Raw genomic sequence first — 57,223 nt, 5'->3', positions numbered from 1 at the left:
ACGGCTTGGGCAGATCGTTCATGAGCGCTTCCGGATTGTATTTGCTGACCGGAATCGAGTGGCCGATATAGCTCTCAATAGCGGGCAGATTCAGCGCATACTCTTCGCAAGCCAGGCTGATGGAATGTCCGCTGGCGCCAGCGCGACCGGTACGACCGATACGGTGAACATAGTCTTCACAATCGTCTGGCAGATCGTAGTTAAAGACGTGCGTTACGGCGGGGATATGCAACCCGCGCGCCGCGACATCGGTCGCCACAAGAATATCCAGATCGCCGCGGGTGAACTCATCCAGAATCCGCAGGCGCTTTTTCTGCGCGACATCGCCGGTCAGCAGACCAACACGATGGCCATCTGCCGCCAGGTGTCCCCAGATATCTTCGCAACGATGCTTGGTGTTGGCGAAAATAATGGCGCGATCCGGCCACTCTTCTTCGATCAGCGTTTGCAGTAAACGCATTTTCTCTTCATTAGAGGGGTAGAAAAGCTCTTCTTTAATGCGGTGGCCGGTCTTTTGCTCCGGTTCCACTTCAACATATTCGGCGTTGTTCATCTGTTCAAACGCCAGCTCGCGAACCCGATAAGACAGGGTGGCGGAAAACAACATGTTCAGACGCTGCGCAGCCGGCGGCATACGACGGAACAGCCAGCGGATATCTTTAATAAAGCCCAAATCGTACATGCGATCGGCTTCATCGAGTACGACGACCTGAATGGCGCCGAGGTTAATGTGGTTTTGTTTGGCGTAGTCGATCAGTCGGCCCGTCGTACCAATAAGAATATCAACGCCGCTTTCCAGCACTTTAAGCTGCTTGTCGTAACCATCGCCGCCGTAAGCCAGGCCTAATTTTAAGCCTGTCGCTTGCGCCAACGGCTCCGCGTCTGCGTGAATTTGTACGGCTAATTCACGCGTCGGCGCCATGATCAGCGCGCGCGGCTGGTTCACCTTGCGATCGTCGATCGCGGGATGAGAAAGTAAATAATGAAACGTTGACGTCAGAAACGCCATCGTTTTCCCGGTACCGGTTTGCGCCTGCCCTGCAACGTCACGACCCGCCAGCGTTAGCGGAAGGGCCAGTGCCTGAATGGGCGTACAATTATAAAACCCTTTTTTTTCAAGGGCTTCAACCACCTGTGGGTGCAGGGCGAAGTCGGAAAACTTCTGTTCTGTTAAATGTGTTTTGCTCATAGTGTGGTAGAATATCAGCTTACTATTGCTTTACGAAAGCGTATCCGGTGAAATAAAGTCAACCTTTGTTGGCGAAGTTAACATCAGCACCTCGTTGGTTAATGCTACACCAACACGCCAGGCTTATTCCTGTGGAGTTATATATGAGCGATAAAATTATTCACCTGACTGACGACAGTTTTGACACGGATGTACTCAAAGCGGACGGGGCTATCCTCGTTGATTTCTGGGCAGAGTGGTGCGGGCCGTGTAAAATGATCGCTCCGATTCTGGATGAAATCGCTGACGAATATCAGGGCAAATTGACCGTTGCCAAACTGAACATTGACCAGAACCCAGGTACTGCGCCTAAATATGGCATCCGCGGTATTCCGACTCTGCTGCTGTTTAAAAACGGCGAAGTGGCGGCAACCAAAGTAGGCGCACTGTCTAAAGGTCAGTTGAAAGAGTTTCTCGACGCCAATCTGGCGTAATACCTTTTATACGTCGAATGACAAAGGCGCTGTATGGTCAGGCGTCTGTCATTCGACGAATGATTAAGGTATCAGGCAGTTTCGTGGCGTCTGTTGTCCTTACGTTATTCTTAAATTGTCAGGATCTCTGGACGCCCGGTCTGAGTCGTGCTAAGTTAGTATTGACTTCGAATTAAACATACCTTATTAAGTTTGAATCTGGTTTTATCCGTCACTTCCCGTTTTTTCTCGCACGAGAAGTGGAAAGATTCCTGGCTCTTCGCTCATTCCGTCTTGTCGTTTCAGTTCTGCGTACTTTCCTGTGACCAGACAGCGAACAGACATGAGTTGATAGCCGTAAACAGGCATGGATGACCCTGCCATACCATTCACAACATTAAGTTCGAGATTTACCCCAAGTTTAAGAACTCACACCATTATGAATCTTACCGAATTAAAGAATACGCCGGTTTCTGAGCTGATCACTCTCGGCGAAAGTATGGGGCTGGAAAACCTGGCCCGTATGCGCAAGCAGGACATTATTTTTGCCATCCTGAAGCAGCACGCAAAGAGTGGCGAAGATATCTTTGGCGACGGTGTGCTGGAGATATTGCAGGATGGATTTGGTTTCCTCCGTTCTGCAGACAGCTCCTACCTCGCCGGTCCTGATGATATCTACGTTTCCCCCAGCCAAATCCGCCGTTTCAACCTCCGCACTGGTGATACCATTTCTGGTAAGATTCGCCCGCCGAAAGAAGGTGAACGCTATTTTGCGCTGTTGAAAGTTAACGAAGTTAACTACGACAAACCGGAAAACGCCCGTAACAAAATCCTCTTTGAGAACTTAACCCCGTTGCACGCAAACTCTCGTCTGCGTATGGAGCGTGGTAACGGTTCTACCGAAGACTTAACGGCGCGCGTTCTGGATCTGGCTTCGCCGATCGGTCGCGGCCAGCGCGGTCTGATTGTCGCGCCGCCGAAGGCGGGTAAAACCATGCTGCTGCAGAACATCGCGCAGAGCATCGCGTATAACCACCCGGACTGCGTGCTGATGGTGCTGCTGATTGACGAACGTCCGGAAGAAGTGACCGAGATGCAGCGTCTGGTGAAAGGCGAAGTGGTTGCGTCTACCTTTGACGAACCGGCATCCCGCCACGTTCAGGTTGCCGAAATGGTTATCGAGAAGGCGAAACGTCTGGTTGAACACAAGAAAGACGTCATCATCCTGCTCGACTCCATCACCCGTCTGGCGCGTGCCTACAACACCGTGGTGCCGGCTTCCGGTAAAGTACTGACCGGTGGTGTGGATGCTAACGCCCTGCATCGTCCGAAGCGTTTCTTCGGCGCGGCGCGTAACGTGGAAGAGGGCGGTAGCCTGACTATCATCGCGACGGCGCTAATCGATACCGGTTCCAAGATGGACGAAGTTATCTACGAAGAGTTTAAAGGCACCGGTAACATGGAGCTGCATCTCTCGCGTAAGATCGCTGAAAAACGTGTCTTCCCGGCTATCGACTACAACCGTTCCGGTACCCGTAAAGAAGAGCTGCTCACCACTCAGGAAGAGCTGCAGAAAATGTGGATCCTGCGTAAAATCATCCATCCGATGGGTGAAATTGACGCGATGGAATTCCTCATTAACAAACTGGCGATGACCAAAACTAATGACGACTTTTTCGAGATGATGAAGCGCTCATAACCTGGTCTTTACCTGAAAACGCCACGTTTTTACGTGGCGTTTTTGTTTTGCGATTCATCTTAGCGTCATGTCATATAAACTGGTCATCGGGATATGCGCTACAGAGTAACACCATGCACAATACACATTGTTTGCGGTAAAAAGTGTAATGTTCTAACAGGTCTCTTCTAGGAGCTGGCGTAACGCATTATACTTTAAGGAAATGATATATGCTGAGAGCACATACACTGTGAAGTTACTCACCGCTTTATCTGAGCTAATCAGTATTTTTTTATTCACGACCATTTTTATTTTTCTTGCGCGAAAAGTAGCCATAAAAATTGGTTTAGTGGATAAACCAAACTTTCGTAAACGACATCAGGGTGTTATCCCATTAGTCGGCGGGATTTCTGTGTTTGCAGGAATCTGCTTTATGTTTGGCCTCTCGGATTACTACATACCGCACTTATCGCTATATCTTATTTGCGCTGGTGTATTGGTTTTTGTTGGTGCGATGGATGACCGTTTTGATATCAGTGTAAAAATTCGTGCTGTGGTTCAGGCTGTTATTGCGGTTGTAATGATGGTTATCGCAAAACTTCACTTAGGTAGCCTTGGTTACATCTTTGGGCCTTGGGAGTTAGTGCTTGGCCCCTTTGGCTATTTCCTTACCCTGTTTGCGGTATGGGCGGCGATCAACGCTTTCAATATGGTGGACGGTATTGACGGCCTGCTGGGTGGGTTATCCAGCGTCTCATTTGCGGCGATGGGGCTGATTTTATGGTTTGATGGTCAGACTAGTCTGGCAATGTGGTGCTTTGCCATGATCGCCGCGATTCTGCCTTACATTATGCTTAATCTCGGTATTTTGGGGCGGCGTTATAAAGTCTTTATGGGCGATGCCGGTAGTACACTGATTGGCTTTACCGTCATCTGGCTTTTACTGGAAACGACGCAGGGGAAAACTCACTCTATCAGCCCGGTTACCGCGCTATGGATTATCGCTATTCCATTGATGGATATGGTGGCGATTATGTATCGCCGTCTGCGTAAAGGGATGAGCCCCTTTTCCCCTGATCGCCAACATATTCATCATTTGGTTATGCGAGCAGGGTTTACTTCCCGCCAGGCATTTGTTCTTATTACGCTCGCAGCGGCGATTCTGGCGGGAGTAGGCGTAACGGCAGAATACTCTCATTTTGTTCCTGAATGGGTTATGTTGGTGCTCTTTTTGCTAGCATTCTTCCTCTATGGCTACTGCATTAAGCGGGCCTGGAAGGTGGCGAGATTTATTAAGCGTGTGAAGCGTCGCCTGCGCAGGCAACGTGAGAACCGGCCAAACTTAACCAAGTAAATGAGGATACGATGACACAACCATTACCGGGGGCACGCGCGGTGAGCGCTGAAAATGAACTGGATATTCGCGGGTTGTTTCGTACTTTATGGGCTGGCAAATACTGGATTATCGGCATTGGCCTGCTATTTGCCCTTATCGCGTTAGCCTATACCTTTTTTGCTCGTCAGGAGTGGAGTGCGACGGCGATCACCGATCGCCCAACCGTAAATATGTTGGGCGGTTATTACTCCCAGCAGCAGTTTCTGCGCAACCTGGATATTAAGACCGATCCCTCTTCTTCCGATAAGCCCTCGGTGATGGATGAAGCGTATAAAGAGTTCATCATGCAACTTGCCTCCTGGGATACGCGTCGCGATTTCTGGTTACAGACGGACTATTACAAGCAGCGAATGGTCGGGAATAGCAAAGCTGATGCGGCGATGCTTGATGAACTGATCAATAACATACAGTTTACGCCCGGCGATTTTACACGCGCCATCAACGACAATGTGAAGCTGATTGCTGAAACTGCGCCGGACGCCAATAATTTGCTGCGTCAGTATGTTGCATTCGCCAGCCAGCGGGCGGCGAGCCATCTGAATGATGAATTAAAAGGTGCCTGGGCTGCGCGTACCGTGCAGATGAAAGCCCAGGTCAAACGGCAGGAAGAGGTTGCGAAAGCGATCTATTCGCGTCGTGTAAACAGTATTGAGCAGGCGCTCAAAATTGCAGAACAACATAATATTTCTCGTAGCGCGACGGATGTCCCGGCAGATGAATTACCGGACTCAGAGCTTTTTTTACTCGGTCGCCCTATGTTGCAGGCGCGTCTTGAAAATCTGCAAGCGGTTGGCCCTGCGTTCGATTTGGACTACTTTCAAAATCGGGCAATGTTGAATACGCTTAATGTGGGGCCGATCCTGGACCCTCGTTTTCAGACCTATCGTTATTTGCGTACGCCGGAAGAACCGGTAAAACGTGATAGCCCACGCCGAGCCTTCCTGATGATTATGTGGGGTATCGTTGGGGCGCTAATCGGTGCGGGCGTTGCCTTAACCCGTCGCCGCACGATTTAGCAACACCTCTGCAGTAGGGGGCTGGGCCCCTACTGTCTATTCGAAGAGAATCGATGTGAAAGTACTGACTGTATTTGGTACACGACCGGAGGCCATTAAGATGGCGCCTCTGGTCCATGCGCTGGAAAAAGATCCTCATTTCGAGGCCAAAGTATGCGTTACTGCGCAGCATCGGGAGATGCTTGATCAGGTATTAACTCTTTTTTCTATTGTGCCTGATTTCGATCTCAACATTATGCAGCCGGGACAGGGGTTGACGGAAATTACCTGCCGAATTCTGGAGGGATTAAAGCCGATCCTGGCAGATTTTAAACCTGATGTGGTGCTGGTTCATGGCGATACCACCACTACGATTGCTACCAGCCTGGCGGCTTTTTATCAACGAATTCCGGTAGGGCACGTAGAAGCCGGGTTGCGAACCGGCGATCTCTATTCCCCCTGGCCGGAAGAGGCAAACCGCACGCTGACCGGACATCTGGCGATGTACCACTTTGCGCCGACGGAAAACTCGCGGCAGAATCTGTTGCGGGAGAACATTCCGGATGAGCGCATTTTTGTCACTGGCAATACCGTTATTGACGCGCTGATCTGGGTACGCGATCGCGTTCTGACGAGCGATACATTACAGGCTGAACTGGCCGAGCAGTATCCTTTCCTCAACGCGAATAAGAAGATGATTTTGGTGACCGGTCATCGGCGTGAAAGCTTTGGTCAGGGCTTTGAGCATATCTGCCAGGCGCTGGCGGAAATCGCCGCCGCGAACCAGAATGTGCAAATTGTCTATCCGGTGCATCTCAATCCCAACGTCAGCGAACCTGTCAACCGTATCCTCGGCCATGTTGAAAACGTGGTACTGATTGAGCCGCAGGACTACTTACCTTTTGTCTGGCTGATGAATCACGCCTGGCTCATTCTGACCGATTCCGGCGGTATTCAGGAAGAAGCGCCGTCATTAGGTAAGCCGGTATTGGTCATGCGTGAAACCACAGAGCGTCCGGAAGCCATTACCGCTGGTACGGTAAGACTGATCGGCACGGACTCCCGGCGCATTGTGGCGGAAGTTATGCGTCTGCTGCACGACGAAAATGAATATCAAACCATGAGCCGCGCCCATAATCCTTATGGTGACGGGCAATCATGCGCGCGCATTTTACAGGCGTTAAAAAGTTATCGGGTATCGTTATGAGTTTTACGACCATTTCTGTTATTGGGCTGGGGTATATCGGATTACCGACTGCGGCCGCTTTTGCTTCCCGCCAGAAGCAGGTTATCGGCGTGGATATCAACCAACATGCGGTAGACACCATAAATCGCGGTGAAATTCACATCGTGGAGCCGGCGTTGGGCAATGTGGTGAAGATGGCGGTGGAGGGCGGCTTTCTGCGTGCGACGACGACACCTGTCGAGGCCGATGCGTACCTGATTGCCGTGCCGACGCCATTCAAAGGCGATCACGACCCTGACATGGCCTATGTGGAAGCCGCGGCGAAATCCATTGCGCCGGTATTAAAAAAAGGGGCACTGGTGATTCTGGAATCAACATCGCCGGTCGGCGCAACGGAGCAAATGGCCGGCTGGCTGGCCGGGATGCGCCCGGATCTGACCTTTCCCCAGCAGGCGGGCGAGCAGGCCGACGTGAATATCGCCTATTGTCCGGAGCGTGTGCTGCCGGGTCAGGTGATGGTGGAACTCATTAAAAATGACCGCGTAATTGGCGGTATGACGCCAGTATGTTCGGCTCGCGCCAGCGCGCTGTACAAAATTTTCCTTGAGGGCGAATGCGTTGTCACCAACTCGCGCACCGCAGAGATGTGCAAGCTGACGGAAAATAGCTTCCGTGATGTGAATATCGCCTTTGCGAATGAATTGTCGCTGATTTGCGCCGAACAGGGGATTAACGTCTGGGAATTGATCCGCCTGGCGAACCGCCATCCGCGCGTCAATATTCTGCAGCCGGGTCCAGGCGTTGGCGGGCACTGCATTGCGGTCGATCCGTGGTTTATTGTGGCGCAAAATCCGCAGCAGGCGAGACTGATTCGCACCGCGCGTGAAGTGAACGACGGCAAACCGCACTGGGTAGTCGATCAGGTAAAAGCCGCGGTCGCAGATTGCCTGGCGGCCACCGATAAACGCGCCAGCGAAGTGAAAATCGCCTGTTTTGGGCTGGCCTTTAAGCCGAATATCGACGATCTGCGCGAAAGCCCGGCGATGGGGATCGCGCAAAGTATCGCCCGCTGGCACAGCGGCGAAACCCTGGTCGTCGAACCGAATATCCGTCAGTTGCCGAAAAAATTGGACGGACTTTGCACGCTGGCGAAGCTGGACGCGGCGCTGGCCGCCGCCGATGTGCTGGTGATGCTGGTCGATCACGACGAATTTAAAGCGATCCCCGGCGATGCGGTTCATCAACGTTATGTGGTTGATACCAAAGGAGTCTGGCGCTGATGAAACGCATTCTGGTGACCGGAGGCGCAGGCTTTATCGGATCTGCGGTGGTGCGGCATATCATCCATGAAACGGCAGACGCGGTGGTGGTGGTGGATAAACTCACCTATGCGGGCAACCTGATGTCTCTGGCGTCGGTGGCGCAAAGCGACCGTTTCGCCTTTGAGAAGGTGGATATCTGCGATCGGGCATCACTGGAGCGAGTTTTCCAGCAGTATCAGCCCGATAGCGTGATGCACCTGGCGGCGGAAAGCCATGTAGACCGTTCCATCGACGGCCCGGCGGCGTTTATTGAAACGAATATCGTTGGTACTTACACCTTGCTGGAAGCCGCTCGCGCTTACTGGTCCGCGCTTGACGCGGACGCTAAAGCGGCGTTCCGCTTCCACCATATCTCCACCGATGAAGTGTATGGCGATCTGCATACTGCAGACGATTTCTTCACCGAAACCACGCCATATGCGCCAAGCAGCCCTTATTCCGCCTCCAAAGCCAGCAGCGACCATCTGGTACGCGCCTGGTTACGTACCTACGGTCTGCCTACGCTTGTCACCAACTGCTCTAATAACTACGGGCCCTACCATTTCCCGGAAAAACTGATCCCGCTGATGATTCTGAACGCGCTGGCGGGTAAACCATTGCCGGTCTATGGCAACGGTCAGCAAATTCGCGACTGGCTGTATGTAGAGGATCATGCCCGTGCGTTGTATCACGTGGTGACGAACGGCGCGGTGGGCGAAACGTATAATATCGGCGGTCATAACGAACGTAAAAATCTGGATGTGGTCAGGACGATCTGCGCTCTGTTGGAGGAACTGGCCCCGCAAAAACCGCAGGGTGTAGCGAATTATCACGATCTGATTACCTTCGTCGACGATCGACCCGGCCATGACTTACGCTATGCCATCGACGCGTCGAAAATCGTCCGCGAGCTGGGCTGGACGCCGCAGGAAACCTTCGAAAGCGGGATGCGAAAAACCGTTCAGTGGTATCTCGCCAATGAGTCCTGGTGGAAACCCGTGCAGGATGGCAGTTATCAGGGCGAACGCTTAGGTCTGAAACGCTAAACGGCAGGTTCTTACTCCTGGAGGAGAAACGAATGAAAGGCATCATTCTGGCGGGAGGTTCCGGTACCCGGTTGCATCCCATTACGCGCGGCGTATCAAAGCGCCAGGGCTTCAAAATTGCCTGTCTGGAGGAGATTGCCTGGCGCAACGGCTGGCTGGATGATGATGGTTTGAAACGCGCCGCCAGTCAGCTTGAAAAAACCGGCTATGGCCAATATTTACTGGAGTTGCTCCGTGCCCGTCCGCGCCAGTATTGAACCGTTACTCTGGGAAAATACGTTCTTTGGCGTGAATAGCGGCATTGTGCGTATCGATGCCTCAGCGCCCGAATTAACGCCAGAAGCGCTGCAGGCGTGGCAACGCGTGCAGGTAAAAGTGCCGGCTGAAAACATCGCCTGGCTGTCGGCGTTGCAATCGCTGGGATTCTCTTTGGTTGAAGGCGAAGTGGATTTTGCGTTGCCGGTAAAAGGGCATCGCGACCAGCATGGCGCGGAAATTGCACACCTTACGGACATTCCTGCTTTGCGTCAGTTGGCCGGAGAGGCGTTTACGCAGAGTCGTTTTCGCGCGCCGTGGTATGCGCCCGACGCCAGCGCCCGTTTTTACGCCCAGTGGATTGAGAATGCGGTACGCGGCACGTTTGATCACCAATGCCTGGTGCTTCGCACGGAGACAGGCGCTATCCGCGGTTACGTCTCGCTGCGGGAATTGAATGATACCGACGCGCGCATCGGTCTGTTGGCCGGACGCGGCGCGGGAGCGGAACTTATGCAGGCGGCGATCTGTTGGGCGCAGAGTCGCGGCAAAGCAACATTGCGGGTGGCGACCCAGTTGGGCAACACCGCCGCGCTTAAACGTTACATACAAAGCGGTGCCAACATCGAAAGCACTGCGTACTGGTTATACAGGTGACAACATGATTCCTTTTAATGCGCCGCCGGTGGTGGGAACCGAACTCGAATACATGCAGTCTGCAATGAGCAGCGGCAAACTGTGCGGCGACGGCGGCTTTACGCGTCGTTGCCAGCAGTGGCTGGAGCAACATTTCGGCAGCGCGAAGGTGTTGCTAACGCCTTCCTGTACCGCATCGCTGGAGATGGCGGCTCTGTTGTTGGATATTCAGCCCGGCGATGAAGTGATCATGCCGAGCTTTACGTTTGTCTCCACCGCTAACGCTTTTGTCCTGCGCGGCGCGAAAATTGTGTTTGTCGATATTCGTCCGGATACGATGAATATTGACGAAACGCTGATTGAGGCGGCGATTACTGATAAAACCCGTGCTATCGTGCCGGTACACTACGCTGGCGTCGCTTGTGAAATGGACGTCATCATGGCGCTGGCGGATAAGTATAATCTGTTCGTTGTCGAGGATGCCGCCCAGGGTGTGATGTCCACGTACAAAGGGCGCGCATTAGGGACGATCGGTCACATCGGCTGTTTTAGCTTCCATGAAACCAAAAATTACACCGCTGGCGGCGAAGGCGGCGCGACGCTGATCAACGATCGTACGCTAATTGAACGCGCGGAGATCATCCGCGAAAAAGGCACCAACCGTAGCCAGTTCTTCCGTGGTCAGGTGGACAAATACACCTGGCGGGATATCGGCTCCAGTTATTTGATGTCCGATCTGCAGGCTGCCTATCTGTGGGCGCAACTGGAGGCCGCCGATCGTATCAATCAACAGCGTCTGTCGCTGTGGCAGACTTACTACGATGCGTTAACGCCGCTGGCGCGCGCCGGGCGTATCGAGCTGCCTTCTATTCCGGAAAACTGCGGGCATAATGCCCATATGTTTTACATCAAACTGCGGGATATCGCCGATCGCAGCGCGCTGATTAATTTCCTGAAAGAGGCGGAAATCATGGCGGTATTCCATTACATTCCGCTGCATGATTGTCCGGCGGGCGATAAATTCGGCGAGTTTATCGGGGACGATGTCTACACCACAAAAGAGAGCGAACGTTTGCTGCGTCTGCCGCTGTTTTATAACCTTGCGCCCGTCGATCAACGAACGGTGATTACTACCTTGCTAAATTATTTCTCCTGATATGTCGCTTGCTAAAGCCTCCCTGTGGACGGCGGTCAGTACGCTGGTAAAAATTGGCGCCGGACTGCTGGTGGTGAAACTACTGGCCGTCTCTTTTGGCCCGGCGGGCGTCGGACAAGCGGGTAACTTCCGCCAGATGATCACCGTGCTGGGCGTATTGGCTGGCGCGGGGATATTTAACGGCGTTACCAAACTCGTCGCACAACATCATGATGACCCGGCGCAGTTACGTACCGTGGTGGGAACCTCCTCCGCGATGGTATTGGGGTTCTCTACGCTGCTGGCGCTGGTCTTCCTGCTGGCGGCGGCGCCGATTAGCCAGGGATTGTTCGGTCACACGGACTATCAAGGGCTGGTGCGTCTGGTTGCGCTGGTACAAATGGGGATCGCCTGGGCGAACCTGCTGCTGGCGCTAATGAAGGGCTTTCGTGACGCGTCGGGTAATGCCTTATCGTTAATTGTTGGCAGCTTTTTGGGCGTCGCCGCCTGGTATCTCTGCTACCGTGTCGGCGGCTATGAAGGCGCTCTGCTTGGTCTGGCGCTGGTGCCGGCGCTGGTGGTAGTGCCAGCCGGTATAATACTGATTAAGCGCGGCACCGTCCCGCTACGCTATCTCAAGCCCTCCTGGGACAATGGTCTGGCAGGGCAGCTCAGTAAATTTACCCTGATGGCGCTGATTACCTCCGTTACGATGCCGGTCGCCTATGTGATGATGCGAAACCAACTGGCCGCGCACTATAGCTGGAGCGATGTCGGGATCTGGCAGGGCGTAAGCAGTATTTCTGACGCCTATCTGCAATTTATCACCGCCTCCTTCAGCGTTTACCTGTTACCCACGCTCTCACGCCTGACGGAAAAACAGGACATTACGCGTGAAGTGGTAAAAGCGCTGAAATTTGTTTTACCAGCGGTTGCGGCGGCGAGTTTTACCGTCTGGCTACTGCGCGATTTTGCTATCTGGCTGCTTTTTTCCGCCAAATTCACCGCGATGCGCGATCTGTTCGCCTGGCAGTTAGTGGGCGACGTGCTGAAAGTCGGCGCCTATGTTTTCGGTTATCTGGTGATTGCCAAAGCGTCGTTGCGATTTTACATTCTGGCCGAAATTAGTCAGTTCATTCTGTTAACGGCGTTCGCTCACTGGCTGATTCCCGCTCACGGCGCGCTGGGTGCGGCACAGGCTTATATGGCCACCTATATTGTCTATTTTTCACTTTGTTGCGGCGTATTTTTACTCTGGCGTAGGCGAGCATGACTGTACTGATTCACGTCCTGGGATCGGATATCCCTCACCATAACCACACCGTGCTGCGGTTTTTCAATGATACGCTGGCCGCCACAAGCGAGCACGCGCGCGAATTTATGGTTGCCGGCGAGGATAACGGCTTCACGGAAAGCTGCCCGGCGCTCTCGCTTCGTTTTTATGGCAGTAAGAAAGCGCTGGCGCAGGCGGTCATCGCCAAAGCGAAAGCAAATCGTCGACAGAGATTCTTCTTTCACGGTCAGTTCAACACCAGCCTGTGGCTGGCGCTGTTAAGCGGCGGTATTAAGCCAGCTCAGTTTTACTGGCATATCTGGGGCGCGGATCTCTACGAAGTGTCCCACGGGCTGAAATTCCGCCTTTTCTACCCGCTTCGTCGTATCGCGCAGGGGCGAGTAGGGGGCGTATTCGCGACGCGCGGCGATCTCAGCTATTTTGCGCGCCAGCACCCGGGCGTACGCGGCGAGTTGCTCTATTTCCCGACGCGCATGGACCCTTCCCTGAATGCTATGGCAAAAGAGCGCCAACGTGCGGGGAAATTGACCATTTTGGTAGGGAACTCCGGCGATCGCAGTAACCAACATATTGCGGCGTTACGGGCGGTGTATCAGCAGTTTGGCGACACGGTAAACGTGGTGGTGCCGATGGGCTATCCGGCCAATAACCAGGACTATATTGATGAGGTTCGTCAGGCCGGTCTGGCGCTATTTAGCGCCGAAAATCTACAAATTCTTAGCGAAAAAATGGAATTTGATGCCTATCTTGCGCTGTTGCGCCAGTGCGACCTCGGTTATTTTATTTTTGCCCGCCAACAGGGGATCGGGACGTTATGTCTGCTAATTCAGGCCGATATCCCGTGCGTACTGAATCGCGACAATCCTTTCTGGCAGGATATGGCGGAACAGCATCTGCCCGTCCTGTTTACCACGGACGATCTTAATGAGCAGGTCGTGCGCGAGGCGCAGCGTCAGCTCGCATCGGTAGATAAAAGCGGCATCACCTTCTTTAGCCCCAACTACCTACAACCGTGGCATAATGCGTTGAGAATCGCCGCAGGAGAAGCCGAATGAGTTTAATGCAATTCAGCGGGCTGCTGGTGGTCTGGCTGCTCTCTACGCTGTTTATCGCCACGTTGACCTGGTTTGAATTCCGCCGCGTGCGTTTTAACTTCAACGTTTTCTTTTCGTTGCTGTTTTTGTTGACCTTCTTTTTTGGTTTTCCGCTAACCAGCGTGCTGGTATTTCGTTTCGACGTTGGCGTCGCGCCGCCGGAAATCTTATTGCAGGCTCTATTATCCGCCGCCTGTTTCTACGGCGTGTATTACGTGACCTATAAAACGCGTTTACGCAAACGCGTTGTGGATGTACCACGCAAGCCGCTATTTACCATGAACCGGGTGGAAACCCACCTTACCTGGGTGATCCTGATGGGCATCGCGCTGGTGAGCGTGGCGATTTTCTTTATGCATAACGGCTTTTTGCTGTTCCGGCTGCACTCCTACAGCCAGATCTTTTCCAGCGAAGTCTCCGGCGTGGCCTTAAAACGGTTCTTCTATTTCTTCATTCCGGCAATGCTGGTGGTCTATTTCCTGCGCCAGGACAGCAAAGCGTGGCTGTTTTTTCTGGTGAGCACCGTCGCGTTTGGTTTGTTGACCTACATGATTGTCGGCGGCACGCGCGCCAACATCATTATTGCGTTTGCTATCTTCCTGTTTATCGGCATTATTCGGGGCTGGATCAGCCTGTGGATGCTGGCGGCGGCGGGCGTGCTGGGGATTGTCGGTATGTTCTGGCTGGCGCTCAAACGCTACGGATTAAATGTGAGCGGCGATGAGGCGTTCTATACGTTTCTTTATCTAACGCGCGATACCTTTTCGCCGTGGGAGAATCTGGCGCTGCTGTTGCAAAATTACCACAATATCGATTTTCAGGGGCTGGCCCCTATCGTGCGTGATTTCTACGTCTTTATTCCCACCTGGTTATGGCCGGGACGACCCAGCATCGTGCTGAATTCTGCGAATTACTTCACCTGGGAAGTCCTGAACAACCATTCTGGCCTGGCGATATCGCCAACGCTTATCGGATCGCTGGTGGTCATGGGCGGGGCGCTGTTTATTCCGCTCGGCGCGATCGTTGTCGGGCTGATTATCAAATGGTTCGACTGGCTGTATGAACTGGGTAACCGGGAGCCCAATCGCTATAAGGCGGCGATTCTGCACAGTTTCTGCTTTGGCGCCATCTTTAATATGATTGTGCTGGCGCGAGAAGGGCTGGATTCGTTTGTTTCGCGCGTGGTTTTCTTCCTGGTGGTTTTTGGCGCCAGCCTGCTGGTCGCTAAGCTTCTGTTCTGGTTATTTGATAGCGCCGGACTGATTCATAAACGTACAACTTCGCTCCCTCAGGCACAGGTGGAAGGAAAACTATGACCAATAATGCCGCTGCGCCCCTTTACTCGCTGCGCGGGTTACCTCTGATTGGCTGGCGCGACATGTCACATGCGCTGAATTATCTGTTTGCCGATGGTCAACTGAAGCAAGGCACGTTGGTGGCGATCAACGCCGAAAAGCTGCTGACGGCGGAAGATAATCCGGAAGTCCGCGCGTTGATAGCGGCGGCGGAATTTAAATATGCCGATGGCATCAGCGTGGTGCGTTCAATACGTAAAAAATTTCCGCAGGCGCAGGTTTCTCGTGTGGCTGGCGCCGACCTTTGGGAAGCGTTAATGGCGCGTGCGGGGAAAGAAGGCACGCCGGTATTTCTTGTCGGCGGCAAGCCTGAGGTGCTGGCGCAGACGGAAGCAAAACTGCGGACGCAGTGGAACGTCAATATTGTGGGTAGCCAGGACGGTTACTTTACGCCGGAGCAGCGTCAGGCGCTATTTGCGCGTATCCATGCCAGCGGCGCGAAAATTGTCACCGTCGCGATGGGGTCGCCAAAACAGGAATTGCTAATGCGCGATTGTCGGGAAGTGCATCCCCATGCGTTATATATGGGGGTGGGCGGTACCTATGATGTGTTTACCGGTCACGTCAAACGCGCCCCAAAAATATGGCAGAACCTGGGGCTGGAGTGGTTGTATCGTCTGCTTTCTCAACCGAAGCGTATTACCCGCCAGATGCGTCTGCTGCGCTACCTTCGCTGGCACTATACTGGCGATCTCTAATTCTCCCTTCTGATGACTTGAGCAGCGGATTGTGCTTATGGCGCTGCTCATTTACAACATAATCGATGATTTCTTACACAATAAGTGCATTTTTTTAATGCTCCATTTGCCATTTGTCCAAATTTAAGAAAATATTCGCAACAATCGATGTACCCATAACAATAACCGGTACTACCGGAACCGTTGCAAACACGACATGAGGATTTATGGCAGAGAAAAAACCGGAGCTACAGCGTGGGCTGGAAGCTCGTCATATTGAATTGATTGCCCTCGGGGGCACCATCGGCGTCGGACTCTTTATGGGCGCCGCCAGTACGCTGAAATGGGCGGGCCCGTCAGTGCTGCTGGCGTATATCATCGCCGGATTGTTCGTCTTTTTCATCATGCGTTCGATGGGGGAGATGCTCTTTCTGGAACCTGTTACCGGCTCCTTTGCCGTGTACGCCCACCGGTATATGAGTCCTTTTTTTGGCTATCTTACCGCCTGGTCATACTGGTTTATGTGGATGGCGGTCGGGATCTCGGAAATTACCGCCATTGGGGTCTACGTCCAGTTCTGGTTTCCGGAGATGGCGCAGTGGATACCGGCGCTGATTGCCGTCGGACTGGTCGCGTTGGCGAATCTGGCTGCGGTGCGCCTGTATGGTGAAATCGAATTCTGGTTTGCGATGATCAAAGTCACCACGATTATTGTGATGATCATCATCGGCCTGGGGGTGATTTTCTTCGGCTTTGGTAACGGCGGCCAGGCGATTGGCTTTGGTAATCTGACCGAGCATGGCGGCTTTTTTGCCGGCGGCTGGAAAGGCTTTCTGACCGCATTATGTATCGTGGTGGCCTCTTATCAAGGGGTTGAGTTGATCGGTATTACCGCCGGTGAAGCGAAGAATCCGCAGGTGACGTTGCGTAGCGCGGTGGGTAAAGTGCTGTGGCGTATCCTGATTTTTTATGTTGGCGCGATTTTCGTGATCGTCACCATTTTCCCGTGGAATGAGATTGGCAGCAACGGCAGCCCCTTTGTGCTCACCTTCGCGAAAATCGGCATCACCGCCGCGGCAGGCATTATCAACTTTGTCGTGCTGACGGCGGCGCTCTCCGGCTGTAACAGCGGAATGTATAGCTGTGGGCGTATGCTTTACGCGCTGGCGAAAAACCGTCAACTGCCGGCGGCAGTCGCGAAAGTCTCTCGCCACGGCGTGCCGGTCGCGGGCGTGGCGCTCTCTATTTTGATTTTGCTGGTAGGTTCTTGCCTGAACTACATCATCCCCAATCCGCAGCGCGTCTTTGTTTACGTTTATAGCGCCAGCGTACTGCCGGGGATGGTGCCGTGGTTTGTCATTCTGATTAGCCAACTGCGCTTTCGTCGGGCGCATAAAGAAGCGATTGCGGATCATCCTTTTCGTTCCATTATGTTTCCGTGGGCGAACTATTTGACGATGGCGTTTCTGGTTTGCGTTTTAATCGGCATGTACTTTAATGAAGATACGCGCATGTCGCTGTTTGTCGGCGTCATCTTCCTGCTGGCCGTCACGCTGGTCTACAAAGTTTTCGGTCTGAATCGTCACGGAACCGCCCACAAGGTGGGGGAATAAGCGCCAAAATGCGCAAAGCATAACCAAACGCGCATTTTATTTAAAAAGGCACTGGACAGCGGGGTGTGAAGTCCGTATTATCCACCCCCGCAACGGCGCTAAGCGCCCGTAGCTCAGCTGGATAGAGCGCTGCCCTCCGGAGGCAGAGGTCTCAGGTTCGAATCCTGTCGGGCGTACCATTTATTTAGGTGCTTGAGCTGCGGTGGTTTAATACCGCGTAAAAAGTTTCAGTGGTGGCTATAGCTCAGTTGGTAGAGCCCTGGATTGTGATTCCAGTTGTCGTGGGTTCGAATCCCATTAGCCACCCCATTAATATAGAGTTGTGAAACGCGAAGGTGGCGGAATTGGTAGACGCGCTAGCTTCAGGTGTTAGTGTCCTTACGGACGTGGGGGTTCAAGTCCCCCCCCTCGCACCACGACTCAACGAATTGAACTAAAAATTCAAAAAAGCAGTATATCGGCGAGTAGCGCAGCTTGGTAGCGCAACTGGTTTGGGACCAGTGGGTCGGAGGTTCGAATCCTCTCTCGCCGACCAATTTTGAACCCCGCTTCGGCGGGGTTTTTTGTTTTCTGTTCATTTTCAACTACTTATCCCGCACGTGTTGCCATTATGGTTTATTGGCGATATCCCAGACTTTATTTGTCGCTATTCGGTGACGAATAATCTATTGATTTATAATCACTTTATAAAAAGCATCCTGTTCTGTCTCCGCCGGGCGACACGCTAAAACCTCGCCAGCGGCGGGGGGATGTCAATCGCGTGAATTGTCTACGTTTTTTTAACGCCTGCGCCTGTTTTTTAGCGGTGCAAAGATGGCACGTTATGTGCAATAATGTACGGGTAGATGCTCATTCCATCTCTTATGTTCGCCTTCTGGCCTCATAAACTCAGGAATGATGCAGAGCCGTTTACGGTGCTTATCGTCCACTGACAGATGTCGCTTATGCCTCATCAAACACCCTGGACACAACGTTGAGTGAAGCACCCCTTTATGTTGTCATACAGACCTGTTTTGACGCCTGCCCCTTAACCGGGCAGGCGTTTTTTTATGCATTCCGAATGATTTTGCGTAGGCGGTAAGCCCGGTAAGCGAAGCGCCACCGGGCAAGAGGGAATTACTGCGGGGGATTGTTCTGTAATGTCAGCATCAAGCCATCGCGCCGCATGGCGGCGGCCTCTTCCGGTTGATGCAGTCGATCAAGCGCATCGGCAAGCCAGGCATAATCATACGCGTCCGGGCGTTGTTTTAGCGCGGCGCGGAAAGCCAGGGTCGCCTCCTGCCATTCACCGTGTTTCATTAGCGACTGGCCGAGCGTGCTCCATAACAGCGGGCGATCGCCTACCGTCTTGATTTGCTGGCGCAGCACTTTCTCCAGTTGTTCCGGATTATTGGTTCTGAGGCGAGGAATGGGCAGCACCAGCCGATCGTCATACTGGCGTTTCAGACCGTCAATGATAATCTGCTGCGCCATATCATGATCGTCACATTCGATCAGATGCTCGGCCATTGCGACCTGCAGCGCCACCTGATGGCGGGTTTTACGGCTTTGGTTTTTCCACCAGGTGCGTAATCCTTCGCTGCCCTGCTCGGCGCGCGCCTGATCCATGAGTCCTATCCACGCCTGTTGTTCGAGCATGGCGCGATGCGCTTCATCGCCGACGTGCGCTTTCGCCATGGATGGGATGATATCCAGTAACGAACTCCATGCGCTGGTGCGAATATAGGCCTGCTCCGCCAGACGCAGAACTTCCGGGTGACGCGGCGTGACCTCCAGCAGTTTGTCCACGCCGTGACGCGCTGCGTGATTTTCATTGCGCGCCAGCTGTAAGCGCACGCGTGTGATCTCGACCGGGATGGTGTCGTTCCCCGCCAGCTCTGCCGCACGTTCAAGGTGCTGATTAGCGCGCGCTTCATCGCCGCGCTGCTGCGCCGCTTCTGCCGCCAGCAGATAATTTACCACCGGTTGTTCAGCATGGTCGGCATTTTTTGACATCAGCTTTTCAACCTGCTGATAGTCGCCCTCCGCCAGCTTCAGCAGCGCCTGTTCGGTCTGCTTGCGGGCGCGACGGCGTTTACGGCCGGCAAACCAACCGCGGGTGTGCGCGCCGGTACGAAACAGACGGCGTAGTAACCACTCAATGGCGAATAGCACCATCATAGCGACGATGAGAATAATCGCCAGTCCGGTGACGCTGGTTTCAATGTTGTAGTTATCGGTCTGGATTAACACATAGCCCTGGTGACCGGCTATCATCGGGCCGACCACGATACCCGCGAGCAACAACACAAAGAGCAATAATACTTTTAGCATCATTATTCTCCTTGCGGCGCGGCTGCCGGAGCGTCTGTCTGCGTGGCAGGCGCTGCCGTAGAGACTGTCGGTTGCGCCAGCAGATTACGCACGCGGGTTTGCATCAGTTTTTCAAGAATCGCCTGGCTTCCCAGGGTTTCCGGCAGATCCATCGTAATATTTTGCTGGCTTAATTTATCGACCTCCTCCAGGAAGGCTTTTGTCGCGGCGTCGTCAGTATCGTAATAAGCGCGAACCCAGGTCGAAACGTTATCCAGCGCCTGACGGTATGTTTCTTCCTGATGGCGTGGCACGGCCTGCGCGGCGACTAACAGGCGGGAGCGAATATTTTCGCGTAAATAGACGTCCTGGTTGGGCGCCAACAGCGGTACGGCGGTATCATCGCGGCGGCGAATGGTAATAAAGCTGTCCATAAAGTTCTGCCAGCTTTTTTGCAGGTTAACGCGCCATTCGCTTAACGAGCTGGACAGCTCGCTGCTGTCTGAATCCATCGGCGAACCATCGGTATCGTTATCCGCCAGACGCAGGTTATCGATTTGGTTAGAGAGCTGATTGAGCTTGAGAATAATGCCGTCGTAGTCGATCTGCGCAACGGATGACAGGCTGGCGATATCGTCAGTAATCGCGCGTCGTGCGGTAATCAGGCTGGGGTCATTCATGTCCGCCAGACTGGCGTCAGCGCTTTTGAGCAGCGCAGCGGCGGTAGTGACGTCCTGATCGCTCCACAGCTTGCGTCCGGCGAGTTTCACCAGGAAATCAGCCTGCGCCAGCAGCCAGGTTTTAGCATCGCTGCCGGAAATGGTGGCGACTTTTTGTTGTACTTCATCAAGCTGTTTCGCCAGCGCCGCCTGTTGGCGATTCGCGTCATCTAACTGCGCCGCTTGTTTTTTGATAATCCCTTCCAGCTCCGTTTTTTGGCTCTCCTGCGCCTTTTGCAAGGCGGTCAGTTGCGTCGCCAGCGCATCGCTGGTTTCCGTTTGAGCGGTTGCTTGCTGTTTCCCCCAGCCATAAAGCCCAATACCTGCCGCCAGGGCAATCGCAATCGCCACCGCGCTTAATACCAGCGCGGCGCCGTTCTTACTTTTTTTCTCGGTATTAACTGGCTGTGGCGTGGTTTCCACGCTCTCCCTGGTCTCATCAACCACGGCGGAGGATTTTTCTTGTTCCGTCATTATGGCATCCCATTATGAGAGTTATTGTAATGCGCGCAACAGCGCATCGTTGTCGGCGTTATCAGCGACCTGAATATCTTGCCAGCCCAGCTCCCGGGCGAGGTGCGCCAGACGTTCACTGACGACCAATAGCCGACAGCGTAGTAACCAGTGCTCACGATACCACTCGGGAGTCAGCGACCAGAGCCGTTGCAACATCTCGCCGCTGGTAACAACAAGCGTTGTTACGCCGCGAGTATGCCAGCGCATCGCTTCTTCCGCGCCATCGTAATGTTTCGCACATCGTTGATAACATTCACAAAAACTGACTTCGGCTCCGCGCGCTGTCAGGGTTTCGCCCAGCAGTTCGCGGCCGCCATTGCCACGCAAAATCAGCGCGCGTTTGCCCGCAATATTTTGTAATTCAGGTAATTGTAGCAAGGCTTCGCTGATTTCCCGATCCAATGGATAACGAATATCGAACCCGCTAACGGTATGAAGGGCGAGCGCCGTGGTGCGGCCAATCGCGAAATAGCGCGGCGACGCAGGCCAGTTTCGGCCATCCCGCTGGAGCTGGGCGTGAGCAAAGGCGACGGCGTGCTGTGAAAGGGCAAAAACCAGATCGTTTTCCGTCAGTGTCGCCAGGCGGTCGGCCAGGGTGGGTAGCTCCCGGCCGGCGACAAATTCAATCAGTGGAAAACTCCAGGCCACCTGCCCCAGTGCGCGCAGACGGCTCACTAACGCTTCCCCTGCGGGAGAGGGGCGGGTGATCAGAATACTCATGCGGGCGTCTCGCCGTTATAAACTTCCGTCAGAATCGCGCGTGCGCCGTTTTCCAGCAGTTCCTCTGCAAGCGAGATGCCCATTTGCTCCGCCTGCTCGGGAGAACCACGACGTTCGCCGCGCACCATCACCGAACCGTCCGGTGCGCCAACCAGCGCGCGTAACCAAATTTCACCGTTGATGATTTCTGCATAGCTGCCAATCGGCACCTGACAACCGCCTTCCAGGCGGGTGTTCATAGCGCGTTCCGCCGTTACGCGCAGCGCGGTTTGCGAGTGATTCAACGGTGCGAGCAGCGCCTGCGTTCGCGCGTCGTCAAGACGACACTCAATCCCGACGGCGCCCTGGCCTACGGCAGGAAGCGAAACGTCGGGCGGCAAGGCTGTGCGAATGCGCGACTCCAGACCTAAGCGTTTCAGACCGGCCACGGCCAGGATAATGGCGTCATAGTCGCCGTTGTCCAGCTTGCCGAGACGTGTGCCGACGTTGCCGCGCAACGAACGGATAATGAGGTCCGGACGGCGTTCCGCCAGTTGACACTGGCGACGCAAACTGGACGTCCCGACGATACTACCCGCGGGCAGATCGTCCAGACTGTGATATTTATTCGAGACAAACGCGTCGCGCGGATCTTCGCGCTCGCAAATGGTCACCAGACCGAGACCGTCCGGGAAGGCCACCGGAACGTCTTTCATAGAGTGCACGGCGATATCAGCGCGTTTTTCCAGCAGCGCGATTTCAAGCTCTTTAACAAACAGTCCCTTACCGCCCACTTTCGCCAGGGGAGTATCAAGGATCACGTCGCCGCGTGTGACCATCGGCACCAGTTCTACCGTCAGTCCCGGATGGGTTGCCATCAATGCGTCTTTGACATAATGTGCCTGCCAAAGCGCAAGGGGACTTTGGCGTGTGGCAATTCTTAAAACATTGTCTAACATGCTTGTTACCGTCATTATCAATCATTGACCATCCTAACATCCTTATAGAGAGTATGTTAGTTTTCCGGTCACCGTGAGTGAGAGGATAAGGCGCAGTGTCGTCAATGACAGTGAATAATGACGAGAAACCGCCAGCCCGTATTTAAGAATTTACACGCAGCGAACGGTGCTACACTTGTATGTAGCGCATCTTTCTTTACGGTCAATGAGCAAGGTGTTAAATTGATCACGTTTTAGACCATTTTTTCGTCGGTATTAGATAAAAATATGCAGACGAGAAAGGGTAACGGTTATTTTTGACATACGGTTTATCCCGAATGGCGACGGTCAAGTACTGACCTGCACCATGACGGGTAGCAACATCAGGCGATACGTCTTGTACCTCTATATTGAGACTCTGAAACAGAGACTGGATGCCATAAATCAACTGCGTGTGGATCGCGCGCTTGCTGCCATGGGACCCGCTTTTCAGCAGGTTTACAGTCTTCTGCCGACATTATTGCACTATCACCATCCACTGATGCCGGGTTACCTTGATGGTAACGTTCCCAGCGGTATTTGCTTCTACACGCCTGATGAAACCCAACGCCACTATCTGAACGAACTTGAGCTGTACCGCGGTATGACGCCGCAGGACCCGCCGAAGGGCGAGCTGCCGATTACCGGTGTTTACACCATGGGCAGCACCTCCTCGGTCGGGCAGAGCTGCTCGTCCGACCTGGATATCTGGGTGTGCCATCAGTCCTGGCTCGACGGTGAAGAGCGTCAGTTGCTGCAACGTAAGTGTAGCCTGCTGGAAAGCTGGGCCGCCTCGCTTGGCGTTGAGGTGAGCTTCTTCCTGATCGACGAGAACCGTTTCCGCCATAACGAAAGCGGCAGTCTGGGCGGGGAAGACTGTGGTTCTACGCAGCATATCCTGTTGCTTGATGAGTTTTATCGTACCGCTGTGCGCCTGGCCGGGAAACGTATCCTGTGGAGTATGGTGCCGTGCGACGAAGAAGAGCATTACGACGACTATGTCATGACGCTCTACGCGCAGGGCGTATTAACGCCAAACGAATGGCTGGATCTGGGGGGCTTAAGCTCGCTCTCCGCCGAAGAGTACTTTGGCGCCAGCCTGTGGCAGCTATACAAGAGCATTGACTCGCCGTACAAAGCGGTGCTGAAAACGCTGCTGCTGGAAGCCTACTCATGGGAATATCCCAACCCACGTCTGCTGGCGAAAGATATTAAACAACGTCTGCATGACGGTGAAATCGTATCGTTTGGACTCGATCCCTACTGCATGATGCTGGAACGGGTCACTGAATACCTGACGGCGATTGAAGATCCGACGCGGCTGGATTTAGTCCGCCGCTGCTTTTACCTGAAAGTGTGCGAGAAATTAAGTCGCGAGCGTGCCTGCGTAGGCTGGCGTCGGGAAGTATTAAGCCAGTTAGTCAGCGAGTGGGGATGGGACGACGCGCGTCTGACCATGCTCGATAATCGCGCAAACTGGAAAATCGATCAGGTGCGCGAAGCCCACAACGAATTGCTCGACGCCATGATGCAGAGCTATCGTAATCTGATTCGCTTTGCGCGGCGCAACAACCTCAGCGTGAGTGCCAGCCCGCAGGATATCGGCGTACTGACGCGTAAGCTGTACGCCGCTTTTGAAGCGTTGCCGGGTAAAGTCACGCTGGTGAACCCGCAGATATCGCCGGATCTGTCCGAGCCGAATTTAACCTTTATCCATGTGCCGCCGGGACGCGCCAACCGTTCAGGCTGGTATCTCTACAACCGCGCGCCGAACATGGATTCCATCATCAGCCATCAGCCGCTGGAATATAACCGTTATCTTAATAAGCTGGTCGCGTGGGCGTGGTTCAACGGCCTGCTGACGTCGCGAACGCATCTGTTTATTAAGGGCAACGGTATTGTCGACCTGCCTAAGTTGCAGGAGATGGTCGCCGATGTTTCGCACCATTTCCCGCTGCGCTTGCCTGCTCCAACGCCGAAAGCGCTCTACAGCCCCTGTGAAATTCGCCATCTGGCGATTATCGTTAACCTCGAATATGACCCGACGGCGGCGTTTCGCAATAAAGTGGTCCATTTTGACTTCCGTAAGCTGGACGTTTTCAGCTTTGGCGAAGAGCAAAACTGTCTGATAGGCAGTATCGACTTGTTATATCGCAACTCGTGGAACGAAGTGCGTACTCTGCACTTTAACGGCGAGCAGGCGATGATCGAAGCGCTGAAAACGATTCTGGGGAAAATGCACCAGGATGCCGCGCCGCCGGATAGCGTCGAAGTGTTCTGCTACAGTCAGCATCTTCGCGGCCTGATTCGCACCCGTGTGCAGCAACTGGTCTCCGAATGTATCGAGCTACGTCTTTCCAGCACCCGTCAGGAGACCGGTCGCTTCAAGGCGCTGCGGGTTTCCGGGCAGACGTGGGGATTATTCTTCGAACGCTTGAATGTCTCGGTGCAGAAGCTGGAGAACGCTATCGAATTCTACGGCGCGATTTCGCATAACAAGCTGCACGGGCTGTCGGTACAGGTGGAAACCAACCAGGTGAAATTGCCGTCAGTGGTGGATGGCTTCGCCAGCGAAGGGATTATCCAGTTCTTCTTTGAAGAAACGGGCGATGAGAAAGGCTTTAATATTTATATTCTGGATGAAAGTAACCGGGCGGAAGTGTATCACCACTGCGAAGGTAGCAAGGAAGAACTGGTGCGCGACGTCAGTCGCTTCTATTCGTCATCGCACGATCGCTTCACGTATGGCTCCAGTTTTATCAACTTTAACCTGCCGCAGTTCTACCAGATAGTGAAAACCGATGGCCGCGCGCAGGTGATCCCATTCCGTACGCAGCCTATCAACACCGTGCCGCCAGCAAACCAGGATCATGACGCGCCGCTATTGCAGCAGTATTTTTCGTAAGTGCTGCGCCGGGCAAAGCTGCCCGGCCGGCGTTCACCGCTTCACATTAACTTCACCCAACTTCGTTACCGTGACCTCCGCATTTGGTTTACAGGAGGAGGTTTGAGGTGGCAGATGCGTTCATTTTGTTAGGGATAGTCATGGCGATGGTCAGCCTCGGCTTCATTCTTATAAATAAGTTATTCTGTTTTATATCTGCTGGGTGCCTGCTCTCGCTATGCGCCAGCATGGCCAGTTTTCAACTCTGGGATGCGTCTTACTGGGGGCGATGGGGAAAAGTATGTCCCGGTCTGGAGGATGTGATCATCTCCTGCGACAATTACCATTTTCTCTATGACTTGGGATGGGAATTGTACGGTATCGCCTTTTTGTTCTTTACCGCGTTAATGCTCACATGTGCGGCCATTATTCTTATCAATATGATTATGGCTTTAGAGCGATACTGTGCCGGATGGCGGCGCTAACACGCCTTATCCAGCCTACATTCGAAGAATGCTCATTGAGCGGAACAAGGTTTAGACAATATTTTTTCTTATACAATTTATGTAGTAATATCCAGACCGTTCAAAACGCTATCGCGTTCTTCATTGTTTTCGTAAATATGTTTTGAAAAACCATATTAGAAACAAAAGCTCTTTAATGGTTTCTTATGGATGTTTTTATAAAAGGATATTATATGTCAATAAACAACCCTATTCTTATTTACGTGAATAAGAAACGACAAATAAAATTAGCTCTGTTTTATTCAGTGTTAGCTATAGCTCTTATGATGAGCCTCTTTCTAAATTATAGTATTATGCTAAAGATGATGTGTGTTTTTTTCATAATCCTCATGATAGCAGGCGCAAGTGCTTACTGGTACTCCGCCTTTTCAGGAAAGCCACAGCTAACGTTGAACCAGGAGGGAGTAACATTACACACAACCAGGCTACCAATAGTTTACTGGCATGAAATCGACTATGTTGGTGAGCGTGTTAGCGATAATACGACTGTGCTGGCCATTTTTATCAAAGATGTTGAGCTTTATTGTCAGCGAATTACTAATGAGAAAATGCGTAATAATTTTCTGTCATTATTGAATAAGCATGGAAGTAATCGCGTGATGAATATCTCTCTAAACGATCTCGATTATGACTCGGATGAGTTACAGGATATTTTTAAAATGGCTGTTGCCAGAAACCTGGAACAATAGGGTAGAGATATATGTTTTTTGTTATTACTCACCATATTGATGTGCTGCCTCTGGCAACCCTACCCACACATGAAACATGCCCTTATTGTAATAATCAGGATGTATGGTTGATTATTCGCCAAAAAAGGACCCGTACATGTGGTTTGTCTCAAGCGAGAAAAAGAGATAAGTTTGGTTTAGCGATATGCAAGCATTGCAGCAATGAAATCAAGGAAAAACGTTGGTCACCAGCGTTACGTCAACTTTTTAACGAGCAGAAGCCACTATTTAACCTAACCTTTTGGCAACGCTACGGTTTTTGGGTTGGTTGGTTGAGTGTATGGCCCGCGCTGTTTCTGGCAACCTGGCTGTATTTCACATTTCGGGGTTGGTAATACGACCGCATATCTCGTTAAATATACGCAGGAAAGCGCTATTCTTCTGGCTCTCCTGCGGAATTAAAACTTAGCGAAAACTCACCTTTTCACCCGCTTGCTGCGTCGCCGCCTGCTCCAGCAGCTCCCAGAAGGTTTCGCCGCTGCGATCGCAAATCCACTCGTCACCTTTCAGGTCAAAGTGATAGCCGCCCTGTTTGGTCGCCAGCCATACCTGGTGCAACGGCTCCTGACGGTTAATAATGATCTTACTGCCGTTCTCAAAGCTGAGGGTCAGCACGCCGCCGTTGATTTCGCAGTCGATATCGCTGTCGCCGTCCCAGCTATCGAGGCGTTCTTCAATGGTGAGCCACAGGGCGTCAGCCAGGCGATGAAATTCACTGTCGTTCATTGATTTATCTCGCTATTGAGTGATAGCGCCAGTATAAGGGGAAGCGTCAGCTTCTGGAACCGATACGAATTACCGTTGTGAGCGGTAAAGGATAAAACCCAGCGGTAGATAAATGACGATAAATAGCGCACTGGTGATAAGTATGACGGACGCGTTAACCGGGAAATGGTTCAGAGCCGACAGCATTGCCACCATCAGCGCGACGCAGCCGCCGCAGAGGAGAAAATGCAACAGGATTAAGGGGGCGCGCGGCTTTGCTTTGATATCCAAAAGAGCGCTAAGCAGACCGAGTACCGCGCTTATCGTCAGAACCCCGGCAGCTTCAACACCGTTTATCGTGCCGTGCATAATGCTTTCAATAATGACGTAAATGCATGAACCGATCCCCACGCCCCGAAGGGCGTTTTTCAAATGTTTAATCAAGTGCGCAAAACGGTTTAGCGGCGTCATTTTTGGCATTCCGGTGCCTGCGTTATGATGATGATGTCTTTATTGTTGGTGTACATGACGTTCCTATTCAGAGTATGCGTCTTATCCGGGCAGGGGGATGCTGTTCGGTAAAGCTGGCTGCCAATCCACGTATAAACATAGCGGTTGTCATACGCAAAACGCTCGGTGACTTTTAGCGGCCCATTGATGCTAAAGACCTGAATACCCTGACCTTGCTGGCTATCACGCATAAAATAGCCATGCTCTTTTCCGGCGTTAATTTCCCGGTTCAGGAAGGGGGCTGGGCTATCCAGTTCCAGCCCTGAGTTGCCGGGTTAATCAATGAATTGGGTAACCGACGCAGGCGTTTGAAATTCACCTCCGGCAACGAAAGATTGTTCTCCTCTTCTGGCTGGAGATAAACCACGCCGCTGCCTTGCCGTTGATAAACATTGTGCGGAGGTTCACTCAGCCGGCATCCCCAGGCGGGAGGCAGCAGAAGTGAAAGCGAAAAAAGGCAAAACAAATTACGATATTGCATAAGGTCATCCGGACGTGGTACGTAAACCTAAAGTGATTAGCAAAGCATGTTCCCTGATGTAAATGCGCAATAATCATGGCAACGCGCCGCTTTTCAGATTTTATAAAGAGCCCCTAAACGCTTGCTTTTACGCCTTCTCCTGCGATGATAGAAAATAGAAAGCATGAACTTACAGGCAATCCATAATGAAAAACGTGTTTAAGACACTCGCTGTACTTCTGACTCTGTTCAGCCTGACGGGCTGCGGTTTGAAAGGGCCGCTTTATTTCCCGCCAGCCGATAAAAATGCGCCGCCGCCGACGAAAAAAGTCGATTCGCAAACGCAGTCCACGATGCCCGATAAGAACGATCGCGCAACGGGAGATGGCCCGTCCCAGGTCAATTACTGAGGATAGTTTTCTGTCCCCGCGTGAACGGAGTGAATGATGCAATTCTCTAAAATGCATGGCCTTGGCAACGATTTTATGGTCGTCGACGCGGTAACGCAGAATGTCTTTTTTTCGCCGGAACTGATTCGTCGGCTATCCGACAGACACCTGGGCGTAGGGTTCGATCAGCTGCTGGTGGTTGAGCCGCCCTATGATCCTGAGTTGGACTTTCATTACCGCATCTTCAACGCCGACGGCAGTGAAGTCTCGCAGTGCGGCAATGGCGCGCGCTGTTTCGCGCGATTTGTTCGCCTGAAAGGGCTAACCAATAAACGCGACATTCGGGTCAGTACCGCGAATGGCCGGATGGTACTGAGCGTCACGGAAGATGAACTGGTGCGGGTGAATATGGGGGAACCAAACTTTGAACCCGCGCAGGTGCCTTTTCGCGCCAACAAAGCGGAAAAGACGTATATTATGCGAGCGGCGGAACAGACCATACTGTGCGGCGTGGTTTCAATGGGCAATCCGCACTGTGTCATTCAGGTTGATAACGTCGACACGGCGGCCGTTGAAACACTGGGGCCGGTTCTGGAAAGCCATGAGCGTTTTCCGGAACGCGCCAACATTGGTTTTATGCAGGTTGTAAGACGTGAGCATATCCGGCTACGAGTCTATGAACGCGGCGCAGGGGAGACCCGCGCGTGCGGCAGCGGCGCGTGCGCTGCCGTTGCCGTGGGGATTCAGCAGGGGCTGCTGGCTGAAGAAGTACGCGTGGAATTACCGGGCGGTCGGCTGGATATCGCCTGGAAAGGTCCGGGTCATCCGTTATACATGACTGGTCCGGCGGCACATATCTACGACGGATTTATCCATTTATGAAGCAACCAGAGGAAGAACTACAGGAAACGCTCACGGAACTGGACGATCGAGCGGTCGTCGATTACCTGCGCCACCACCCTGAGTTTTTTATCCGTAACGCCCATGCCGTGGAAGCGATGCGTGTTCCACATCCCGTGCGGGGAACGGTTTCGCTCGTTGAGTGGCATATGGCCCGCGCGCGTAATCACATCAATGTGCTTGAAGAAAATATGACGCTGCTGATGGAACAGGCTCATGCCAATGAAAGCCTGTTTTATCGCTTGCTGCATCTGCAAAGCCGTCTGGTCGCCGCGGATAGTCTGGATGAGATGCTGATGCGGTTTCACCGCTGGGCGCGCGATTTGGGGCTTGCCGGCGCGACGCTGCGTTTGTTCCCGGATCGGTGGCGTCTTGGCGCGCCATCGCGCTATACGCATCTGGCTTTAAACCGTCAGGCCTTCGAGCCGCTGCGTATTCAACGACTGGGACAGTCGCAGCATTATCTTGGCCCGCTAAACGGCCCGGAACTGCTGGTGGTCTTGCCGGAGGCGAAGGCTGTAGGGTCGGTAGCCATGTCGATGATGGGCAGCGATGGCGACCTCGGGGTGATTCTCTTCAGCAGCCGTGACCCGCACCACTATCAGCCGGGGCAGGGGACGCAGCTTTTACAGGAGATCGCGCTGATGCTGCCGGAACTGCTGGAACGCTGGATTAAACGCGTATGACGGATGTCGCGCTTTCTCAGGATGTCTCGCGTTTCCTGCGCTATTTAGGCGTGGAGCGCCAGCTTAGCCCCATTACCCTGCTGAACTACCAGCGTCAGCTTGATGCCATTATCGCTTTAGCCGGAGAAACCGGGCTGAAAAGCTGGCAACAATGTGACGCTGCGATTGTGCGCAGTTTTGCGGTGCGCAGTCGGCGCAAAGGGCTTGGCCCTGCCAGTCTGGCGCTACGTCTCTCGGCATTGCGAAGCTTTTTTGACTGGTTAGTCAGTCAGGGCGAATTGAAAGCTAACCCGGCGAAGGGCGTCTCCGCACCGAAAGCGCCGCGTCATCTGCCGAAAAATATTGATGTCGACGACGTTAACCGCCTGCTGGACATCGATCTTAACGATCCGCTCGCCGTACGTGATCGGGCGATGCTGGAGGTCATGTACGGCGCGGGACTGCGTTTATCCGAACTGGTTGGCCTGGATATAAAGCACCTCGATCTCGATACCGGAGAAGTGTGGGTAATGGGTAAAGGCAGCAAAGAGCGACGCCTGCCGATTGGCCGTAACGCGGTGACGTGGATTGAGCACTGGTTGGATCTGCGCGGCCTGTTCGCCAGCGATGAAGAGGCGTTATTCCTGTCGAAGCTCGGCAAGCGTATCTCCGCGCGCAATGTCCAAAAACGGTTCGCCGAATGGGGCATAAAGCAGGGGCTAAACAGCCACGTGCATCCACATAAGCTGCGCCATTCGTTCGCGACCCATATGCTGGAATCGAGCGGCGATCTGCGCGGCGTGCAAGAGCTGCTGGGTCATGCCAACCTTTCCACCACCCAAATTTATACTCATCTTGATTTTCAACACCTTGCTTCAGTGTACGACGCGGCGCATCCGCGCGCTAAACGGGGGAAATAATGCGTTTTTACCGGCCTTTGGGGCGTATTGCCGCGCTCACCTTTGACCTGGATGATACCCTTTATGATAACCGTCCGGTGATTTTGCGTACTGAGCAGGAAGCGCTCGCTTTTATGCAAAATTATCACCCGTCGCTACGTTCGTTTCAAAACGTCGATTTACAGCGGATACGGCAGGCGGTGCGTGAAGCGGAGCCGGAAATCTATCATGACGTTACCCGCTGGCGCCATCGTGCGATAGAGCAGGCCATGCGGGATGCGGGATTATCGGCGCAGGAGGCCATTGCCGGCGCGAATGCGGCGATGATGCATTTTGCCAAATGGCGCAGCCAGATTGAGGTTCCGCAGGCTACCCATGAGACGTTACAGCAGCTTGCGAAAAAATGGCCGCTGGTGGCGATCACTAACGGCAACGCCCAGCCGGAACTGTTTGGCCTCGGCGATTACTTTAAGTTTGTACTGCGCGCAGGCCCGGATGGACGTTCCAAGCCGTTTAGCGACATGTATTTCCTGGCGGCGGAAAAACTGCATGTGCCGATCGGCGAGATCCTGCATGTCGGCGACGATCTGACTACCGATGTGGCTGGCGCTATTCGCTGTGGGATGCAGGCCTGCTGGATCAAGCCGGAAAATGCCAACCTGATGCGGACGCAGGACAGCCGTTTACTGCCGCATATCGAAATTTCGCGGTTGGCATCTCTCACCTCGCTGATATAATCACCAGTAGTTCTGTATAAATTCCCAGTTATTCTGGCGGATGGCGCTATGCTTATCCGCCCTACGATAAGTAGCCCCGGTAAGCGAAGCGCCACCGGGCGTTTTTAGTTTTCATGTTTTTACGCGGCGGTGCCAATGGACGTTTCTTACCTGCTCGACAGCCTTAATGATAAACAGCGCGAAGCGGTGGCCGCGCCACGTAGCAACATGCTGGTGTTGGCGGGCGCGGGAAGCGGGAAAACCCGCGTGCTGGTGCACCGTATCGCCTGGTTACTGAGCGTAGAAAACAACTCGCCATACTCCATCATGGCGGTGACCTTTACCAACAAAGCGGCGGCGGAAATGCGCCATCGTATTGGCCAGTTGATGGGGACCAGCCAGGGCGGAATGTGGGTAGGGACGTTCCACGGTCTGGCGCACCGCCTGCTGCGCGCGCATCATATGGACGCTAATTTGCCGCAGGATTTCCAGATTCTCGACAGCGAAGATCAGATGCGTTTGCTTAAACGCCTGATTAAGGCGATGAATCTTGATGAGAAGCAGTGGCCGCCGCGTCAGGCGATGTGGTACATCAATAGTCAGAAAGACGAAGGGCTACGCCCGCACCATATCCAAAGCTATGGCAACCCGGTGGAGCAGACCTGGCAGAAGGTGTATCAGGCCTATCAGGAAGCGTGCGATCGCGCTGGTCTGGTGGATTTTGCCGAGCTACTGCTGCGCGCTCATGAACTATGGCTGAACAAGCCGCACATCCTGCAACACTATCGCGAGCGGTTTACTAACATCCTGGTGGACGAATTCCAGGATACCAACAACATTCAGTACGCCTGGGTTCGTCTGCTGGCGGGCGATACCGGTAAAGTGATGATTGTCGGCGACGATGACCAGTCGATTTACGGCTGGCGCGGGGCCCAGGTAGAGAACATCCAGCGCTTCCTCAATGATTTCCCCGGCGCGCAGACCATTCGTCTGGAGCAGAATTACCGCTCGACCAGCAACATCCTTAGCGCGGCGAACGCTCTGATTGAGAATAACAATGGGCGTTTGGGTAAAAAGCTGTGGACTGACGGCGTTGATGGCGAACCGATATCGCTGTACTGCGCTTTCAACGAACTGGATGAAGCGCGCTTTGTGGTTAACCGTATCAAAACCTGGCAGGACAACGGCGGCGCGCTTGCGCAATGCGCCATCCTTTATCGCAGCAACGCCCAGTCGCGCGTGCTGGAAGAAGCGTTATTACAGGCCAGTATGCCGTACCGCATTTACGGCGGTATGCGCTTCTTCGAACGCCAGGAGATCAAAGATGCGCTCTCTTATCTGCGTTTGATTGCCAATCGCAACGATGATGCCGCCTTTGAACGCGTGGTGAATACCCCAACGCGCGGTATCGGCGACCGCACGCTGGACGTGGTGCGCCAGACCTCGCGCGATCGCCAGCTAACATTGTGGCAGGCGTGCCGTGAATTGTTACAGGAAAAAGCCCTGGCCGGGCGTGCGGCCAGCGCGCTACAACGCTTTATGGAACTGATTGACGCTCTGGCGCAGGAAACCGCCGACATGCCGCTGCATGTGCAGACTGACCGGGTGATCAAAGATTCCGGCCTGCGCACCATGTATGAGCAAGAAAAAGGCGAGAAAGGCCAGACGCGCATCGAAAACTTAGAGGAACTGGTGACGGCGACGCGGCAGTTCAGCTACAACGACGAAGATGAAGATTTGATGCCGTTGCAGGCCTTCCTCTCTCACGCGGCGCTGGAAGCGGGCGAGGGGCAGGCGGATACCTGGCAGGATGCGGTACAGCTGATGACGCTGCACTCGGCCAAAGGCCTGGAGTTTCCGCAGGTGTTTATTGTCGGCATGGAAGAGGGCATGTTCCCCAGCCAGATGTCGCTGGATGAGGGCGGGCGTTTGGAAGAGGAGCGTCGTCTGGCCTACGTCGGCGTTACCCGTGCCATGCAGAAACTGACACTAACCTATGCCGAAACGCGTCGTCTGTACGGTAAAGAGGTTTATCATCGCCCGTCGCGTTTTATCGGCGAACTGCCGGAGGAGTGCGTGGAAGAGGTCCGTCTGCGCGCCACCGTCAGTCGTCCGGTGAGCCATCAACGAATGGGAACGCCGCTGGCGGAAAACGACACAGGCTACAAACTCGGCCAACGCGTGCGCCATGCGAAGTTCGGCGAGGGAACTATTGTCAACCTGGAGGGCAGCGGCGAGCATAGCCGGTTGCAGGTGGCTTTTCAGGGGCAAGGGATCAAATGGCTGGTTGCCGCGTATGCGAAGCTGGAAACGGTTTGACCGGCTCTCATAGTGCCGGGTGGCACCTCTTATCCGGCCTACGCGCTGGCTAACATTTTGATTTGTAGGCCGGATAAGGCGAAGCCGCCATCCGGCGATATATTGATGTTAATATTCTGAAATCATAGATAAATACTCTCACTCTGCTAACCTTTCTGCATAAGGGGAAATTATTGCTTTTTCGCGTTTCGTTGCGTGTTGACGGCAAATTTTTGCTGGCGTAACATGCGCCCACGATTACGCTAAGAGGACATTCGCCTTGGACACACCCAGTAGATACTGGCTCATTATCCTGTCATCCAGGATCAACTCCTAAGGCTATCCCTTTTTGCTGATAGCCTTAGCGGTTGTCAGCGACCTTTCATTTTTTCCCGTCGCGTTGAGTCAGGCTGTTTAATGGTCTGAAACCCAATTTGTTTCTGTGTGCCCATCTGAACTGTCCGATATTTTTACGCATTGGGAGTCCCGGTCATGCTGAGCGCATTTCAACTGGAAAAAAACCGACTGACCCGGCTGGAAGTCGAGGAGTCACAAAGCCTGATTGATGCCGTATGGGTCGATTTGGTCGAACCGGACGACGACGAGCGATTGCGCGTACAATCTGAGCTGGGCCAGAGTCTGGCGACGCGTCCTGAACTGGAAGATATCGAAGCATCCGCGCGCTTCTTTGAAGACGAAGACGGACTGCATATCCACTCCTTCTTCTTCTTCGAAGATGCGGAAGATCATGCCGGTAACTCTACGGTGGCATTCACTATTCGCGATGGCCGTCTGTTTACGCTGCGTGAACGTGAACTGCCCGCCTTCCGTTTGTATCGTATGCGCGCCCGCAGCCAGGCGATGGTCGACGGTAATGCTTATGAATTACTGCTCGATCTGTTCGAAACCAAAATTGAACAGCTAGCGGATGAGATCGAAAACATTTACAGCGATCTGGAAAAACTGAGCCGCGTCATTATGGAAGGGCATCAGGGCGATGAATACGACGAAGCGCTCTCCACGCTGGCGGAACTGGAAGATATCGGCTGGAAGGTACGCCTGTGTCTGATGGATACCCAACGCGCGCTGAACTTCCTGGTGCGCAAGGCGCGCTTACCGGGCGGACAGCTGGAGCAGGCGCGTGAGATCTTGCGCGATATCGAATCTCTGCTGCCGCACAATGAATCGCTGTTCCAGAAGGTGAACTTCCTGATGCAGGCGGCGATGGGTTTTATCAACATCGAGCAGAACCGCATTATCAAAATCTTCTCGGTGGTTTCCGTGGTGTTCCTGCCGCCGACGCTGGTCGCTTCCAGCTATGGGATGAACTTCGAGTTTATGCCGGAACTGAAGTGGAGCTTTGGTTATCCAGGCGCGATTATCTTTATGATTCTGGCGGGGCTTGCGCCGTATCTGTACTTTAAGCGCAAGAACTGGTTGTAAAGCATTAAGGCCAGGGTGATTCAGCTGCGGCTGAACCACCCTGAAAAGTTACAGGCTCCAGGTATTGATACCTTTAACCTCTTTTTCATAGAACCACTTATTTGTATTGACGCCGACATAAGCTGCGACAACAAGTCCAAGTATGTTAACGCCGATTAATGCTCCAATAAATATTGCAACGATCCCTAATAAAATAACTATAATTGCTTTTTTCCACAGACCCAGTACAAACAAATAAATCCATGAGAAGAAAAAGGCAATAAAGTTTATTTGAATAGTCAACCGTTGTCGGGGCTTTAATGCTTTAAATGCCTGTTTATATTCTGGGCTTACTTTCCAAAATCCAGGGAAACCATGTTGATCGTAAAATGAAAAACGGTATTTCCATTTTTCAGATAGCGAACCATCATTAATATAATCCTTGTCCATGTAAACTCCATTAAATTACTTGTTGAGTGAATTCGAATCCGGGGGGGCCAGAAGTAGCAGAGAAAAGGTTGCAAAATACCAGATTAGAAAAAGAGGCATACCAAAGCCATCGCAAGCGAAATCTTCAGCAACCATTATCACGAAGGAGGCAATATAGATTACAAGCGTACCCCATACATAGAATTTTATATATTCAAAGCCACTGTCTCTGAATCGCTGACAGTTTAAATTAATGACGAGATAATGTAGTAAAATTGTGAATAAAATTGCCAGTATCACAAAGCTTAAATGTAATAAAACCCCAACCAAAATGGAAAATATTATATTTATTAGCGCGAATGATAATAAATAACGACATCTGGAAACACATCTCTCAGATGAAGGAATAAAAACACTTAACATTAATTTCACATCCATATGTTGGGTTACGTCGTTAGCATGACAATATGCTACCCCCCTTACAAGGGGAGGCATATTTTTTCAGATTATATTTAGAATAATAGTCGCGTTATTTTTTACGTTGCGTATAAATCGCATCCATCACGAAAATCGCCAGCGCGACCCAGATAAACGCAAATGTCACCATCTTATCCGCGCCCGGCACTTCGCCATAAAACGTCACCGCCAGTAAAAACATCAGCGTTGGGCCGATATACTGGAAAAAGCCCAGTGTAGAAAGACGCAGACGCGTAGCCGCTCCAGTGAAGCACAGCAGCGGAATCGTAGTGACCACACCCGCCGCCATTAACAGCAAGTTCAACGATAGTGCGTTTTGCCCCATATGGCTGGTAGGGCTATCGGCGATGCCAAACAGATAAATCGCCGCGACCGGCAACAGCCATAGCGTTTCGACCAGCATACCCGTCTGCGCTTCAACGGCGATCTTCTTACGCACCAGGCCGTAAAACGCAAAACTAAACGCCAGCCCCAGCGCGATAATCGGCAGTGAACCAAAGGTCCAGAGTTGCACCAGCACGCCGCACACCGCCAGAATCACCGCCAGCCACTGCATTCGACGGAAGCGTTCGCCAAGAAAAATCATCCCCAGCAAGATGTTAACCAGCGGATTAATGAAATAACCCAGGCTGGCCTCCAGCATATGGTGATTATTTACCGCCCAAATGAACAATAGCCAGTTACCGCCGACCAGTACGGCGGACAGGGCCAGCAGGAAAATCTTCTTTGGCGTTTTCAGTAAGCGCTTAACCTGTCGCCACTGCCGGCTGACGCTAAGCAGCGCCACCATAAAGAAAAATGACCAAATCACGCGGTGCGTCAGGATCTCATCTGCGGGAACGTAATAGATCAGCTTGAAATACGCGGGGGCGATCCCCCAAATAAAATAGGCGGCAAGAGCGAGTAATACGCCCTGCCGTGTTTGTTTTGCGTCCATCCGGAAAACTCGTATCTGAAGTGTAACAACAGTTTACCTGCTTTTATCCCACCATATAAGTAGCGGTGGCGCTGGCGATGTACAGCTGATCTTCATTGTGTAATTCCACGCGGGCGACGGCCACTTTATTCCCTGCGCGCAGCAGGCTACTGGTGGCCGTAAAGCGGTTGCCTCTGCCCGGACGCAGGTAATCGACGCGCAGGTCAATCGTTCCCATCCGCGACAGGCGCTGGCGTAGTTCATCTTCGCTGATGGTTTCGTGGCGAGTTAGCGTGCTGCCGACGCATACCAGTCCGGCGGCGACATCCAGCGCAGAGGCGATCACGCCGCCGTGTAAAATGCTTTGCGCCCAGTTGCCGACCATCATCGGCTGGTTGTTGAAGGCCAGTTGGGCGAACGCTTTTTCATAGCGTTCCAGCTCCAGCCCTAACGCCCGATTAAACGGCATGTGGTAGACAAACATTTCACCCACTAATTTCAGAGCTTGTTCAGCGGTAAGTACAGCGGACATAGATTCCTGACACTCCATCGGTTAATGAAATGTTGATATTATGCTTCTTAATTGTTGTTTTCTACTTTAAGAAGGGATAACTAACGGCTATGTGTGTAAATATGTAAAAATGGTTGGCAGAGAATGATTCAAGCTGAAAATACTTCGTCAGGAGAACGTCAAGAATGCGGGCGATTTTGAGAGGGTTGTTGCCAGCCACGCTACTGCCATTAGCGGCATATGCACAAGAAGCTACGATAAAAGAGGTTCATGATGCGCCTGCAGTACGGGGAAGTATCATCGCTAACATGCTACAGGAGCATGATAACCCTTTTACGCTTTACCCTTATGACACGAACTACTTGATCTACACGAACACCAGCGATCTGAACAAAGAGGCCATAAGTACCTACAACTGGTCTGAAAACGCACGTAAAGATGAAGTGAAATTTCAGTTGAGCCTGGCGTTTCCGCTGTGGCGCGGAATACTGGGGCCGAACTCGGTACTGGGCGCTTCCTATACGCAGAAATCCTGGTGGCAGCTTTCCAACAGTAAAGAGTCTTCGCCGTTTCGCGAAACCAACTACGAACCGCAGCTTTTTCTTGGTTTTGCTACCGATTATCGCTTTGCCGGCTGGACACTGCGCGACGTAGAGATGGGCTACAACCATGACTCTAACGGACGTTCAGACCCCACCTCGCGTAGCTGGAACCGTCTGTATACCCGTCTGATGGCCGAAAACGGTAACTGGCTGGTAGAGGTCAAACCGTGGTACGTGATTGGCAGTACCGACGATAATCCGGACATCACCAAATATATGGGTTATTACCAGCTTAAAATCGGTTATCACCTGGGCGAGGCGGTATTAAGCGCCAAAGGCCAGTACAACTGGAATACAGGCTACGGCGGCGCGGAAGTTGGATTAAGCTATCCGGTCACTAAACATGTCCGGCTTTATACCCAGGTGTATAGCGGCTATGGCGAATCGCTGATCGACTATAATTTTAATCAGACACGTGTCGGCGTCGGCGTGATGCTTAACGATATCTTCTGATTGGATTGTGTTTTAAACATTGCAGTTTCTCTCGCAGGCGCTGAAAATAGCGCCTGTTTTGATTTATGGTGAACGGGGTTAATGTGGCGCAGGCGGAAGTGTTGAATCTGGAATCAGGGGCCAAACAGGTTTTGCAGGAAACCTTTGGCTACCAACAGTTTCGCCCGGGTCAGGAAGCGATTATTGATACTGCGCTCTCCGGTCGCGACTGTCTGGTCGTCATGCCCACCGGCGGCGGCAAATCTCTGTGCTATCAAATCCCCGCGTTGTTGCTGGACGGATTGACCGTCGTCGTTTCGCCCCTGATCTCGTTGATGAAAGACCAGGTCGATCAGCTACTGGCGAACGGGGTGGCGGCGGCCTGTCTGAACTCCACTCAAAGCCGCGAGCAGCAGCTTGAGGTGATGGCGGGGTGCCGTACCGGACAGATTCGTCTGCTGTATATTGCGCCGGAACGCCTGATGCTGGACAACTTTCTTGATCATCTGGCGCACTGGAATCCGGTATTGCTGGCGGTGGATGAAGCGCACTGTATCTCGCAATGGGGACATGATTTCCGTCCGGAATATGCGGCTCTCGGTCAGCTTCGCCAGCGTTTTCCCGCTTTGCCGTTTATGGCATTGACCGCCACCGCCGACGACACCACGCGCCAGGATATTATTCGTCTGCTTGGGCTTAACGATCCGTTAATCCAGATCAGTAGCTTTGACCGACCGAATATCCGCTACATGCTGATGGAGAAGTTTAAGCCGCTCGACCAGCTAATGCGCTATGTTCAGGAGCAACGCGGCAAATCGGGTATTATCTACTGCAACAGTCGGGCGAAAGTGGAAGATACCGCTGCGCGCTTGCAAAGTCGCGGCATTAGCGCGGCGGCCTATCATGCGGGGCTGGAAAACGCTATTCGCGCCGATGTGCAGGAAAAATTTCAGCGCGACGATCTGCAAATCGTGGTGGCGACCGTCGCTTTTGGAATGGGCATAAACAAACCTAACGTACGTTTCGTCGTGCATTTCGATATCCCGCGCAATATTGAATCCTACTATCAGGAAACGGGCCGCGCCGGGCGCGACGGACTGCCTGCGGAAGCCATGCTATTTTACGATCCGGCTGACATGGCCTGGCTACGTCGTTGTCTGGAAGAGAAACCAGCCGGACAGCTTCAGGATATTGAACGGCATAAACTGAATGCGATGGGCGCTTTTGCCGAAGCGCAAACCTGCCGTCGCCTGGTGTTGCTTAATTACTTTGGCGAAGGCCGACAAGAACCGTGCGGCAACTGCGATATCTGTCTCGATCCGCCCAAACAATATGATGGCTTAAACGATGCCCAGATTGCGCTTTCTACCATTGGCCGGGTTAACCAGCGTTTTGGCATGGGCTACGTTGTCGAGGTGATCCGCGGCGCGAATAACCAACGCATCCGCGATTTCGGTCATGACAAACTCAAGGTTTATGGCATGGGACGCGAAAAGAGCCATGAGCACTGGGTGAGCGTGATTCGCCAGCTCATTCATCTGGGGCTGGTAATGCAAAATATTGCGCAGCACTCCGCATTACAGCTGACGGATGCCGCGCGTCCGGTACTCCGTGGAGACGTTCCGCTAAAGCTTGCAGTGCCGCGCATCGTCGCCCTCAAACCCCGCGTGATGCAGAAATCGTTCGGCGGTAATTACGATCGCAAATTGTTCGCTAAGTTGCGCAAGCTGCGTAAAGCTATCGCTGATGAAGAGAATATCCCGCCGTATGTGGTCTTTAACGACGCCACGCTGATAGAAATGGCGGAACAGATGCCGGTTTCCGCCAGCGAGATGTTAAGCGTTAACGGGGTTGGGATGCGCAAACTGGAGCGCTTCGGGAAAGAATTCATGGCGCTCATCCGCGCGCATGTCGATGGTGATGACGAAGAGTAGTCAGCCCGGCAAAAAAGTGCCAGGATGGTGACTCACTGAACTATTTCCCCGCGAGCCATTTTTATGTTGATGCTATTTTTCACCGTGGCAATGGTGCACATCGTTGCGCTAATGAGCCCCGGCCCCGACTTTTTCTTCGTGTCTCAAACTGCTGTCAGCCGTTCGCGTAAAGAAGCGATGATGGGCGTACTGGGCATTACCTGCGGCGTGATGGTATGGGCGGGCGTGGCGCTGCTTGGCCTGCATCTCATCATCGAAAAAATGGCCTGGCTGCATACGATCATTATGGTAGGCGGCGGCCTGTACCTGTGCTGGATGGGCTATCAGATGCTGCGCGGCGCGCTGAAAAAACAGGATGCGGCGGCGTCTTCTCCGCACATTGAACTGGCGCAGAGCGGGCGCAGTTTTCTCAAAGGGCTGCTGACCAATCTGTCGAATCCGAAAGCGATTATCTATTTTGGTTCCGTTTTTTCACTGTTTGTCGGCGATAACGTCGGCGCTGCGGCGCGCTGGGGTATTTTCGCGTTAATTACCCTGGAAACGCTGGCCTGGTTTACCGTAGTCGCCAGCCTATTCGCGCTGCCGAAAATGCGCCGCGGCTATCAGCGTCTGGCGAAATGGATTGATGGTTTTGCCGGCGCTCTGTTTGCGGGCTTTGGTATTCACCTGATTATTTCGCGCTAATTTACCTCCGGGCCGGATAAACATCATCCGGCACGACTATCACGCGTGTCTTGCCGACGCCAGGAGCGCGCCTACCAGCATAAACAACGAACCAAACGCTTTATTCAGCGCCTTCATCTGCTTTGGTCCTTTAATCCAGGCGGCAATGCGCTGCGCCAGCGTGGCGTAACCGGTCATCACAATCATATCCACCACAATCGTAGTGACGCCGAGAATGAGGTACTGCGCCAGTTGCGGTTGCTGCGGCATGATGAATTGCGGAAACAGGGCGGCAAGAAAGACAATACTTTTGGGATTGGTTAGATTGACAAATATCGCCCGTTTGAACAGTCGACCCCGCGATTGCGTCTGGGCGAGAGTATGCAGATCGATAGCGCCTGCGGCGCGCCATTGCTGGATACCCAGCCAGATAAGATAAGCCGCGCCAGCCCATTTCAGAATTTCAAAAGCGAGGAGCGAGCGCGAAAAGAGCGTACCCAGTCCGACGCCCACCAGTACGATATGTATCCCCAGTCCGGTCTGGAGTCCGGCGATAGAAGCCGCTGCGCCACGATATCCATGGTTGATAGACGTCGTCATGGTATTGATGGCGCCTGAACCCGGAGAAAGACTCAGCAGAGTTGAGGTCAGTAGATAGGCGAACCACCATTCAAAGGTCATGCGAAACTCCCTGGTTGTCTGTTTTTGTGCCACAATACGCTACTGCCGCTGTGTTGTGTCAGGCACGACGCAAAAAACGATTTTACCTGGTAAACGAGGCCGAAAACCCGATGTTTCAGCAGCAAAATGACTGGGAAACAAGAGAAAATGCGTTTGCCGCTTTTGCTATGGGGCCGCTGACCGATTTCTGGCGTCAGCGGGAAGAGGCGGAGTTTATCGGCGTGGGTAACATTCCGGTGCGCTTTGTCCGTTTTCGAAATGATTCCAACGATCGGACGATCGTCATTTGTCCTGGCCGCATTGAGAGTTATGTAAAATACGCTGAACTGGCGTATGACCTTTTTCATCTCGGTTTTGATATCTTCATCATCGACCACCGTGGTCAAGGGCGCTCCGGGCGGATGTTATCGGACCCGCATCGGGGCCACGTTGATCATTTTAACGATTATGTTGAGGACTTAGCGGCGTTCTGGCAGCAGGAAATTGAGCCGGGGCCGTGGCGTAAGCGTTATATCCTGGCGCACTCAATGGGGGGCGCGATAGCCACCCTGTTCCTGCAACGCCATCGTGTGCGGTGCGATGCTATTGCGCTCACCGCGCCGATGTTTGGTATTGTGATACGCTTGCCTTCCTTTATGGTGCGCCATATTCTCGACTGGGCCGAGGGGCACCAGCGTATCCGTGAAGATTACGCTATTGGTACCGGTCAGTGGCGGGCGTTGCCGTTTGGGATGAATGCGCTGACCCACAGCCGCCAGCGTTATCAGCGCAACTTACGATTTTATGCCGACGAGCCGCAGCTGCGCGTTGGCGGCCCCACCTGGCATTGGGTACGCGAAGGCATTCTGGCGGGTGAGCAGGTTCTGGCTGGGGCGAGCGATGACACGACGCCTACGCTACTGATTCAGGCGGAAGAAGAGCGGGTAGTGGATAACCGCACCCACGATCGTTTTTGTGAAATTCGCGCCGCGGCGGGATACCCTTGTGAAGGGGGAAAACCGCTGGTTATCAAAGGCGCGTACCATGAGATCCTTTTTGAAAAGGACGCCATGCGCTCAGTCGCGCTTAACGCCATTGTTGAATTTTTCAACAAGCCTAATTTATCCAGCGGAAATCGCTTTGCTTAGAGGTTAAATTTTATTATGTATCAGGTTGTTGCGTCTGATTTAGATGGCACGCTGCTCTCCCCCGACCATACGTTGTCCCCTTATGCCAAAGAGACTCTGAAGCTGTTGACCGCACGCGGCATCCATTTTGTCTTTGCCACTGGTCGTCATCATGTCGATGTAGGGCAAATCCGCGATAATCTTGAAATCAAGTCTTACATGATCACCTCCAACGGCGCGCGAGTGCACGATACCGACGGGAATTTGGTTTTTACGCATAATCTGGATAGCGACATTGCCAGCGACCTGTTCGGGGTGGTGAATGCGAACCCGGACATCGTGACTAACGTTTATCGCGACGACGAATGGTTTATGAATCGTCATCGCCCCGATGAAATGCGTTTTTTCAAAGAGGCGGTATTTAACTACTCGTTGTTTGAGCCTGCGCTGTTGGAGCCGGAGGGCGTCAGCAAAGTGTTTTTCACCAGCGACACTCATGAAAAGTTGTTGCCGCTGGAGCAGGCGATTAACGCGCGCTGGGGCGATCGGGTAAACGTGAGCTTCTCTACGCTAACCTGTCTGGAAGTGATGGCGGGCGGAGTGTCGAAAGGTCATGCGCTGGAAGCGGTCGCTCAGGCGATGGGGTACAGTCTGAAAGAGTGTATCGCCTTTGGCGACGGAATGAACGACGCTGAAATGCTCACGATGGCGGGCAAAGGCTGCATCATGGGCAACGCGCACCAGCGTCTGAAAGACCTGTATCCCGAACTTGAGGTGATCGGCATCAACGCGGATAACGCCGTGCCGCATTACCTGCGCGATCTTTTCTTACGCTGATGTGATTGTTTGTTAGTTGACCAGTTGTCAACTTCACTCTCCGCTACAATGGGTGTTCCCTGTTTTAAGAGACATCCATTGTGGCGCTACTCATCATTACCACTATCCTGTGGGCTTTCTCCTTTAGTCTATTTGGCGAGTATCTTGCCGGGCATGTCGATAGCTATTTCGCGGTGCTGATACGCGTTGGGCTGGCGGCGCTCGTTTTTCTGCCGTTTTTGCGTACTCGCGGGCACAACCTAAAAACCATCAGCCTGTATATGCTGGTGGGGGCGATGCAGCTTGGCATCATGTATATGTTGAGCTTCCATGCTTACCTCTACCTGACCGTATCCGAACTGCTGTTGTTTACCGTTCTGACGCCGCTCTATATCACGCTGATTTACGATGTGATGAGTCAGCGTCGTTTGCGCTGGGGCTATGCATTTAGCGCGTTGCTGGCGGTGATTGGCGCCGGGATTATTCGCTACGATCGCGTGACCGACCATTTTTGGGTCGGTTTGCTCCTGGTGCAGCTTTCTAATATCAGTTTCGCTATCGGAATGGTGGGGTATAAACGTCTGATGGAGACCCGTCCCATGCCGCAGCACAACGCCTTTGCGTGGTTCTATCTGGGGGCGTTTTTGGTGGCGGCGGTGGCGTGGTCGCTGTTGGGGAACGCGCAAAAGCTGCCGGAAACCACGCTGCAATGGAGCATTCTGGTGTTTCTCGGCGTGGTGGCGTCCGGCATTGGCTACTTTATGTGGAACTATGGCGCTACCCAGGTAGACGCCGGGACGCTGGGCATCATGAATAATATGCATGTTCCCGCAGGACTGCTGGTTAATCTTGCCATCTGGCATCAGCAGCCCCACTGGCCAAGCTTTATTACAGGCGCGGCTGTGATCCTGGCTTCGCTGTGGGTGCATCGAAAATGGGTCGCTCCGCGCTCCGCACAAACGGCAGATGATCGCAGGCGTGATCCCGCGTCGAGCGAATAAACGCCTCGGTCACCGCCTGACGCTGGTCGCCGTCGCGCACGGCGGCATACAGGCGGCTCCACAGACCATCGCCCAGGGTTTTGGTCACCACCAGACCCTGGCGCTCAACGCTTTCCACCACCCAGTGCGGCAGGGCGGCAATACCCATTCTGGCCGCCACCATCTGAATCAGCAGTAGCGTATTATCCACGCTTTTCAGCAGCGGACTGATACCCGCCGGTTGCAGGAAATGTCGCCAGACATCCAGTCGGCTGCGCTGCACCGGGTAAATCAACAGCGTTTCGCTGGCTAAATCTTCCGGCGTAATCTGCGTTTTGCTGGCCAGCGGATGGTCGGGCGCCAGCACCAGTCGGACTTCAAAATCAAACATCGGCGAATAATGCAGCCCGCTGCGCGGCAAAATATCCGACGTCATCACCAAATCCAGCTCGCCTTGTTGCAAGGCCGGTTGCGGATCAAAAGTGACGCCGGATGTGAAATCCATTTCTACCTGCGGCCAGCTTGCACGGAAGTTTTCCAGCGCCGGGGTCAGCCACTGAATACAGCTATGACATTCAATAGCGATGCGCAGACGAGTTTGCTGCGGTTCGTTGCACGCCTGCAGCGCACGGCTGATTTGCGGCAGCACCTGGTTTGCCAGTTGCAGCAGAACTTCCCCCTGCGGCGTAAAGCGCAGCGGCTGGCTTTTACGCACGAACAGGCGGAAGCCAAGGCGTTGTTCCAGATCGCTGAACTGATGAGACAGAGCGGATTGGGTCTGGTGCAGCACCGCCGCCGCGGCAGCCAGCGATCCACTATTCCGCAATGCCTGGAGTGTTTTCAGATGTTTAATTTCGATCATGAAAGTCCTTCACTTCGCCATGAACAAATTGCGCTTGAGGAATATACAGTACCTTTACATTATGGATGTGTAAACATCCAGACGTCTAAAACTCGTCATATTTCGACTTGCAGATGCGTTGGCTTCCTTGCTTACCCCAGTCACTTACTTCAGTAAGCTCCTGGGGATGCGCTGTGTCGCCGCCTTCCTGCAAGCCGAACTATTTAGAGTTTTACTTTCAGATTCAATAAAATAAGAGAGGAAGTAAAATGACAATATTGACTCATACCCTCGGTTTTCCTCGCGTTGGCCTGCGTCGCGAGTTGAAAAAAGCGCAAGAGAGCTACTGGGCGGGGAACACAACGCGTGAAGCGTTACTGGCGGTGGGGCGCGAACTGCGCGCGCGTCACTGGGAGCAGCAGAAACAAGCGGGTATTGACCTGTTACCGGTAGGCGACTTTGCCTGGTACGACCATGTTCTGACCACCAGCCTGCTGTTAGGCAATGTGCCGGCTCGTCATCAGAACAACGACGGTTCCGTGGACATCGACACTCTGTTCCGCATTGGCCGCGGTCGCGCGCCAACCGGCGAACCGGCGGCGGCAGCGGAAATGACCAAATGGTTTAATACTAACTATCACTACATAGTACCGGAGTTCAGCAAAGGCCAGCAGTTCAGACTCACCTGGACACAGTTGCTGCAGGAAGTGGACGAAGCGCTGGCGCTGGGGCATAAGATCAAACCCGTACTGCTGGGGCCTGTCACGTATCTGTGGCTGGGTAAAGTGAAAGGCGAGCCGTTTGACCGCCTGACGTTGCTGAAAGACATTTTGCCGGTGTATCAGCACGTACTGGCTGAACTGGCAAAACGTGGTATTGAGTGGGTCCAAATTGATGAGCCAGCACTGGTGCTGGAACTGCCGCAGGCGTGGCTGGATGCCTTCAAACCGGCTTACGACGCGCTCGCCGGCCAGGTGAAGCTGTTGCTGACGACCTATTTTGAAGGCGTGACGCCAAACCTGGACACTATTATCGCGCTACCGGTACAGGGGCTACATGTTGACCTCATTCATGGCAAAGATGATGTAGCGGAACTGCATCAACGTCTGCCGGTCGACTGGTTGCTTTCCGCAGGCTTGATTAACGGGCGTAATGTCTGGCGCGCCGATTTGACCGAAAAATACGCGCAGATTAACGCCCTTGTGGGCAAACGCGCGCTGTGGGTAGCATCCTCCTGCTCTTTGCTGCACAGCCCGATCGATCTCAGCGTCGAAACGCGTCTGGATACGGAAGTTAAAAGCTGGTTTGCCTTTGCGCTGCAAAAATGCGGTGAACTGGCGTTGCTGCGCGATGCGCTGAACAGCGGCGAAACAGCGGCGCTTGAGGAATGGAGCGCACCGATTCAGGCTCGTCGTCACTCCCGTCGCGTACATAATGCCGCGGTAGAAAAACGCCTGGCGGCGATCACCGCGCAGGACAGCCAGCGTGAGAATCCGTATGAGGTGCGCGCTGAAGCGCAACGCGCCCGCTTTAAACTTCCCGCCTGGCCGACGACGACTATCGGTTCGTTTCCGCAAACCACGGAAATTCGCGGCCTGCGTCTGGACTTCAAAAAGGGCAACCTCGACGCGAATAACTACCGCACCGGCATCGCCGAACATATCAAACAGGCTATCATCGAGCAGGAGCGTTTAGGGCTGGATGTGCTGGTACACGGCGAAGCCGAGCGAAACGACATGGTGGAATACTTCGGCGAGCATCTGGACGGCTTCGTCTTTACCCAGAATGGTTGGGTGCAAAGCTATGGCTCCCGCTGTGTGAAACCGCCGGTAGTGATTGGCGATATCAGCCGTCCGGCACCGATTACCGTGGAGTGGGCGAAATATGCCCAGTCGCTGACCGACAAGCCGGTAAAAGGGATGTTGACCGGCCCGGTGACTATTCTTTGCTGGTCATTCCCCCGCGAAGACGTGACCCGCGAAACGATTGCGAAACAGATTGCGCTGGCGCTGCGTGATGAAGTCGCGGATCTGGAGGCGGCGGGGATTGGGATTATTCAGATCGACGAACCGGCGCTGCGCGAAGGTCTACCGCTGCGTCGCAGCGACTGGGACACCTATCTGGAATGGGGTGTGGAAGCCTTCCGCATCAACGCGGCGGTGGCGAAGGATGAAACCCAGATCCACACCCACATGTGTTACTGCGAGTTCAACGACATTATGGATTCGATCGCCGCGCTGGACGCGGATGTGATCACCATTGAGACCTCCCGCTCGGATATGGAGTTGCTGGAGTCGTTCGAAGCGTTCGACTACCCGAACGAAATCGGGCCGGGCGTGTACGATATTCACTCGCCGAACGTGCCGAGCGTCGAGTGGATTGAAGCCCTGCTGAAGAAGGCGGCACAGCGTATTCCGGCACAACGCCTGTGGGTGAATCCGGACTGCGGTCTGAAAACTCGCGGTTGGCCGGAAACCCGCGCGGCGTTAGCGAACATGGTCAAAGCGGCGCACAATCTGCGTCAGGCGAAATAACCCATCCTGACCGCTGCGTTTATCCGGCAGCAATGCGGCGCTACCCTTTGACGGGTAGCGCCCGTGTCTGACCTGATTAACAGCGCCTCTTTCTTCTCATTTCCCTTTTTCTTATTTTCCGCGCTGTCTTTTTCAGGATCTGGCTATTTGGCGATCTTGATAATAAAAAGGTTCTCCGTATGAATGACAACCAGGCGGATAGCGTCCCCGGAAGCAGCGCGGCGGCTTTTATTGCCTCGCAGATCGTTTGTCCTGTCATGATCGCCCAGCGCTCTCATAGCACAAAACGAGGTTTTCCATTCTGTTATGTTCCCTGGCGACGATAAACGTCGCATTGTCTCATGGCGCTGGTGAACCTTATTTTTTAACGGAGATGTCTGACATGGCGGTAGCAGGTTGTCACGTAATGGCCAAACCCGGCGGCGCGATCTGCAATATTGATTGCACATATTGCTTCTATCTTGAAAAAGAGGCGCTGTACCCGGAACGCAATAAAAACTGGCGAATGTCGGACGAGACGCTGGAACAGTTTATACGCCAGCATATTGCCGCGCAGAGTGGCGACCGCATTGACTTTGCCTGGCAGGGCGGCGAACCGACCATGATGGGGCTACCGTTTTTCCGCCGGGTTGTCGCATTATGTGAAAAGTACGGCGATGGGCGAAAAATCACTCATGCGTTGCAGACGAACGGCATCCTGGTGAATGACGAGTGGGCGCGCTTTTTCGCTGAACAGCATTTTCTCATCGGTCTCTCTATCGACGGCCCGGCGTCGTTACACAACCACTATCGGCTTAATCGCGCTGGAAAAGGAACTCATGAACAGGTCGTCGCAGCAATGGCGCGGCTTAAAGCGCACCATGTCGACTTTAATACCTTAACCGTCGTGGGAAAACATAACGTCGGTCATGCAGCAGACGTCTACGAATTTCTTCTGGCGGCGGGATCGCGTTTTATTCAGTTTATCCCGCTGGTGGAGCGAATGAGCACCGATAACTCATCGGTACTTAATCTGGTGATGCCCGGCGAAAGCGCGGCGACGCTGGCGCCATGGACGGTACCGTCGTGGCAATATGGAGAATTTCTCAACCAGATCTTTGATATCTGGGTTCGTCGCGACGTAGACCGCGTCTATGTGCAGATGTTTGACGTGGCGTTAGCCGCCTGGACGGCGCAGCAGCCGGTACTGTGTGTACATTCCGAGACTTGTGGACATGCCTTCGCGTTGGAGTCGAACGGCGATCTCTACAACTGCGACCACTTTGTCTACCCGGAGCATCTGCTGGGGAATATCCACCAGCACAGCATCAAAACCTTAAATAATAGCGAGCGGGCTATTGCCTTTGGTGAGGCCAAGCGGGAGACCCTGACCGCCGATTGTCGTCGCTGTGACTACCGCTTTGCGTGTCATGGCGGCTGTCCGAAGCATCGCTTTGCCGTCTCGCCGTCCGGTCATCCTGCGCATAATTACTTGTGTGCGGGCTATAAGCATTTTTTCCAGCACGTTACGCCGTATATGAATGTCTGGCGGGAGCTGCTGGCGCAAGGCTATCCGATGGCATCGATCATGCGCTGGCTGGCGCAGGACGCGCGTAAAGACACAGGAGCCGTCAGTCGTAACCATCTCTGTCCCTGCGGCAGCGGCAAAAAATATAAAAAATGCTGTGGTAAAGCATAGCTAACGTGGCGATGACGCTTTGTTGAGCCTACACCGACTCCGGTCTCGTAGGCCCAACAAACATCGTAATGCGCTGTGGTTAGCCTTTTTTCCCGCCGTACTGCGCGAACCATTCCAGCATTCTTTGCCAGCCGTCTTTCGCCGAGGCTTCGTGGTATCCCGGACGATAATCGGCATTAAACGCGTGCCCTGCATCGGGATAGACCACGATTTCCGCCTTCGCATTAGCGGCGCGTAGCGCCTGACGCATGGTTTCCACGCTCTCCTGTGGAATACTGGTATCCTGCCCGCCGTATAAACCCAGTATCGGCGCGTTAAGATCGGTGGCGATATCAACGGGATGCTTCGGCGAATTGAGTGACGTGTCGCCCACCAGCTTGCCGTACCACGCTACCGCCGCTTTTAACTGTGGGTTGTGCGCGGCGTACAGCCAGGTAATTCGGCCTCCCCAACAAAAACCGGTGATCATCAGCCGATGCGCATCCCCGCCGTTGCGCGAAGCCCAACTGGCGACGTGATCCAGGTCGGCAAGGACTTGCGAATCGGGTACTTTAGCCACCAGCCCGCTCAATAATGTGGGTATATCGGCGAAATCATTGGGGTCGCCTTCGCGGAAATAGAGTTCCGGCGCGATAGCGAGATAGCCTTCCAGCGCCAGTCGTCGGCAAATATCGCGAATGTGTTCATGTACGCCAAAAATTTCCTGTACCACAATGACCACAGGCAGCGCGCCGTCGCTCGCTTTTGGTCTGGCGTAATAGGCTGGCATATCGTCGCCCTGAGAGGGGATCGACGTTATCCCCGCGCTAATGGCCCCATCAGGCGTATGAATCATCGTAGGGGCAAGTGGGGAAGCTGCAGGTGCAAAGCCGGATGGATGTGTCGTTGTCATGGTATTCTCCGTACCCTTAAAAAATAGCGCAATCTTAACTATAGACAGTGTGTAACAAACCACATTGCCTTAAAGCGGCTATCTTTTGTGCAATGCCTGGCGATATTGATTATTTATTGTGATACGCATCACTTTTTAATGGTAATCGAGTGCAATTGTTTTACGCCATAGTGATGGCTGTCACGAAAATATCTTTATGCCTTAGGTAAAGTGTCTTTTTGCTTCTTCTGACAAACCCGATTCACAGAGGAGTTTTATATGTCCAAGTCTGATGTTTTTCATCTCGGCCTCACCAAAAACGATTTACAAGGGGCCCAGCTCGCCATCGTCCCTGGCGATCCTGAGCGTGTGGAAAAGATCGCCGCGCTGATGGATAAGCCGGTTAAGCTGGCATCTCACCGCGAATTCACCTCCTGGCGCGCTGAGCTGGATGGCAAAGCAGTTATCGTTTGCTCTACCGGTATCGGCGGCCCGTCTACCTCTATTGCCGTGGAAGAACTGGCGCAACTGGGTATTCGTACCTTCTTGCGTATCGGCACCACGGGGGCTATTCAGCCGCACATTAACGTCGGTGACGTTCTGGTAACGACCGCATCCGTACGTCTGGATGGGGCGAGCCTGCATTTTGCGCCGATGGAATTCCCGGCGGTTGCCGACTTTGCCTGCACCACTGCGCTGGTTGAAGCCGCGAAATCGATTGGCGCCACGACTCACGTTGGCGTAACCGCCTCTTCCGACACTTTCTATCCGGGTCAGGAACGTTACGACACCTATTCTGGCCGCGTTGTGCGTCGCTTCAAAGGCTCTATGGAAGAGTGGCAGGTGATGGGCGTAATGAACTACGAAATGGAATCCGCTACGCTGTTAACCATGTGCGCAAGCCAGGGGTTACGCGCAGGTATGGTGGCGGGCGTTATCGTCAACCGTACCCAACAAGAGATTCCGAATGCGGAAACGATGAAACAAACTGAAAGCCACGCGGTGAAAATCGTCGTGGAAGCGGCCCGTCGTCTACTGTAATTCTCCTCTCTTTTGCAAAGGCCGACGCGTTCGGCCTTTTCTTTTTGCGTGGCGCCTCGCAGGAAATCCCTTTTAAACTGGACGTTTATACAGCACAATTCTATTTTGTGCAGGACAGTGTGGTTCCAGGAGAGGTGTTGTGGATATTACTCTTATGATAAGCGCCGTCGTGGCGCTGGCGGCTGGGGCGGTGATTGGCTGGCTGGCGACGAAAGCGCACGCCGATCAAATCCGCGCCGATCTTATCGAAGAACGGCGTGAGCTGGATATCGAACTTAGCGCGGCCCGGCAGCAATTAGCGCAAGAAGCGCACTGGCGCAGTGAATGCGAGTTACTTAATAACGAACTGCGTAGCCTGCACAGTATTAATACCTCTCTGGAAGCCGATCTGCGTGAAGTCACGACCCGTCTGGAAGCGACTCAGCAACACGCGGAAGACAAAATCCGTCAGATGATCAACAGCGAACAGCGTTTAAGCGAGCAGTTTGAAAATCTGGCGAACCGTATCTTTGAACACAGTAATCGTCGCGTAGACGAACAAAACCGACAAAGCCTGAATAGCCTGCTGACGCCGCTGCGTGAGCAACTGGACGGTTTTCGCCGCCAGGTTCAGGAGAGTTTTGGCAAAGAAGCGCAGGAACGGCATACGCTGGCGCACGAAATTCGTAATTTGCAGCAGCTTAACGCGCAAATGGCGCAGGAAGCGATCAACCTGACGCGCGCCCTGAAAGGGGACAATAAGGCGCAAGGAAACTGGGGCGAAGTTGTGCTGGCGCGGGTGCTGGAGGCATCCGGACTGCGTGAAGGCTACGAATACGAAACCCAGGTTAGTATTGAGAACGATGCGCGCTCGCGGATGCAGCCGGATGTCATCGTCCGCTTGCCGCAGGGCAAAGATGTGGTCATCGACGCTAAAATGACGTTGGTCGCCTACGAGCGTTACTTTAACGCTGAAGATGACTATACGCGCGAGGCCGCTTTACAAGAGCACATCGCCTCGGTGCGCAATCATATTCGCTTACTGGGGCGTAAAGACTACCAGCAGCTTCCCGGCCTCCGCTCGCTGGACTATGTTCTGATGTTTATCCCCGTAGAACCCGCTTTCCTGCTGGCGTTAGATAAACAGCCCGAACTGATAACCGAGGCGCTGAAAAATAACATTATGCTGGTAAGCCCCACGACGCTGCTGGTGGCGTTACGGACAATTGCCAACCTGTGGCGCTATGAACACCAGAGCCGCAATGCGCAGCACATCGCGGACAGAGCCAGTAAGCTCTACGATAAAATGCGGTTGTTCGTTGATGATATGTCAGCGATCGGTCAGAGTCTGGATAAAGCGCAGGATAACTACCGCCAGGCGATGAAAAAACTTGCGTCGGGGCGTGGCAACGTTTTGGCGCAGGCGGAGGCCTTCCGGGGGCTAGGCGTGGAAATCAAACGCGAGATTAATCCGGATTTAGCGGAACAGGCCGTTACGCAAGATGAAGAATATCGTTTACGATCGATCCCTGAAGGGCGGCAGGATGAACATTATCCCAATGATGAACGGGTGAAGCAGCAGTTAAGTTAACCCATACGGAGTAGTTTAGTCCTGGCGCAGAGTAGGGCAAATTGGTCCAATCTGTTACACTTCTTGAACATTTTTATCGATAAGCAGGCACTGAGATGGTGGAAGATTCACAAGAAACGACGCACTTTGGCTTTCAGACCGTCGCTAAAGAGCAGAAAGCTGACATGGTGGCCCACGTTTTTCATTCTGTGGCGTCAAAGTACGATGTGATGAATGATTTAATGTCATTTGGCATTCATCGTTTGTGGAAGCGCTTCACCATTGATTGCAGTGGCGTGCGTCGTGGACAAACCGTTCTCGATTTAGCGGGCGGTACGGGCGATCTTACCGCGAAATTTTCACGTATGGTCGGGGAAACTGGCAAAGTTATCCTGGCGGATATTAATGATTCTATGCTCAAAATGGGGCGTGAGAAGCTGCGCAATATCGGCGTGATCGGCAACGTAGAGTATGTGCAGGCAAATGCCGAAGCTCTGCCTTTCCCTGATAATACGTTTGATTGCATTACCATTTCGTTTGGTTTGCGCAATGTAACGGAAAAAGAAAAAGCGCTGCGGTCAATGTTCCGTGTGTTGAAACCCGGCGGACGTTTACTGGTGCTTGAATTTTCCAAGCCTATCATTGAGCCGCTGAGTAAAGCGTATGACGCCTATTCTTTCCATATTTTACCGCGTATTGGCTCGATGGTCGCGAACGATGCGGATAGCTATCGGTATCTCGCGGAATCCATCCGTATGCATCCCGATCAGGATACCTTAAAAGCCATGATGCAGGACGCCGGGTTTGAGAGCGTGGATTATTATAATTTGACGGCGGGCGTTGTGGCATTGCACCGTGGTTATAAATTCTAGGAGGGTGGAATGCCTTTTAAACCCTTAGTGACCGCAGGAATTGAAGGTCTCCTCAATACGTTTCTGTATCGTTCGCCAGCGCTGAAATCAGCCAGAACGCGCTTACAGGGAAAAGTACTGTGTGTGAAACTAAAGGGATTTTCGACGCCATTAGTCCTGGTATTCAGTGAACGCCAGGTTGATGTGCTGGGGGCATGGGAAGGCGAAGCGGACTGTACGGTAATCACTCAAGCTAGCGTTTTGCCAAAACTACGCGATCGTCAGCAGTTGGCCACGCTTATTCGCAGCGGCGAACTGGAAGTGCAGGGCGATATTCAGGTCGTGCAAAATTTTGTGGCGCTCGCCGATCTCGCCGAATTCGATCCTGCGGAGCTGTTGGCGCCATACACGGGTGATATTGCGGCGGAAAGTATCGGTAAGGTCGTGCGTGGCGGGGCTAAATTCCTGCGCCACGCGTTTCAACGCCAGCAGCGTTATGCCGCTGAAGCGATCACTGAAGAGTGGCGTATGGCGCCTGGCCCGCTGGAAGTCGCATGGTTTGCCGAAGAAACCGCGGCTGTTGAGCGCGCCGTAGATTCTCTGACCACACGGCTGGAAAAACTGGAGGCCAAATGACGCCAGGTGAAGTACGGCGCCTATATTTCATCATCCGCACGTTTCTAAGCTACGGCCTTGATGAACTCATCCCCCGAATGCGTCTTACACTGCCACTCCGATTATGGCGCTATTCGCTGTTCTGGATGCCAAACCGGCATAAAGATAAATTGCTGGGTGAACGATTAAGACTGGCGTTGCAAGAGCTGGGACCGGTCTGGATCAAATTTGGTCAGATGCTCTCCACGCGCCGTGACCTGTTCCCGCCGCAAATCGCCGATCAGCTCGCTTTGCTCCAGGATAAAGTCGCGCCATTCGATGGTCGGCTGGCGAAAGCCCAGATTGAAGAGGCGATGGGGGGGCTACCAGTCGAAGCCTGGTTTGACGACTTTGATATCCAGCCTTTAGCGTCGGCGTCAATCGCCCAGGTACATACCGCGCGATTGAAATCAAACGGTAAAGAAGTGGTTATTAAGGTCATTCGCCCGGATATTTTGCCGGTAATTCAGGCAGACCTGAAACTGATTTATCGCCTTGCTCGCTGGGTACCACGCCTGTTGCCGGATGGGCGTCGTCTGCGCCCGACGGAAGTGGTGCGTGAGTATGAGAAAACGCTGATCGATGAGCTGAATCTGCTGCGGGAATCGGCCAACGCGATTCAGTTACGCCGCAATTTTGAAAATAGTCCCATGCTGTATATCCCGGAGGTGTACTCCGATTACTGTAGCCAGAACATGATGGTGATGGAGCGGATATACGGCATTCCGGTTTCGGATGTGGCGGCGCTGGAAAAGAACGGCACCAACATGAAACTGCTGGCGGAACGCGGGGTTAAAGTTTTCTTCACCCAGGTTTTCCGCGACAGCTTTTTCCATGCGGACATGCATCCGGGAAATATTTTTGTCAGCCATGAACACCCTGAAAACCCGCAATATATCGGCATTGACTGCGGTATCGTCGGGTCGCTAAACAAAGAAGATAAGCGTTATCTGGCTGAAAACTTTATCGCGTTTTTTAATCGCGATTACCGAAAGGTGGCAGAACTGCATGTCGATTCAGGCTGGGTTCCGCCAGATACCAACGTTGAAGATTTTGAGTTTGCCATCCGCACCGTCTGTGAACCTATCTTTGAAAAGCCGCTCGCGGAAATCTCGTTTGGTCATGTGTTGTTAAACCTTTTCAATACAGCGCGTCGATTTAACATGGAAGTCCAGCCGCAACTGGTGTTGTTGCAGAAAACATTATTGTATGTTGAAGGGGTTGGGCGGCAACTTTATCCTCAGCTTGATTTGTGGAAAACGGCGAAGCCGTTTCTTGAGTCCTGGATCAAAGATCAGGTGGGTATTCCGGCTCTCACGCGGGCTCTTAAAGAAAAAGCGCCGTTCTGGGTCGAAAAAATGCCAGAAATACCTGAACTGGTGTACGACAGTTTGCGCCAGGGCAAATATTTACAGCACAGTGTTGATAAGATTGCGCGCGAGTTACAGGTAAACCATGTGCGCCAAAGTCAGTCTCGTTATTTATTGGGAATTGGCGCAACGCTGTTACTGAGCGGGTCATTCTTACTCGTCAACCGCCCTGAATGGGGATTGATGCCTGGCTGGCTCATGGTCGGCGGCGTAGTGGTCTGGCTGGTTGGCTGGCGTAAAACTCGTTGAGATTTTTTATCGCTCAACGCCGGTTGTGTCACGCAGGTACATATTATCACTCGAGGCAGTACTCAGGCCGCAAGTCAATGTCGTCCCGGTCGTATGTAAAAGTATGTGAATAGGATGGGCGAAAGCGGCTAACAAAGAGGCAGCGCGAAGGATAATGTGTATAATGCGGCCCTATTAATTCATCATCTATCACAGAGGAACATGTATGGGTGGTATCAGTATTTGGCAGTTGTTGATTGTTGCCGTTATCGTCGTACTGCTGTTCGGCACCAAAAAACTCGGTTCCATCGGTTCCGATCTTGGCGCGTCTATCAAAGGCTTTAAAAAGGCCATGAGCGATGATGATGCCAAACAGGATAAAACCAGTCAGGACGCTGATTTTACCGCTAAATCTATCGCGGATAAGCAAGGCGAAGCGAAAAAGGAAGACGCT

At 53.1% G+C, this 57,223-nt stretch carries 56 protein-coding genes, 4 tRNA genes and 2 pseudogenes (2 of these 62 running past the window's edge); 46 read left to right on the top strand and 16 right to left on the bottom strand.

Annotated features, from left to right (window positions below):
* Positions 1-1,189, bottom strand: the 5' portion of a protein-coding gene (gene rhlB / locus EOS98_RS22765; RefSeq protein WP_000047525.1) for an ATP-dependent RNA helicase RhlB. The gene continues 77 nt to the left of window position 1, outside the view; 1,189 of the gene's 1,266 nt are visible here — the first part of the coding sequence; the start codon lies at positions 1,187-1,189; the stop codon falls past the left edge of the window.
* A gap of 143 nt (positions 1,190-1,332) precedes the next feature.
* On the opposite strand from rhlB, the gene trxA reads away from it, so the two are divergent.
* The 20 genes and pseudogenes from trxA to EOS98_RS22665 all read left to right on the top strand — a co-directional run bounded on the left by trxA (position 1,333) and on the right by EOS98_RS22665 (position 17,837).
* Positions 1,333-1,662 (top strand): thioredoxin TrxA, encoded by a 330-nt coding sequence (gene trxA / locus EOS98_RS22760; RefSeq protein WP_001280776.1) that lies wholly within the window; start codon positions 1,333-1,335, stop codon positions 1,660-1,662.
* Positions 1,663-1,909: 247 nt separating this feature from the next.
* Positions 1,910-1,993 carry a rho operon leader peptide gene (locus EOS98_RS24975; RefSeq protein ID WP_134820045.1) on the top strand — a complete coding sequence of 28 codons (84 nt, stop codon included), beginning with the start codon at positions 1,910-1,912 and terminating at the stop codon, positions 1,991-1,993.
* Between the two features lie 87 nt (positions 1,994-2,080).
* Positions 2,081-3,340, top strand: a complete 1,260-nt coding sequence (rho, locus tag EOS98_RS22750; RefSeq protein WP_001054532.1) for a transcription termination factor Rho — start codon at positions 2,081-2,083, stop codon at positions 3,338-3,340.
* Positions 3,341-3,569: 229 nt separating this feature from the next.
* A complete protein-coding gene (gene wecA / locus EOS98_RS22745; protein WP_000771937.1) occupies positions 3,570-4,673 on the top strand; it encodes a UDP-N-acetylglucosamine--undecaprenyl-phosphate N-acetylglucosaminephosphotransferase in 1,104 nt (367 codons plus the stop codon).
* 11 nt (positions 4,674-4,684) lie between these two features.
* Entirely contained in the window at positions 4,685-5,731 is a 1,047-nt protein-coding gene (gene wzzE / locus EOS98_RS22740) for an ECA polysaccharide chain length modulation protein (RefSeq protein WP_127821211.1), read from the top strand.
* Between the two features lie 55 nt (positions 5,732-5,786).
* Positions 5,787-6,917 (top strand): non-hydrolyzing UDP-N-acetylglucosamine 2-epimerase, encoded by a 1,131-nt coding sequence (wecB, locus tag EOS98_RS22735; RefSeq protein WP_000866676.1) that lies wholly within the window; start codon positions 5,787-5,789, stop codon positions 6,915-6,917.
* Entirely contained in the window at positions 6,914-8,176 is a 1,263-nt protein-coding gene (gene wecC / locus EOS98_RS22730) for a UDP-N-acetyl-D-mannosamine dehydrogenase (protein WP_000011236.1), read from the top strand. Before wecB ends, wecC begins: the two co-directional genes overlap by 4 nt.
* Complete coding sequence (gene rffG / locus EOS98_RS22725; protein WP_126524409.1) at positions 8,176-9,243, top strand: dTDP-glucose 4,6-dehydratase; 1,068 nt, start codon at positions 8,176-8,178, stop codon at positions 9,241-9,243. Before wecC ends, rffG begins: the two co-directional genes overlap by 1 nt.
* Positions 9,244-9,335: 92 nt before the next feature.
* A pseudogene (locus EOS98_RS25025) lies at positions 9,336-9,500 on the top strand (glucose-1-phosphate thymidylyltransferase); the annotation flags it as partial.
* The gene (gene rffC / locus EOS98_RS22715; protein WP_001145156.1) at positions 9,478-10,155 is read left to right on the top strand and encodes a dTDP-4-amino-4,6-dideoxy-D-galactose acyltransferase; all 678 of its coding nucleotides are present in this window, start codon (positions 9,478-9,480) and stop codon (positions 10,153-10,155) included. The pseudogene EOS98_RS25025 and the gene rffC, both read left to right, overlap by 23 nt.
* Positions 10,156-10,159: 4 nt before the next feature.
* The gene (gene rffA / locus EOS98_RS22710) at positions 10,160-11,290 is read left to right on the top strand and encodes a dTDP-4-amino-4,6-dideoxygalactose transaminase (protein WP_000612080.1); all 1,131 of its coding nucleotides are present in this window, start codon (positions 10,160-10,162) and stop codon (positions 11,288-11,290) included.
* 1 nt (position 11,291) lies between these two features.
* A complete protein-coding gene (gene wzxE, locus EOS98_RS22705; RefSeq protein WP_000050285.1) occupies positions 11,292-12,542 on the top strand; it encodes a lipid III flippase WzxE in 1,251 nt (416 codons plus the stop codon).
* Entirely contained in the window at positions 12,539-13,618 is a 1,080-nt protein-coding gene (locus EOS98_RS22700) for a TDP-N-acetylfucosamine:lipid II N-acetylfucosaminyltransferase (protein WP_000217189.1), read from the top strand. Before wzxE ends, EOS98_RS22700 begins: the two co-directional genes overlap by 4 nt.
* Entirely contained in the window at positions 13,615-14,973 is a 1,359-nt protein-coding gene (wzyE, locus tag EOS98_RS22695) for an ECA oligosaccharide polymerase (RefSeq protein ID WP_000055605.1), read from the top strand. The genes EOS98_RS22700 and wzyE overlap by 4 nt, the downstream gene beginning before the upstream one ends.
* The gene (gene wecG, locus EOS98_RS22690) at positions 14,970-15,710 is read left to right on the top strand and encodes a lipopolysaccharide N-acetylmannosaminouronosyltransferase (protein ID WP_000183617.1); all 741 of its coding nucleotides are present in this window, start codon (positions 14,970-14,972) and stop codon (positions 15,708-15,710) included. The genes wzyE and wecG overlap by 4 nt, the downstream gene beginning before the upstream one ends.
* 206 nt (positions 15,711-15,916) lie before the next feature.
* Positions 15,917-17,302, top strand: coding sequence for a bifunctional threonine/serine APC transporter ThrP (gene thrP, locus EOS98_RS22685; RefSeq protein WP_000818378.1), 1,386 nt, complete (start codon positions 15,917-15,919; stop codon positions 17,300-17,302).
* A 102-nt stretch (positions 17,303-17,404) separates the two neighbouring features.
* A tRNA-Arg gene (locus EOS98_RS22680) sits at positions 17,405-17,481 on the top strand.
* A gap of 54 nt (positions 17,482-17,535) precedes the next feature.
* A tRNA-His gene (locus tag EOS98_RS22675) sits at positions 17,536-17,611 on the top strand.
* A 20-nt stretch (positions 17,612-17,631) separates the two neighbouring features.
* A tRNA-Leu gene (locus tag EOS98_RS22670) sits at positions 17,632-17,718 on the top strand.
* Positions 17,719-17,760: 42 nt separating this feature from the next.
* A tRNA-Pro gene (locus tag EOS98_RS22665) sits at positions 17,761-17,837 on the top strand.
* A gap of 581 nt (positions 17,838-18,418) precedes the next feature.
* Here the strand turns inward: EOS98_RS22665 and hemY are convergent.
* The 4 genes from hemY to hemC are packed head-to-tail and all read right to left on the bottom strand — an operon-like array spanning position 18,419 to position 22,487.
* The gene (gene hemY / locus EOS98_RS22660) at positions 18,419-19,615 is read right to left on the bottom strand and encodes a protoheme IX biogenesis protein HemY (RefSeq protein ID WP_164550775.1); all 1,197 of its coding nucleotides are present in this window, start codon (positions 19,613-19,615) and stop codon (positions 18,419-18,421) included.
* A 2-nt stretch (positions 19,616-19,617) separates the two neighbouring features.
* Complete coding sequence (gene hemX / locus EOS98_RS22655) at positions 19,618-20,787, bottom strand: uroporphyrinogen-III C-methyltransferase (protein WP_058116606.1); 1,170 nt, start codon at positions 20,785-20,787, stop codon at positions 19,618-19,620.
* Positions 20,788-20,808: 21 nt separating this feature from the next.
* Positions 20,809-21,549 carry a uroporphyrinogen-III synthase gene (hemD, locus tag EOS98_RS22650; RefSeq protein ID WP_126524406.1) on the bottom strand — a complete coding sequence of 247 codons (741 nt, stop codon included), beginning with the start codon at positions 21,547-21,549 and terminating at the stop codon, positions 20,809-20,811.
* Positions 21,546-22,487: a hydroxymethylbilane synthase gene (gene hemC / locus EOS98_RS22645; RefSeq protein ID WP_001521319.1), complete on the bottom strand. Its 942-nt coding sequence runs from the start codon at positions 22,485-22,487 to the stop codon at positions 21,546-21,548. The genes hemD and hemC overlap by 4 nt, the downstream gene beginning before the upstream one ends.
* A gap of 376 nt (positions 22,488-22,863) precedes the next feature.
* Between hemC and cyaA the strand changes: the two genes are divergently transcribed.
* The 4 genes from cyaA to EOS98_RS22625 all read left to right on the top strand — a co-directional run bounded on the left by cyaA (position 22,864) and on the right by EOS98_RS22625 (position 26,976).
* A complete protein-coding gene (gene cyaA, locus EOS98_RS22640; RefSeq protein WP_000281718.1) occupies positions 22,864-25,410 on the top strand; it encodes a class I adenylate cyclase in 2,547 nt (848 codons plus the stop codon).
* 107 nt (positions 25,411-25,517) lie between these two features.
* Positions 25,518-25,874, top strand: coding sequence for a hypothetical protein (locus EOS98_RS22635; protein WP_000752580.1), 357 nt, complete (start codon positions 25,518-25,520; stop codon positions 25,872-25,874).
* 185 nt (positions 25,875-26,059) lie between these two features.
* Positions 26,060-26,602 (top strand): STM3941 family protein, encoded by a 543-nt coding sequence (locus tag EOS98_RS22630; protein WP_126524405.1) that lies wholly within the window; start codon positions 26,060-26,062, stop codon positions 26,600-26,602.
* An 11-nt stretch (positions 26,603-26,613) separates the two neighbouring features.
* Entirely contained in the window at positions 26,614-26,976 is a 363-nt protein-coding gene (locus EOS98_RS22625; RefSeq protein ID WP_031607578.1) for a hypothetical protein, read from the top strand.
* Between the two features lie 70 nt (positions 26,977-27,046).
* Here the strand turns inward: EOS98_RS22625 and cyaY are convergent, their stop codons facing one another.
* The 4 genes and pseudogenes from cyaY to EOS98_RS24640 form a co-directional block, all read right to left on the bottom strand.
* On the bottom strand, positions 27,047-27,367 hold the full coding sequence (cyaY, locus tag EOS98_RS22620; RefSeq protein ID WP_000999929.1) for an iron donor protein CyaY: 321 nt from the start codon (positions 27,365-27,367) through the stop codon (positions 27,047-27,049).
* 69 nt (positions 27,368-27,436) lie between these two features.
* A complete protein-coding gene (locus tag EOS98_RS22615) occupies positions 27,437-27,826 on the bottom strand; it encodes a DUF3021 family protein (protein ID WP_020838108.1) in 390 nt (129 codons plus the stop codon).
* Positions 27,814-28,116, bottom strand: a pseudogene (locus EOS98_RS22610) (hypothetical protein); the annotation flags it as partial. The pseudogene EOS98_RS22610 and the gene EOS98_RS22615, both read right to left, overlap by 13 nt.
* Positions 28,086-28,337: a hypothetical protein gene (locus EOS98_RS24640; protein WP_001583668.1), complete on the bottom strand. Its 252-nt coding sequence runs from the start codon at positions 28,335-28,337 to the stop codon at positions 28,086-28,088. The gene EOS98_RS24640 and the pseudogene EOS98_RS22610, both read right to left, overlap by 31 nt.
* Before the next feature lie 185 nt (positions 28,338-28,522).
* Between EOS98_RS24640 and lptM the strand changes: the two genes are divergently transcribed.
* From lptM to corA, 8 genes are all read left to right on the top strand, one after another.
* Positions 28,523-28,726 carry an LPS translocon maturation chaperone LptM gene (gene lptM, locus EOS98_RS22605; protein ID WP_000799903.1) on the top strand — a complete coding sequence of 68 codons (204 nt, stop codon included), beginning with the start codon at positions 28,523-28,525 and terminating at the stop codon, positions 28,724-28,726.
* A gap of 36 nt (positions 28,727-28,762) precedes the next feature.
* Positions 28,763-29,587: a diaminopimelate epimerase gene (gene dapF / locus EOS98_RS22600; protein ID WP_001160671.1), complete on the top strand. Its 825-nt coding sequence runs from the start codon at positions 28,763-28,765 to the stop codon at positions 29,585-29,587.
* Positions 29,584-30,291, top strand: a complete 708-nt coding sequence (locus EOS98_RS22595; RefSeq protein WP_000812760.1) for a DUF484 domain-containing protein — start codon at positions 29,584-29,586, stop codon at positions 30,289-30,291. Before dapF ends, EOS98_RS22595 begins: the two co-directional genes overlap by 4 nt.
* Positions 30,288-31,190 carry a tyrosine recombinase XerC gene (xerC, locus tag EOS98_RS22590; protein WP_000132874.1) on the top strand — a complete coding sequence of 301 codons (903 nt, stop codon included), beginning with the start codon at positions 30,288-30,290 and terminating at the stop codon, positions 31,188-31,190. The genes EOS98_RS22595 and xerC overlap by 4 nt, the downstream gene beginning before the upstream one ends.
* Positions 31,190-31,906, top strand: a complete 717-nt coding sequence (yigB, locus tag EOS98_RS22585) for a 5-amino-6-(5-phospho-D-ribitylamino)uracil phosphatase YigB (protein WP_126524404.1) — start codon at positions 31,190-31,192, stop codon at positions 31,904-31,906. Before xerC ends, yigB begins: the two co-directional genes overlap by 1 nt.
* A gap of 135 nt (positions 31,907-32,041) precedes the next feature.
* On the top strand, positions 32,042-34,204 hold the full coding sequence (gene uvrD, locus EOS98_RS22580; protein ID WP_000383436.1) for a DNA helicase II: 2,163 nt from the start codon (positions 32,042-32,044) through the stop codon (positions 34,202-34,204).
* Positions 34,205-34,463: 259 nt separating this feature from the next.
* On the top strand, positions 34,464-34,520 hold the full coding sequence (gene ysgD / locus EOS98_RS24970) for a YsgD/CorL family protein (protein ID WP_212723238.1): 57 nt from the start codon (positions 34,464-34,466) through the stop codon (positions 34,518-34,520).
* Positions 34,521-34,675: 155 nt separating this feature from the next.
* On the top strand, positions 34,676-35,626 hold the full coding sequence (gene corA / locus EOS98_RS22570) for a magnesium/cobalt transporter CorA (RefSeq protein WP_000947139.1): 951 nt from the start codon (positions 34,676-34,678) through the stop codon (positions 35,624-35,626).
* A 48-nt stretch (positions 35,627-35,674) separates the two neighbouring features.
* On the opposite strand, the gene yigF is transcribed toward corA, so the two are convergent.
* Genes yigF through yigI form a run of 4 tightly spaced genes read right to left on the bottom strand, consistent with a single transcriptional unit; the run spans position 35,675 to position 37,959 of the window.
* Complete coding sequence (gene yigF / locus EOS98_RS22565; protein ID WP_000356594.1) at positions 35,675-36,055, bottom strand: inner membrane protein YigF; 381 nt, start codon at positions 36,053-36,055, stop codon at positions 35,675-35,677.
* A gap of 15 nt (positions 36,056-36,070) precedes the next feature.
* Positions 36,071-36,529, bottom strand: coding sequence for a membrane protein (locus EOS98_RS22560; RefSeq protein WP_001538085.1), 459 nt, complete (start codon positions 36,527-36,529; stop codon positions 36,071-36,073).
* A 34-nt stretch (positions 36,530-36,563) separates the two neighbouring features.
* On the bottom strand, positions 36,564-37,448 hold the full coding sequence (rarD, locus tag EOS98_RS22555; protein ID WP_000339080.1) for an EamA family transporter RarD: 885 nt from the start codon (positions 37,446-37,448) through the stop codon (positions 36,564-36,566).
* Positions 37,449-37,491: 43 nt separating this feature from the next.
* Positions 37,492-37,959 carry an acyl-CoA thioesterase YigI gene (gene yigI, locus EOS98_RS22550; protein WP_001277136.1) on the bottom strand — a complete coding sequence of 156 codons (468 nt, stop codon included), beginning with the start codon at positions 37,957-37,959 and terminating at the stop codon, positions 37,492-37,494.
* Positions 37,960-38,123: 164 nt separating this feature from the next.
* On the opposite strand from yigI, the gene pldA reads away from it, so the two are divergent.
* From pldA to rhtC, 3 genes are all read left to right on the top strand, one after another.
* Positions 38,124-38,993 carry a phospholipase A gene (gene pldA, locus EOS98_RS22545; protein ID WP_001201692.1) on the top strand — a complete coding sequence of 290 codons (870 nt, stop codon included), beginning with the start codon at positions 38,124-38,126 and terminating at the stop codon, positions 38,991-38,993.
* A gap of 83 nt (positions 38,994-39,076) precedes the next feature.
* Complete coding sequence (gene recQ, locus EOS98_RS22540; RefSeq protein ID WP_001533487.1) at positions 39,077-40,906, top strand: ATP-dependent DNA helicase RecQ; 1,830 nt, start codon at positions 39,077-39,079, stop codon at positions 40,904-40,906.
* Between the two features lie 63 nt (positions 40,907-40,969).
* On the top strand, positions 40,970-41,590 hold the full coding sequence (gene rhtC / locus EOS98_RS22535; protein ID WP_000928814.1) for a threonine export protein RhtC: 621 nt from the start codon (positions 40,970-40,972) through the stop codon (positions 41,588-41,590).
* A 39-nt stretch (positions 41,591-41,629) separates the two neighbouring features.
* On the opposite strand, the gene rhtB is transcribed toward rhtC, so the two are convergent.
* The gene (gene rhtB / locus EOS98_RS22530) at positions 41,630-42,250 is read right to left on the bottom strand and encodes a homoserine/homoserine lactone efflux protein (protein WP_000142523.1); all 621 of its coding nucleotides are present in this window, start codon (positions 42,248-42,250) and stop codon (positions 41,630-41,632) included.
* Between the two features lie 110 nt (positions 42,251-42,360).
* Here rhtB and pldB point away from each other — a divergent pair, with 110 nt between their 5' ends.
* The 3 genes from pldB (at position 42,361) to EOS98_RS22515 (ending at position 45,173) form a co-directional block, all read left to right on the top strand.
* A complete protein-coding gene (gene pldB, locus EOS98_RS22525) occupies positions 42,361-43,377 on the top strand; it encodes a lysophospholipase L2 (RefSeq protein WP_000487685.1) in 1,017 nt (338 codons plus the stop codon).
* A gap of 15 nt (positions 43,378-43,392) precedes the next feature.
* Complete coding sequence (gene yigL / locus EOS98_RS22520; protein ID WP_000285338.1) at positions 43,393-44,193, top strand: sugar/pyridoxal phosphate phosphatase YigL; 801 nt, start codon at positions 43,393-43,395, stop codon at positions 44,191-44,193.
* 80 nt (positions 44,194-44,273) lie between these two features.
* Entirely contained in the window at positions 44,274-45,173 is a 900-nt protein-coding gene (locus EOS98_RS22515) for a carboxylate/amino acid/amine transporter (protein WP_001196257.1), read from the top strand.
* Here EOS98_RS22515 and metR read toward each other — a convergent pair.
* Complete coding sequence (gene metR / locus EOS98_RS22510) at positions 45,061-46,014, bottom strand: HTH-type transcriptional regulator MetR (RefSeq protein WP_000569786.1); 954 nt, start codon at positions 46,012-46,014, stop codon at positions 45,061-45,063. The two genes, EOS98_RS22515 and metR, sit on opposite strands and share 113 nt — an antisense overlap.
* A gap of 248 nt (positions 46,015-46,262) precedes the next feature.
* Between metR and metE the strand changes: the two genes are divergently transcribed.
* Positions 46,263-48,527, top strand: a complete 2,265-nt coding sequence (metE, locus tag EOS98_RS22505; RefSeq protein WP_126524403.1) for a 5-methyltetrahydropteroyltriglutamate--homocysteine S-methyltransferase — start codon at positions 46,263-46,265, stop codon at positions 48,525-48,527.
* A 334-nt stretch (positions 48,528-48,861) separates the two neighbouring features.
* Entirely contained in the window at positions 48,862-50,205 is a 1,344-nt protein-coding gene (locus tag EOS98_RS22495) for an anaerobic sulfatase maturase (RefSeq protein WP_021294455.1), read from the top strand.
* Between the two features lie 79 nt (positions 50,206-50,284).
* Here the strand turns inward: EOS98_RS22495 and EOS98_RS22490 are convergent, their stop codons facing one another.
* A complete protein-coding gene (locus EOS98_RS22490) occupies positions 50,285-51,097 on the bottom strand; it encodes a dienelactone hydrolase family protein (protein ID WP_000213957.1) in 813 nt (270 codons plus the stop codon).
* 258 nt (positions 51,098-51,355) lie between these two features.
* Here EOS98_RS22490 and udp point away from each other — a divergent pair, with 258 nt between their 5' ends.
* From udp to tatA, 6 genes are all read left to right on the top strand, one after another.
* Positions 51,356-52,117, top strand: coding sequence for a uridine phosphorylase (udp, locus tag EOS98_RS22485; RefSeq protein ID WP_127821210.1), 762 nt, complete (start codon positions 51,356-51,358; stop codon positions 52,115-52,117).
* A gap of 139 nt (positions 52,118-52,256) precedes the next feature.
* Positions 52,257-53,687, top strand: a complete 1,431-nt coding sequence (gene rmuC, locus EOS98_RS22480; RefSeq protein ID WP_000355562.1) for a DNA recombination protein RmuC — start codon at positions 52,257-52,259, stop codon at positions 53,685-53,687.
* A 95-nt stretch (positions 53,688-53,782) separates the two neighbouring features.
* The gene (ubiE, locus tag EOS98_RS22475) at positions 53,783-54,538 is read left to right on the top strand and encodes a bifunctional demethylmenaquinone methyltransferase/2-methoxy-6-polyprenyl-1,4-benzoquinol methylase UbiE (RefSeq protein ID WP_000229009.1); all 756 of its coding nucleotides are present in this window, start codon (positions 53,783-53,785) and stop codon (positions 54,536-54,538) included.
* A 9-nt stretch (positions 54,539-54,547) separates the two neighbouring features.
* Positions 54,548-55,153, top strand: coding sequence for a ubiquinone biosynthesis protein UbiJ (ubiJ, locus tag EOS98_RS22470; protein ID WP_126524402.1), 606 nt, complete (start codon positions 54,548-54,550; stop codon positions 55,151-55,153).
* The gene (gene ubiB / locus EOS98_RS22465) at positions 55,150-56,790 is read left to right on the top strand and encodes a ubiquinone biosynthesis regulatory protein kinase UbiB (RefSeq protein WP_000187559.1); all 1,641 of its coding nucleotides are present in this window, start codon (positions 55,150-55,152) and stop codon (positions 56,788-56,790) included. The genes ubiJ and ubiB overlap by 4 nt, the downstream gene beginning before the upstream one ends.
* A gap of 205 nt (positions 56,791-56,995) precedes the next feature.
* Positions 56,996-57,223, top strand: the 5' portion of a protein-coding gene (gene tatA, locus EOS98_RS22460; protein WP_000508972.1) for a Sec-independent protein translocase subunit TatA. Its footprint extends 27 nt past the window's final position; only the first 228 of its 255 coding nucleotides appear in the window; its start codon is at positions 56,996-56,998; its stop codon lies off the right edge, out of view.

The organism is Salmonella sp. SSDFZ69, assembly GCF_004010755.1.
Lineage (GTDB): Bacteria > Pseudomonadota > Gammaproteobacteria > Enterobacterales > Enterobacteriaceae > Salmonella > Salmonella enterica.
This window is presented reverse-complemented; position numbering and strand designations above follow the sequence as displayed.

What these genes read in the sequence shown, in the direction of transcription:
- trxA (WP_001280776.1), top strand. Translation starts at nt 1,333, where the DNA reads ATGAGCGATAAAATTATTCACCTGACTGACGACAGTTTTGACACGGAT.
- rho (WP_001054532.1), top strand. Translation starts at nt 2,081, where the DNA reads ATGAATCTTACCGAATTAAAGAATACGCCGGTTTCTGAGCTGATCACT.
- wzzE (WP_127821211.1), top strand. Translation starts at nt 4,685, where the DNA reads ATGACACAACCATTACCGGGGGCACGCGCGGTGAGCGCTGAAAATGAA.
- wecC (WP_000011236.1), top strand. Translation starts at nt 6,914, where the DNA reads ATGAGTTTTACGACCATTTCTGTTATTGGGCTGGGGTATATCGGATTA.
- rffG (WP_126524409.1), top strand. Translation starts at nt 8,176, where the DNA reads ATGAAACGCATTCTGGTGACCGGAGGCGCAGGCTTTATCGGATCTGCG.
- rffA (WP_000612080.1), top strand. Translation starts at nt 10,160, where the DNA reads ATGATTCCTTTTAATGCGCCGCCGGTGGTGGGAACCGAACTCGAATAC.
- wzxE (WP_000050285.1), top strand. Translation starts at nt 11,292, where the DNA reads ATGTCGCTTGCTAAAGCCTCCCTGTGGACGGCGGTCAGTACGCTGGTA.
- EOS98_RS22700 (WP_000217189.1), top strand. Translation starts at nt 12,539, where the DNA reads ATGACTGTACTGATTCACGTCCTGGGATCGGATATCCCTCACCATAAC.
- wzyE (WP_000055605.1), top strand. Translation starts at nt 13,615, where the DNA reads ATGAGTTTAATGCAATTCAGCGGGCTGCTGGTGGTCTGGCTGCTCTCT.
- wecG (WP_000183617.1), top strand. Translation starts at nt 14,970, where the DNA reads ATGACCAATAATGCCGCTGCGCCCCTTTACTCGCTGCGCGGGTTACCT.
- thrP (WP_000818378.1), top strand. Translation starts at nt 15,917, where the DNA reads ATGGCAGAGAAAAAACCGGAGCTACAGCGTGGGCTGGAAGCTCGTCAT.
- hemY (WP_164550775.1), bottom strand. Translation starts at nt 19,615, where the DNA reads ATGCTAAAAGTATTATTGCTCTTTGTGTTGTTGCTCGCGGGTATCGTG.
- hemX (WP_058116606.1), bottom strand. Translation starts at nt 20,787, where the DNA reads ATGACGGAACAAGAAAAATCCTCCGCCGTGGTTGATGAGACCAGGGAG.
- hemD (WP_126524406.1), bottom strand. Translation starts at nt 21,549, where the DNA reads ATGAGTATTCTGATCACCCGCCCCTCTCCCGCAGGGGAAGCGTTAGTG.
- hemC (WP_001521319.1), bottom strand. Translation starts at nt 22,487, where the DNA reads ATGTTAGACAATGTTTTAAGAATTGCCACACGCCAAAGTCCCCTTGCG.
- EOS98_RS22630 (WP_126524405.1), top strand. Translation starts at nt 26,060, where the DNA reads ATGGATGTTTTTATAAAAGGATATTATATGTCAATAAACAACCCTATT.
- EOS98_RS22625 (WP_031607578.1), top strand. Translation starts at nt 26,614, where the DNA reads ATGTTTTTTGTTATTACTCACCATATTGATGTGCTGCCTCTGGCAACC.
- cyaY (WP_000999929.1), bottom strand. Translation starts at nt 27,367, where the DNA reads ATGAACGACAGTGAATTTCATCGCCTGGCTGACGCCCTGTGGCTCACC.
- EOS98_RS22615 (WP_020838108.1), bottom strand. Translation starts at nt 27,826, where the DNA reads ATGCCAAAAATGACGCCGCTAAACCGTTTTGCGCACTTGATTAAACAT.
- EOS98_RS24640 (WP_001583668.1), bottom strand. Translation starts at nt 28,337, where the DNA reads ATGCAATATCGTAATTTGTTTTGCCTTTTTTCGCTTTCACTTCTGCTG.
- lptM (WP_000799903.1), top strand. Translation starts at nt 28,523, where the DNA reads ATGAAAAACGTGTTTAAGACACTCGCTGTACTTCTGACTCTGTTCAGC.
- dapF (WP_001160671.1), top strand. Translation starts at nt 28,763, where the DNA reads ATGCAATTCTCTAAAATGCATGGCCTTGGCAACGATTTTATGGTCGTC.
- EOS98_RS22595 (WP_000812760.1), top strand. Translation starts at nt 29,584, where the DNA reads ATGAAGCAACCAGAGGAAGAACTACAGGAAACGCTCACGGAACTGGAC.
- xerC (WP_000132874.1), top strand. Translation starts at nt 30,288, where the DNA reads ATGACGGATGTCGCGCTTTCTCAGGATGTCTCGCGTTTCCTGCGCTAT.
- yigB (WP_126524404.1), top strand. Translation starts at nt 31,190, where the DNA reads ATGCGTTTTTACCGGCCTTTGGGGCGTATTGCCGCGCTCACCTTTGAC.
- uvrD (WP_000383436.1), top strand. Translation starts at nt 32,042, where the DNA reads ATGGACGTTTCTTACCTGCTCGACAGCCTTAATGATAAACAGCGCGAA.
- corA (WP_000947139.1), top strand. Translation starts at nt 34,676, where the DNA reads ATGCTGAGCGCATTTCAACTGGAAAAAAACCGACTGACCCGGCTGGAA.
- yigF (WP_000356594.1), bottom strand. Translation starts at nt 36,055, where the DNA reads ATGGACAAGGATTATATTAATGATGGTTCGCTATCTGAAAAATGGAAA.
- EOS98_RS22560 (WP_001538085.1), bottom strand. Translation starts at nt 36,529, where the DNA reads ATGCCTCCCCTTGTAAGGGGGGTAGCATATTGTCATGCTAACGACGTA.
- rarD (WP_000339080.1), bottom strand. Translation starts at nt 37,448, where the DNA reads ATGGACGCAAAACAAACACGGCAGGGCGTATTACTCGCTCTTGCCGCC.
- yigI (WP_001277136.1), bottom strand. Translation starts at nt 37,959, where the DNA reads ATGTCCGCTGTACTTACCGCTGAACAAGCTCTGAAATTAGTGGGTGAA.
- pldA (WP_001201692.1), top strand. Translation starts at nt 38,124, where the DNA reads ATGCGGGCGATTTTGAGAGGGTTGTTGCCAGCCACGCTACTGCCATTA.
- rhtC (WP_000928814.1), top strand. Translation starts at nt 40,970, where the DNA reads ATGTTGATGCTATTTTTCACCGTGGCAATGGTGCACATCGTTGCGCTA.
- rhtB (WP_000142523.1), bottom strand. Translation starts at nt 42,250, where the DNA reads ATGACCTTTGAATGGTGGTTCGCCTATCTACTGACCTCAACTCTGCTG.
- pldB (WP_000487685.1), top strand. Translation starts at nt 42,361, where the DNA reads ATGTTTCAGCAGCAAAATGACTGGGAAACAAGAGAAAATGCGTTTGCC.
- yigL (WP_000285338.1), top strand. Translation starts at nt 43,393, where the DNA reads ATGTATCAGGTTGTTGCGTCTGATTTAGATGGCACGCTGCTCTCCCCC.
- metR (WP_000569786.1), bottom strand. Translation starts at nt 46,014, where the DNA reads ATGATCGAAATTAAACATCTGAAAACACTCCAGGCATTGCGGAATAGT.
- metE (WP_126524403.1), top strand. Translation starts at nt 46,263, where the DNA reads ATGACAATATTGACTCATACCCTCGGTTTTCCTCGCGTTGGCCTGCGT.
- EOS98_RS22490 (WP_000213957.1), bottom strand. Translation starts at nt 51,097, where the DNA reads ATGACAACGACACATCCATCCGGCTTTGCACCTGCAGCTTCCCCACTT.
- udp (WP_127821210.1), top strand. Translation starts at nt 51,356, where the DNA reads ATGTCCAAGTCTGATGTTTTTCATCTCGGCCTCACCAAAAACGATTTA.
- ubiE (WP_000229009.1), top strand. Translation starts at nt 53,783, where the DNA reads ATGGTGGAAGATTCACAAGAAACGACGCACTTTGGCTTTCAGACCGTC.
- ubiJ (WP_126524402.1), top strand. Translation starts at nt 54,548, where the DNA reads ATGCCTTTTAAACCCTTAGTGACCGCAGGAATTGAAGGTCTCCTCAAT.
- ubiB (WP_000187559.1), top strand. Translation starts at nt 55,150, where the DNA reads ATGACGCCAGGTGAAGTACGGCGCCTATATTTCATCATCCGCACGTTT.